The organism is Enterobacter cloacae complex sp. IR53041, assembly GCF_049238285.1.
GTDB lineage: Bacteria > Pseudomonadota > Gammaproteobacteria > Enterobacterales > Enterobacteriaceae > Enterobacter > Enterobacter roggenkampii.
Map to the genome: position 1 here is coordinate 1 of NZ_JBMKHB010000013.1, position 56,082 is coordinate 56,082.

Annotated in this window: 56 protein-coding genes and 1 rRNA gene (1 of these 57 only partly in view); 41 read left to right on the forward strand and 16 right to left on the reverse strand. The window is 56.7% G+C overall.

Translation table 11 applies throughout. The annotated features are described in order from the left end of the window. Positions 1–83: ribosomal RNA gene (gene rrf / locus ACOTXF_RS11135) — 5S ribosomal RNA — on the forward strand; the annotation flags it as partial. A gap of 207 nt (positions 84–290) precedes the next feature. Further along, complete coding sequence (locus ACOTXF_RS11140; protein WP_008502198.1) at positions 291–1,586, forward strand: MFS transporter; 1,296 nt, start codon at positions 291–293, stop codon at positions 1,584–1,586. On the opposite strand, the gene ACOTXF_RS11145 is transcribed toward ACOTXF_RS11140, so the two are convergent. The 5 genes from ACOTXF_RS11145 to trxC all read right to left on the reverse strand — a co-directional run bounded on the left by ACOTXF_RS11145 (position 1,583) and on the right by trxC (position 7,304). Next, entirely contained in the window at positions 1,583–1,906 is a 324-nt protein-coding gene (locus tag ACOTXF_RS11145; RefSeq protein WP_008502197.1) for a YfiM family lipoprotein, read from the reverse strand. The two genes, ACOTXF_RS11140 and ACOTXF_RS11145, sit on opposite strands and share 4 nt — an antisense overlap. A gap of 45 nt (positions 1,907–1,951) precedes the next feature. Further along, positions 1,952–3,307 carry a CDP-diacylglycerol--serine O-phosphatidyltransferase gene (gene pssA, locus ACOTXF_RS11150; RefSeq protein ID WP_047746543.1) on the reverse strand — a complete coding sequence of 452 codons (1,356 nt, stop codon included), beginning with the start codon at positions 3,305–3,307 and terminating at the stop codon, positions 1,952–1,954. Positions 3,308–3,417: 110 nt separating this feature from the next. Beyond that, positions 3,418–6,081, reverse strand: coding sequence for a bifunctional acetate--CoA ligase family protein/GNAT family N-acetyltransferase (locus tag ACOTXF_RS11155; RefSeq protein ID WP_049027811.1), 2,664 nt, complete (start codon positions 6,079–6,081; stop codon positions 3,418–3,420). A gap of 35 nt (positions 6,082–6,116) precedes the next feature. Continuing rightward, complete coding sequence (tapT, locus tag ACOTXF_RS11160) at positions 6,117–6,815, reverse strand: tRNA-uridine aminocarboxypropyltransferase (RefSeq protein ID WP_008502194.1); 699 nt, start codon at positions 6,813–6,815, stop codon at positions 6,117–6,119. A gap of 69 nt (positions 6,816–6,884) precedes the next feature. After that, positions 6,885–7,304: a thioredoxin TrxC gene (gene trxC, locus ACOTXF_RS11165; RefSeq protein ID WP_021241886.1), complete on the reverse strand. Its 420-nt coding sequence runs from the start codon at positions 7,302–7,304 to the stop codon at positions 6,885–6,887. 204 nt (positions 7,305–7,508) lie between these two features. Between trxC and ACOTXF_RS11170 the strand changes: the two genes are divergently transcribed. Then, complete coding sequence (locus ACOTXF_RS11170; protein ID WP_008502192.1) at positions 7,509–8,609, forward strand: tRNA/rRNA methyltransferase; 1,101 nt, start codon at positions 7,509–7,511, stop codon at positions 8,607–8,609. 40 nt (positions 8,610–8,649) lie between these two features. On the opposite strand, the gene ung is transcribed toward ACOTXF_RS11170, so the two are convergent. After that, entirely contained in the window at positions 8,650–9,339 is a 690-nt protein-coding gene (gene ung, locus ACOTXF_RS11175; RefSeq protein ID WP_023294333.1) for a uracil-DNA glycosylase, read from the reverse strand. A gap of 314 nt (positions 9,340–9,653) precedes the next feature. Between ung and grcA the strand changes: the two genes are divergently transcribed. Further along, positions 9,654–10,037 (forward strand): autonomous glycyl radical cofactor GrcA, encoded by a 384-nt coding sequence (gene grcA, locus ACOTXF_RS11180; RefSeq protein WP_008502190.1) that lies wholly within the window; start codon positions 9,654–9,656, stop codon positions 10,035–10,037. Positions 10,038–10,089: 52 nt separating this feature from the next. Here the strand turns inward: grcA and srmB are convergent, their stop codons facing one another. Continuing rightward, positions 10,090–11,418: an ATP-dependent RNA helicase SrmB gene (gene srmB, locus ACOTXF_RS11185; RefSeq protein ID WP_047746547.1), complete on the reverse strand. Its 1,329-nt coding sequence runs from the start codon at positions 11,416–11,418 to the stop codon at positions 10,090–10,092. A gap of 132 nt (positions 11,419–11,550) precedes the next feature. Between srmB and trmN the strand changes: the two genes are divergently transcribed. Next, positions 11,551–12,288, forward strand: coding sequence for a tRNA(1)(Val) (adenine(37)-N(6))-methyltransferase TrmN (trmN, locus tag ACOTXF_RS11190; RefSeq protein WP_047746548.1), 738 nt, complete (start codon positions 11,551–11,553; stop codon positions 12,286–12,288). Here trmN and nadB read toward each other — a convergent pair. After that, positions 12,273–13,892 (reverse strand): L-aspartate oxidase, encoded by a 1,620-nt coding sequence (nadB, locus tag ACOTXF_RS11195; protein WP_025912839.1) that lies wholly within the window; start codon positions 13,890–13,892, stop codon positions 12,273–12,275. The genes trmN and nadB overlap by 16 nt on opposite strands. A gap of 343 nt (positions 13,893–14,235) precedes the next feature. Here nadB and rseD point away from each other — a divergent pair, with 343 nt between their 5' ends. From rseD to acpS, 12 genes are all read left to right on the forward strand, one after another. Continuing rightward, a complete protein-coding gene (rseD, locus tag ACOTXF_RS11200) occupies positions 14,236–14,319 on the forward strand; it encodes a rpoE leader peptide RseD (protein WP_223605340.1) in 84 nt (27 codons plus the stop codon). Beyond that, positions 14,316–14,891, forward strand: a complete 576-nt coding sequence (rpoE, locus tag ACOTXF_RS11205; protein ID WP_006176728.1) for an RNA polymerase sigma factor RpoE — start codon at positions 14,316–14,318, stop codon at positions 14,889–14,891. Before rseD ends, rpoE begins: the two co-directional genes overlap by 4 nt. A 31-nt stretch (positions 14,892–14,922) precedes the next feature. Then, positions 14,923–15,573: an anti-sigma-E factor RseA gene (rseA, locus tag ACOTXF_RS11210; RefSeq protein WP_008502186.1), complete on the forward strand. Its 651-nt coding sequence runs from the start codon at positions 14,923–14,925 to the stop codon at positions 15,571–15,573. Beyond that, positions 15,573–16,526, forward strand: coding sequence for a sigma-E factor regulatory protein RseB (gene rseB, locus ACOTXF_RS11215; RefSeq protein ID WP_008502185.1), 954 nt, complete (start codon positions 15,573–15,575; stop codon positions 16,524–16,526). The genes rseA and rseB overlap by 1 nt, the downstream gene beginning before the upstream one ends. Next, a complete protein-coding gene (rseC, locus tag ACOTXF_RS11220) occupies positions 16,523–16,999 on the forward strand; it encodes a SoxR-reducing system protein RseC (RefSeq protein ID WP_008502184.1) in 477 nt (158 codons plus the stop codon). The genes rseB and rseC overlap by 4 nt, the downstream gene beginning before the upstream one ends. 184 nt (positions 17,000–17,183) lie before the next feature. Further along, on the forward strand, positions 17,184–18,983 hold the full coding sequence (gene lepA, locus ACOTXF_RS11225; RefSeq protein ID WP_008502183.1) for a translation elongation factor 4: 1,800 nt from the start codon (positions 17,184–17,186) through the stop codon (positions 18,981–18,983). A gap of 15 nt (positions 18,984–18,998) precedes the next feature. Further along, positions 18,999–19,973, forward strand: coding sequence for a signal peptidase I (gene lepB, locus ACOTXF_RS11230; protein ID WP_044597786.1), 975 nt, complete (start codon positions 18,999–19,001; stop codon positions 19,971–19,973). Between the two features lie 222 nt (positions 19,974–20,195). Then, positions 20,196–20,876 carry a ribonuclease III gene (gene rnc, locus ACOTXF_RS11235; protein ID WP_003860711.1) on the forward strand — a complete coding sequence of 227 codons (681 nt, stop codon included), beginning with the start codon at positions 20,196–20,198 and terminating at the stop codon, positions 20,874–20,876. Further along, positions 20,873–21,778: a GTPase Era gene (era, locus tag ACOTXF_RS11240; RefSeq protein WP_008502181.1), complete on the forward strand. Its 906-nt coding sequence runs from the start codon at positions 20,873–20,875 to the stop codon at positions 21,776–21,778. Before rnc ends, era begins: the two co-directional genes overlap by 4 nt. Positions 21,779–21,795: 17 nt before the next feature. After that, positions 21,796–22,503 carry a DNA repair protein RecO gene (gene recO / locus ACOTXF_RS11245; protein WP_048961881.1) on the forward strand — a complete coding sequence of 236 codons (708 nt, stop codon included), beginning with the start codon at positions 21,796–21,798 and terminating at the stop codon, positions 22,501–22,503. Between the two features lie 33 nt (positions 22,504–22,536). Further along, positions 22,537–23,268, forward strand: coding sequence for a pyridoxine 5'-phosphate synthase (gene pdxJ / locus ACOTXF_RS11250; protein WP_023325885.1), 732 nt, complete (start codon positions 22,537–22,539; stop codon positions 23,266–23,268). Further along, positions 23,268–23,648 (forward strand): holo-ACP synthase, encoded by a 381-nt coding sequence (acpS, locus tag ACOTXF_RS11255; protein WP_023294331.1) that lies wholly within the window; start codon positions 23,268–23,270, stop codon positions 23,646–23,648. The genes pdxJ and acpS overlap by 1 nt, the downstream gene beginning before the upstream one ends. Here the strand turns inward: acpS and ACOTXF_RS11260 are convergent. Together ACOTXF_RS11260 and ACOTXF_RS11265 are read right to left on the reverse strand one after the other, a co-directional pair. After that, entirely contained in the window at positions 23,645–23,905 is a 261-nt protein-coding gene (locus ACOTXF_RS11260; RefSeq protein ID WP_008502177.1) for a YfhL family 4Fe-4S dicluster ferredoxin, read from the reverse strand. The genes acpS and ACOTXF_RS11260 overlap by 4 nt on opposite strands. Positions 23,906–23,951: 46 nt before the next feature. After that, entirely contained in the window at positions 23,952–24,800 is an 849-nt protein-coding gene (locus tag ACOTXF_RS11265) for a MurR/RpiR family transcriptional regulator (RefSeq protein WP_023294330.1), read from the reverse strand. Between the two features lie 117 nt (positions 24,801–24,917). Here ACOTXF_RS11265 and murQ point away from each other — a divergent pair, with 117 nt between their 5' ends. From murQ to tadA, 4 genes are read left to right on the forward strand one after another with little or no spacing between them, the layout of a single operon-like run. Next, positions 24,918–25,811 (forward strand): N-acetylmuramic acid 6-phosphate etherase, encoded by an 894-nt coding sequence (gene murQ / locus ACOTXF_RS11270; protein WP_039266868.1) that lies wholly within the window; start codon positions 24,918–24,920, stop codon positions 25,809–25,811. A gap of 11 nt (positions 25,812–25,822) precedes the next feature. Then, positions 25,823–27,184 carry a PTS transporter subunit EIIC gene (locus ACOTXF_RS11275; RefSeq protein WP_008502174.1) on the forward strand — a complete coding sequence of 454 codons (1,362 nt, stop codon included), beginning with the start codon at positions 25,823–25,825 and terminating at the stop codon, positions 27,182–27,184. A 3-nt stretch (positions 27,185–27,187) separates the two neighbouring features. Further along, positions 27,188–27,823, forward strand: a complete 636-nt coding sequence (gene yfhb, locus ACOTXF_RS11280; RefSeq protein WP_032653055.1) for a phosphatidylglycerophosphatase C — start codon at positions 27,188–27,190, stop codon at positions 27,821–27,823. 24 nt (positions 27,824–27,847) lie between these two features. Further along, the gene (gene tadA, locus ACOTXF_RS11285) at positions 27,848–28,387 is read left to right on the forward strand and encodes a tRNA adenosine(34) deaminase TadA (RefSeq protein WP_008502172.1); all 540 of its coding nucleotides are present in this window, start codon (positions 27,848–27,850) and stop codon (positions 28,385–28,387) included. Here tadA and mltF read toward each other — a convergent pair. After that, positions 28,275–29,825 (reverse strand): membrane-bound lytic murein transglycosylase MltF, encoded by a 1,551-nt coding sequence (gene mltF / locus ACOTXF_RS11290; RefSeq protein WP_045335342.1) that lies wholly within the window; start codon positions 29,823–29,825, stop codon positions 28,275–28,277. The two genes, tadA and mltF, sit on opposite strands and share 113 nt — an antisense overlap. Positions 29,826–30,092: 267 nt before the next feature. Here mltF and purL point away from each other — a divergent pair, with 267 nt between their 5' ends. The 5 genes from purL (at position 30,093) to glnB (ending at position 38,422) form a co-directional block, all read left to right on the forward strand. Continuing rightward, positions 30,093–33,980 (forward strand): phosphoribosylformylglycinamidine synthase, encoded by a 3,888-nt coding sequence (gene purL, locus ACOTXF_RS11295; RefSeq protein ID WP_048962061.1) that lies wholly within the window; start codon positions 30,093–30,095, stop codon positions 33,978–33,980. 532 nt (positions 33,981–34,512) lie between these two features. Continuing rightward, positions 34,513–35,940, forward strand: a complete 1,428-nt coding sequence (gene qseE / locus ACOTXF_RS11300; protein WP_047746004.1) for a two component system sensor histidine kinase QseE/GlrK — start codon at positions 34,513–34,515, stop codon at positions 35,938–35,940. 1 nt (position 35,941) lies between these two features. After that, on the forward strand, positions 35,942–36,679 hold the full coding sequence (gene qseG, locus ACOTXF_RS11305) for a two-component system QseEF-associated lipoprotein QseG (RefSeq protein ID WP_048962062.1): 738 nt from the start codon (positions 35,942–35,944) through the stop codon (positions 36,677–36,679). After that, a complete protein-coding gene (gene glrR, locus ACOTXF_RS11310) occupies positions 36,666–38,003 on the forward strand; it encodes a two-component system response regulator GlrR (RefSeq protein ID WP_045908542.1) in 1,338 nt (445 codons plus the stop codon). Before qseG ends, glrR begins: the two co-directional genes overlap by 14 nt. Positions 38,004–38,083: 80 nt before the next feature. Next, positions 38,084–38,422, forward strand: a complete 339-nt coding sequence (glnB, locus tag ACOTXF_RS11315; protein WP_003860685.1) for a nitrogen regulatory protein P-II — start codon at positions 38,084–38,086, stop codon at positions 38,420–38,422. 80 nt (positions 38,423–38,502) lie between these two features. Here the strand turns inward: glnB and hmpA are convergent, their stop codons facing one another. Beyond that, complete coding sequence (gene hmpA / locus ACOTXF_RS11320; protein WP_048962063.1) at positions 38,503–39,693, reverse strand: NO-inducible flavohemoprotein; 1,191 nt, start codon at positions 39,691–39,693, stop codon at positions 38,503–38,505. A 304-nt stretch (positions 39,694–39,997) separates the two neighbouring features. On the opposite strand from hmpA, the gene glyA reads away from it, so the two are divergent. Further along, a complete protein-coding gene (gene glyA, locus ACOTXF_RS11325) occupies positions 39,998–41,251 on the forward strand; it encodes a serine hydroxymethyltransferase (RefSeq protein ID WP_008502165.1) in 1,254 nt (417 codons plus the stop codon). A gap of 54 nt (positions 41,252–41,305) precedes the next feature. On the opposite strand, the gene ACOTXF_RS11330 is transcribed toward glyA, so the two are convergent. Then, the gene (locus ACOTXF_RS11330; RefSeq protein ID WP_008502164.1) at positions 41,306–41,728 is read right to left on the reverse strand and encodes a DoxX family protein; all 423 of its coding nucleotides are present in this window, start codon (positions 41,726–41,728) and stop codon (positions 41,306–41,308) included. A gap of 173 nt (positions 41,729–41,901) precedes the next feature. Here ACOTXF_RS11330 and ACOTXF_RS11335 point away from each other — a divergent pair, with 173 nt between their 5' ends. Continuing rightward, the gene (locus ACOTXF_RS11335) at positions 41,902–43,047 is read left to right on the forward strand and encodes a 3-phenylpropionate MFS transporter (RefSeq protein WP_048962064.1); all 1,146 of its coding nucleotides are present in this window, start codon (positions 41,902–41,904) and stop codon (positions 43,045–43,047) included. Here the strand turns inward: ACOTXF_RS11335 and csiE are convergent. Further along, a complete protein-coding gene (gene csiE, locus ACOTXF_RS11340; RefSeq protein ID WP_008502162.1) occupies positions 43,042–44,319 on the reverse strand; it encodes a stationary phase inducible protein CsiE in 1,278 nt (425 codons plus the stop codon). The two genes, ACOTXF_RS11335 and csiE, sit on opposite strands and share 6 nt — an antisense overlap. Positions 44,320–44,444: 125 nt before the next feature. Here csiE and ACOTXF_RS11345 point away from each other — a divergent pair, with 125 nt between their 5' ends. Continuing rightward, positions 44,445–45,083 carry a DUF1007 family protein gene (locus ACOTXF_RS11345; RefSeq protein WP_023294322.1) on the forward strand — a complete coding sequence of 213 codons (639 nt, stop codon included), beginning with the start codon at positions 44,445–44,447 and terminating at the stop codon, positions 45,081–45,083. Continuing rightward, entirely contained in the window at positions 45,074–46,054 is a 981-nt protein-coding gene (locus ACOTXF_RS11350) for a nickel/cobalt transporter (RefSeq protein ID WP_032675342.1), read from the forward strand. Before ACOTXF_RS11345 ends, ACOTXF_RS11350 begins: the two co-directional genes overlap by 10 nt. A gap of 59 nt (positions 46,055–46,113) precedes the next feature. Here the strand turns inward: ACOTXF_RS11350 and suhB are convergent, their stop codons facing one another. Continuing rightward, positions 46,114–46,917, reverse strand: a complete 804-nt coding sequence (suhB, locus tag ACOTXF_RS11355; RefSeq protein ID WP_003860668.1) for an inositol-1-monophosphatase — start codon at positions 46,915–46,917, stop codon at positions 46,114–46,116. A 131-nt stretch (positions 46,918–47,048) separates the two neighbouring features. Between suhB and trmJ the strand changes: the two genes are divergently transcribed. The 11 genes from trmJ (at position 47,049) to sseB (ending at position 55,799) form a co-directional block, all read left to right on the forward strand. Then, entirely contained in the window at positions 47,049–47,774 is a 726-nt protein-coding gene (gene trmJ / locus ACOTXF_RS11360) for a tRNA (cytosine(32)/uridine(32)-2'-O)-methyltransferase TrmJ (protein ID WP_049027654.1), read from the forward strand. Positions 47,775–48,005: 231 nt separating this feature from the next. Continuing rightward, complete coding sequence (iscR, locus tag ACOTXF_RS11365) at positions 48,006–48,497, forward strand: Fe-S cluster assembly transcriptional regulator IscR (protein ID WP_008502158.1); 492 nt, start codon at positions 48,006–48,008, stop codon at positions 48,495–48,497. A 119-nt stretch (positions 48,498–48,616) separates the two neighbouring features. After that, positions 48,617–49,831 (forward strand): cysteine desulfurase, encoded by a 1,215-nt coding sequence (iscS, locus tag ACOTXF_RS11370; RefSeq protein WP_048962906.1) that lies wholly within the window; start codon positions 48,617–48,619, stop codon positions 49,829–49,831. 24 nt (positions 49,832–49,855) lie between these two features. Beyond that, on the forward strand, positions 49,856–50,242 hold the full coding sequence (gene iscU / locus ACOTXF_RS11375; protein ID WP_003860661.1) for a Fe-S cluster assembly scaffold IscU: 387 nt from the start codon (positions 49,856–49,858) through the stop codon (positions 50,240–50,242). A 13-nt stretch (positions 50,243–50,255) separates the two neighbouring features. Next, positions 50,256–50,579 carry an iron-sulfur cluster assembly protein IscA gene (gene iscA / locus ACOTXF_RS11380; protein ID WP_008502156.1) on the forward strand — a complete coding sequence of 108 codons (324 nt, stop codon included), beginning with the start codon at positions 50,256–50,258 and terminating at the stop codon, positions 50,577–50,579. 80 nt (positions 50,580–50,659) lie between these two features. Then, positions 50,660–51,175, forward strand: coding sequence for a co-chaperone HscB (hscB, locus tag ACOTXF_RS11385; RefSeq protein ID WP_048962905.1), 516 nt, complete (start codon positions 50,660–50,662; stop codon positions 51,173–51,175). Positions 51,176–51,189: 14 nt separating this feature from the next. Continuing rightward, positions 51,190–53,040, forward strand: a complete 1,851-nt coding sequence (hscA, locus tag ACOTXF_RS11390; protein WP_045416243.1) for a Fe-S protein assembly chaperone HscA — start codon at positions 51,190–51,192, stop codon at positions 53,038–53,040. A gap of 1 nt (position 53,041) precedes the next feature. After that, positions 53,042–53,377 (forward strand): ISC system 2Fe-2S type ferredoxin, encoded by a 336-nt coding sequence (fdx, locus tag ACOTXF_RS11395; protein WP_003860652.1) that lies wholly within the window; start codon positions 53,042–53,044, stop codon positions 53,375–53,377. Between the two features lies 1 nt (position 53,378). Continuing rightward, positions 53,379–53,579, forward strand: coding sequence for a Fe-S cluster assembly protein IscX (gene iscX, locus ACOTXF_RS11400; protein WP_003860650.1), 201 nt, complete (start codon positions 53,379–53,381; stop codon positions 53,577–53,579). Positions 53,580–53,639: 60 nt separating this feature from the next. Further along, a complete protein-coding gene (gene pepB, locus ACOTXF_RS11405) occupies positions 53,640–54,926 on the forward strand; it encodes an aminopeptidase PepB (RefSeq protein WP_032663032.1) in 1,287 nt (428 codons plus the stop codon). Between the two features lie 96 nt (positions 54,927–55,022). Continuing rightward, the gene (gene sseB, locus ACOTXF_RS11410) at positions 55,023–55,799 is read left to right on the forward strand and encodes an enhanced serine sensitivity protein SseB (protein ID WP_045416241.1); all 777 of its coding nucleotides are present in this window, start codon (positions 55,023–55,025) and stop codon (positions 55,797–55,799) included. Between the two features lie 17 nt (positions 55,800–55,816). Here the strand turns inward: sseB and ACOTXF_RS11415 are convergent, their stop codons facing one another. Beyond that, positions 55,817–56,082, reverse strand: partial view of a MurR/RpiR family transcriptional regulator gene (locus ACOTXF_RS11415; protein WP_045416238.1) — the final stretch only. 505 nt of this gene lie beyond the right edge of the window; 266 of the gene's 771 nt are visible here — the last part of the coding sequence; its start codon lies beyond the right edge, outside the window — the gene reads right to left on this strand; its stop codon occupies positions 55,817–55,819.

Sequence of the window (56,082 nt, forward strand, 5' to 3'; positions counted from 1 at the left end):
CCCATGCCGAACTCAGAAGTGAAACGCCGTAGCGCCGATGGTAGTGTGGGGTCTCCCCATGTGAGAGTAGGGAACTGCCAGGCATCAAACAAGAAAAACCCCGTACCGAAAGGTGCGGGGTTTTTTGCTTTTATCTCCATCCTGGCCTTTCTCTTAATCCCTTATCCTGCTAATGGAATGTGTGATCCCTGTCGCAATGTTATTTATAACAAAATTATAACATTTCATTTACGAGGTTATTGAGCCTTCTGGCTCAATACGCCGCAGTTTATGGCAGGAGCATAATCACAATGACAGAAAGCATGACATCACACGGGACGCTGGCTCACAGTGATACCCGAAGAAGGGTATGGGCAATCATCAGCGCCTCTTCAGGGAATCTGGTTGAATGGTTCGACTTTTACGTCTACTCATTCTGTTCACTCTACTTCGCACATATTTTCTTCCCATCCGGCAACACCACTACACAGCTGCTACAAACGGCTGGGGTTTTTGCCGCAGGATTTTTAATGCGACCCATCGGGGGCTGGCTGTTCGGCCGTATTGCGGATCGTCGCGGGCGTAAGGCCTCTATGCTGATCTCGGTGTGTATGATGTGCTTTGGCTCGCTGGTGATCGCCTGCTTACCGGGATATGAATCGATTGGCACCTGGGCACCAGCGCTGCTTTTGCTGGCCCGCTTATTTCAGGGATTATCGGTGGGCGGTGAATACGGTACAAGTGCGACCTACATGAGCGAAATTGCACTGGAAGGCCGTAAAGGTTTTTACGCCTCATTCCAGTACGTCACGCTGATTGGCGGTCAACTGCTGGCCATTCTTGTGGTGGTGATCCTGCAGCAGATTTTGACGGACGAACAACTACATGCCTGGGGATGGCGAATTCCTTTCGCAATGGGGGCAGTGCTGGCGATTGTCGCACTTTGGCTACGCCGTCAGTTAGATGAAACCTCTCAGAAAGAGGTCCGGATGCTGAAGGAGGCGGGAACATTCAAAGGGTTATGGCGTAACCGCAAAGCTTTCCTGATGGTGCTGGGCTTCACTGCGGGCGGCTCTCTCAGTTTTTATACTTTCACCACCTATATGCAAAAGTACCTGGTGAATACCACCGGCATGCACGCCAACGTCGCCAGTGTGGTCATGACCGCGGCGCTGTTTGTCTTTATGCTCATACAGCCGATCGTCGGTGCGCTCTCGGACAAAATTGGCCGACGTACCTCAATGCTCATTTTTGGCGGATTATCGGCATTATGTACCGTTCCCATTCTGACAGCGCTTCAGCATGTCTCTTCACCGTATGCCGCCTTTGCGCTGGTGATGGTGGCGATGGTGATTGTCAGTTTCTATACCTCCATCAGTGGGATATTGAAAGCCGAGATGTTCCCGGCGCAGGTCCGTGCGTTAGGGGTAGGGCTCTCTTATGCGGTAGCCAACGCGGTGTTTGGCGGATCGGCGGAGTACGTCGCGCTGTCGCTTAAATCATGGGGAAGCGAAACGACATTCTTCTGGTACGTAACGGGAATGGGGGCACTGGCGTTTGTTGTCTCCCTGATGCTGCATCGCAAAGGGAAAGGCATTCGACTTTAATAGCGCGCCATCTGCCATACGGCATAGCCGGTCGTTGCGCCGGCGACATCCCAGGCGAAATCTTTCCAGCTCCAGCCGCTCCCTGCGGGGCGGCTATCCCACAGTTCTTTTGATGCCCCAAGACCTACTGAGAACATTAACCCGATCGCCGCGCTACGATCCCGGCTGTATCCCTGGTGCTGGGCATATTCATTACCGGCTGCGGACAACATCGCGGAAGCGAGGAAATGCTGTGCTTTGTCCTGTCCGGACCAGCTATCGTTAGCCATATGGCTACAGCCACTCAGGAAGAGCACACTCAGTACCAGAGGAATACGCATCAACGGGCTCCATAAAAAAGCCCTGCGGGTGACAGGGCCTGGATATTACAGAATACGGCTGATAAGTCGGTCGATACGGATACGACGTAAGCGGCGAATAAGCTTGCGAACTTTTACCGGATAATCGGCAATGCTCTGCAGTTCGCGGTAGTGATTCACCACGGTCGTATGGGTGCGAATCAGCTCCAGCTCGCGCTCACGTTGGGCGGCTAACTCATGCTGCGGGTCATGAATCAGAATAGCGTTTTCCAGATCCAGTCGCCACGCGCGCGGGTTCAGGTTGTTACCTGTCAGCAGCATCCACTCATCGTCGACCCACATGCCTTTGAGATGGTAACTATTGTCTTCATCTTTCCAGAGACGCACAACCAGCTGGTCAGTGTTGACGTAATACTGTAAGCGGCTCAGGAAACGACGCAGGTTAATCTCATAGAGATAAGGCAGCGCACCAATGATTTTGAACGGCTGATCTTCGGGAATGAAGAAGTCATTTGCCGTTTTATCACCCACGATGATTTCCACTTTTTTACCCTCGCGCAGCAGCTGAATGATATTACGCACCAGCACGGCAGGAAGATTGAAGTATGGCGTGCAGATAGTCAGTTTCTGCTCCGCACACGGCATCAGATGGAAGATCGTTTTGTTCAGCAGGCTTGATTTGCCGAGCCCTACCAGCGGGGTAACGGATAACTCTTCGTTGTTCGCATCGCCCTGGAAATGATAGACCGCATCGCGCAACTCCTGGCGGAAGGCGCGAACATCGTTTTTGATCTCCGGGCTTTTAGGGCGCTCGGGATCGTCAAGACGATTAACGCCACGGCCATGAACCAGATTTTTATCAACCCAGTTGAACATGATATCGGCCATCTGCGGATTACGGATCAGATGGTAGCGGTCATAGCGATATTTATCGAGCTGATGAAGGTAGACATCATTGAGGCTGGCGCCGCTGTAAAGCACGCTGTCATCAATGATGAACCCCTTGAAATGAAGAACGCCGAGCGCTTCACGGGTATTCACCGGGACGCCATAAACAGGCACGTCAACGCCAGGATTTTCCTGCGCCGTGCGGCAATACCAGTCAGCATTGGTGTTTGATGCTGCAGCGCCAATACGGCCACGCTGGGCGCGATGCCAGTCTACCAGCACGTGAACATCCAGTTCCGGACGCTGACGTTTGGCTTCATAGAGCGCGTTCAGGATCGCGCGCCCGCCTTCATCCTGTTCAAGATACAGTGCCACAATGCAAATGCGTCGCGTGGCGCTGGCAATCTTTTCCAGAAGCGTCTCCCGAAAATGAGCGGGAGCGTAAAAGAACTCTACATCATCAACTGACTGAGAAATCTTCGGTAGTTGAGCAAGGTGTTGTTGATGTTTATTACGCTTAAATTTTGACAACATCACAGTGCGTTTCTTCTCTGTTCATTGAAGGGTTGTCTGTACTATGCAAACAACATAAGCGGACAATGATACCACCAGTCCCGTCCAAAGTGGGTAACATTTCCAGTAGCTTACTCGCGTTTGTCTGCTGATGTCAGACTGAGGGATAAGGCAACAATACCTTCGTCCAGCTGAATATCAACGTCAAACCCAAGTTTTCGCGCCAGGGTCACCATACCGCGATTGTTAGGCATAGTAATGCCATTAAGGCGTAACAATCCGTGATCTCGCGTATAACTGATGAGTTTTTCCAGCAGTCGTCTTCCCAGGCCCAGACCTTTAAGATCGGAGCGCACCAGCACGGCAAACTCCGCATCGACGTTATCCGGGTCAGAAATGGCACGCGTGACGCCGAGGATCTCATCACCCTTATCGGCGCGAAGAACGGCAACAAACGCCATTTCTCGATCGTAGTCGATCTGGGTCATATTGGCTAAATCATCGTGGGTAAATTCGTTGATTTCGCTAAAATAGCGATAATAAAGATCCTCTTTCGTGACCTGAGAGATAAAGGCCCGCAGCTGGGGCTCATCTTCCGGCAGAATAGGGCGGAACAAGGCGCGTTCCCCATTTTTCATCTCAACCCACTCCTCCAGCTGCAGGGGATACGGGCGGATCGCCAGACGGCTCTCTCTGTCTCCTTCAAAGGGCGCGATATCCAGGGTCACGTCCAGCGCCGTAAACTCATTGCCGGAGGCGAGCAGCGGATGAATGTCCAGCCGCTGGATCTCGGCACAATCCACAATCAGGTTAGAGACCTGTACCAGGAACTGACTTAGCCCGGCAATATCAAGCGGACGTAGCGCGCTCCGGCCGCGGATCTTTTTGCTTTTAATCGCCTGGATGATGAGATAACGCGCCAGGTTCATGTTCAGCGGCGGTAACGCCACCACGGCCTGCTCATCCGGGCGCCACTCCACGCCGCCTTCACCCAGCATGATGAGCGGGCCGAAAACGGGATCGTGTTCGACCACCACGCGTAACTCCTGAGCGCCTGCGCGGTTAGCCATGCTTTGCACCAGCAAGCCGTGGATCCTTGCCTGCGGCCAGGCCATTTTGACCCGATCGAAGATGGCATCGGCTGCCTGCTGCACCTCTGCCGCCGTCCGCAGGTAGAGCATCACCCCCTGAACGTCAGACTTATGCGGAATATCCGGCGAACGCAGCTTCAGGGCAACCGGATAGCCAATCTGCTCGGCAATATGCACGGCCTCAGCGCTGTCGCTGGCGATCCAGGTCGGCAGGGTCTGCATCCCGTAGCTCCCCAGAATGGGCTGGACTTCATGCGTATCCAGCGACGTCGCGCCTTCTTCAATCGCCTGCTGCAACAGCCGGTGAACGTCAACGGTATTGGCCGTCAAATTCCCGGGCAACGCCGGCGTCTCGCGGAGCTGTTTCTGGTTGCGGCGATATTCCACCATATGCATAAACGCGGTTATGGTGCCTTCCGGCGTGCGGTAGGTTGGCAGTCCGGCTTCGCTGAACAGGCGTCGCGCCTCCTGCGAAGAAAACTCACCGCACCAGTTGGTGAGCAGGGTGACATATTTGCCTCGCGGATGATTGCGCACGGCATCAATGAGCGCGCGCGCGCTTTCGCTGCCCGGCGCGACCGCGCTGGGGGAGTGAATAATCATCAGCGCGTCGAAATCCTGGCTATCCAGCAAAATGGAAATGGCCCTGATATAGCGGTCGCTACTGGCGTCATCGCGTAAATCAAGCGGATTGCCGGGCGTCACGCTGGTCGGAAGCGCATCTTTCAGGCGCTGCAGCGTCTCTTCACTCAGCGTGGCCAGCTTGCCGAAGCGCCGCCACAGCTCATCCAGCGCGAGTGCGGCAGGAGCGGCGCCGTTACTGACAATCATTAACTTCTCGCCGCGCAACGGGCGCATATGGCTTAACGTTTCAACGGCGGAAAAAAGCTCGTGCGTATCCTGTACCCGCAGCAAACCCGCGCGCTGAATAGCGGCGTCCCAGGCGGGATCCATGCCGGAATGCGACTGCAGCAGACGCTGAGCCGCAGGGCTGCGCCCACTTTTGATTACCAGGATCGGCTTATTGCGCGACGCGCTTCGCGACGCCGAGACAAAACGACGCGCGTCGCTGAGGTGCTCAAGATAAAGCAGAATCGCACTGGTTTTACCGTCGCGCGCCAGAAAATCCAGCAGCTCATCAACGTCGATATCCAGACTGTCGCCGAGAGCAATGAAGTAGGAGAATCCCATTTCACGCTGCTGCGCCCAGTCGAGGATGGTGTTCGATACCGCAGCCGACTGCGAGATAAACGCGAGCTTGCCTTTGCGGATCGGAACCGGAGAGAAGCTGGCATTTAAGCCCTGCCAGGGGGCGAGCAGGCCGAGACTGTTTGGTCCAAGAATGCGCATTTGATAGCGGCTGGCGCAGGCCAGAAGCTCGGCTTTCTGTTCAGGCGGAGACGAGAGAATAATGCAGGTTTTACAGCCTTTCTTGCCGAGCGATTCCAGCAGCTCCGGATTCCGTTTTGCGTTTGTACACAGTACGGCCAGATCCGGTACGAAAGGCAGGCTCTGTACATCAGGCCATGCAAGCACTCCCTGAACTGCCTTATACGCGGGCGTGACGGGCATGACGGGTCCATTAAATCCTCCGGCCAGCAGGTTGCGCATCATCAGATAGCCAGCACGATCCGGTTTCATTGATGCGCCGATGACGGCAATGGATTTAGGACGAAGTAGCGCTTCTAATCCTCGCTGGCTCATGCAGGCCTCCTGTGAATGCAAGCGACCTGATGATTTTAAACGCTTTCCGTCTCGGCTGCTGTGACGCTGCCCTTATGAACGGTTTTTCCTGCCAGATAGCGTTCCCGGAAACAGGAGAAATGGTTGCCCAGGGCGCCAGCCGCAGCGGTATCACCCGCCAGATCCAGAAGCGCAATGGCCACTTCGGCGGTGCAGTATTGCCCGTCAGCATGCGCTTCACGCAGGCGGTAGGCGGAGACGCGGGAAAGATCGACAGAAATCACCGGCAGTGCGTCGAGATACGGGCTTTTGCGAAACATTTTTCGCGCTTCGGTCCAGGTGCCGTCCAGCATAATAAACAACGGCGGTTTACCGGATGGCGGCGTCGAAAGCACCTGACGATCGACACCTGCATATGACGCGGGGAAAACGACCATCGGCTGATAGTCCGGGCTTGCCACTAAGTCGAGCAGGGCCTGAGGGGGCTCCGTGCGGGACCACTGAAACGCCGCGGTATCCGGCAGAATATCGGCAATCAGGCGACCGGTATTGCTGGGCTTCATCGGCTCGGTATCAAACATGACCAGACAAAAACGGCTCTGTGCCGAACTCGGGGTCAGCGTCTCGCACAGGCAAACCTTCAGCGGCAGCAGGCAACGCTGACAGCGGCGAATACGGTTTCCGCGCGCGAGGAACGGACGGGTGGCGCGCGCAAGGCGTTCGGCGCGTAATTGAAGAACAGCGTTATCAGTCATGGGCGAAATGCAGGAAAAACCCTATTTTCGCAGAGGCGGGAACGGGGCACAAGATGTGCCCCGTGAATGTTACAGTGATTCGTTAAGCCAGCTATCAAACGGGGCTTTAGGCACCGCACCGTTGAGCATGTCGACCACTTCACCCTTTTTGAAAATCATAATCGTCGGGATGCTGCGAATGCGAAAACGGGCGCTCAGTTCAGGTTCAGCTTCAGTATTGACCTTAACGAAACGTATTTTCCCGCTGCGTTCTTCGGCCACGTCTTCGAAGATCGGCGCGAAGCTTCGGCATGGGCCACACCAGGGCGCCCAGAAATCCACTACGACAGGCAGATCGTCCTTGAGGAGTTTGTCCAGCGTAGCACCCGTCGCGTTAATGACATCGCCATCAAACAATTCATGGCCACAACGTCCGCATTTCGCACCATCTTCAATCCGATCGTCCGGAATGCGGTTAAGAGCCTGACAGTTGGCACATACGGTATTCATAACTAACCTCTGATAGAGCCGTGGGACAGCGGCAAGACGCCGATAATGTTTCTAATATGTTACATATTATCAATGAGCCTGTTTGAAACAACAATGCGTTTTATTCAATGAGAACAATAGTCACAGGCTTTTGTACGAAATTATGGCTATGCGCTGGCACATCGGGTAATCTGCGCGCTTCGCGCAGCGCTGGTGGAGAAAAGCATGAACGACGAAATGAAAAACAAAAGCGGCAAGGTCAAAGTGATGTATGTCCGCAGTGATGATGACTCTGATAAACGCACCCAAAATCCGCGTACCGGAAAAGGTGGCGGGCGTCCGGCGTCTTCTCGTGCAGACGGTGGCCGTCGCCCCGCCCGCGATGACAGAAACAACCGCGGTGATGACCGCAAACGTGATGACCGCAAGCGTGACGATCGCAAACGCGATGACCGTCCGCGGGATGACTTCTCACGTGATAACGCCTCCCCGTGGCGCACCGTTTCTCGTGCCCCTGGCGACGAAACGCCAGAAAAGGCCGATCACGGCGGTATCAGTGGTAAAAGCTTTATCGACCCGGAAGTGCTGCGCCGTCAGCGTGCGGAAGAGACCCGCGTGTATGGCGAGAACGCCTGCCAGGCGCTGTTCCAGAGTCGTCCTGAATGTATTGTCCGCGCCTGGTTCATCCAGAGCGTAACGCCGCGCTTTAAAGAAGCGCTGCGCTGGATGGCGGCAAACCGCAAAGCCTACCACGTGGTTGATGATGCCGAGCTGACCAAAGCATCCGGTACCGAGCACCACGGCGGCGTCTGCTTCCTGATCAAAAAACGTAACGGAACGACCGTTCAGCAGTGGGTCAGTCAGGCGGATGCCGATGACTGCGTGCTGGCGCTGGAAGATGTGGGCAACCCGCATAACCTGGGCGCAATGATGCGTAGCTGCGCGCACTTTGGCGTGAAAGGCGTTCTGCTGCAGGATGCCGCGCTGCTGGAATCCGGCGCTGCGATCCGTACTGCGGAAGGCGGAGCCGAGCACGTACAGCCGATCACCGGCGATAGCGTGCTGGATGCCCTTGAGCAGTTCCGTAAAGCGGGTTATTCCATCGTGACTACCTCGAGCCATGCCGGTACGCCGCTGTTTAAAGCGACGCTGCCACGCAAGATGGTGCTGGTGCTGGGTCAGGAACGCGATGGTCTGTCTGATGCGGCGCTCTCCAGTGCGGATCTGAGCGTCTCAATCGATGGGACAGGCAATGTGGAAAGTCTGAACGTGTCCGTTGCAACCGGCGTACTGCTGGCCGAATGGTGGCGTCAGAATAAGGCATAAGCCTCTTCATGTGCCGGGCCTGACCCGGCACATTCAAATACTACTCGCTCTCTGCCGGTAACACAGGCATCCAGTCAATTGGCGTTTCGCCACGTTTTTCCAGCCATTCGTTCGCCAGAACAAAATGATTACTGCCAAAGAAACCGCGATGTGCAGACAGCGGTGACGGGTGCGGCGCTTTCAACACGTGATGACGCTGGCGGTCAATAATCGCCCCTTTCTTCTGCGCATGCGATCCCCAGAGTAAAAACACGACCCCTTCACGGTGTTCGTTGATCAGGCTGATGACTTTATCGGTGAACGTCTCCCAGCCCAGGCTGGCATGCGAGTGCGCCTGGCCGGCCCGCACAGTGAGTACCGTGTTCAATAACAGCACGCCCTGGCGCGCCCAGCTTTCCAGGTAGCCGTGGTTTGGTCGGGTAAACCCGGGCACGGTTCCTTCAAGCTCTTTATACATATTGAGCAGAGAAGGGGGGATCGCCACGCCCGGACGTACGGAAAACGCCAGCCCATGCGCCTGGCCCGGACCGTGATAGGGATCCTGGCCCAGAATGACCACTTTCACATCGCTCAGCTCGGTGTAGCGAAAGGCGTTGAACACATCTTTCTGCGGCGGGTAAATCGTCTGTCCGGACTGACGCTCAGCCGCAACGGTGTTGAGCGTATTGATAAAATAGGGCTGCTGCTTTTCTTCTGCCAGCACGTCATGCCAGGTTAAAGGTGTCGTCATCTCGCTCTCCTGCGAATCTCAATCTCTGACTAGCTTACCTGCTAAAGCCCGGTGAGCAAAATTCCACGCCGAAATGTGCGCTAAGTCGCTAAATTTATGTTGAAAATGTGCAGGTTAAATTGAATTGGTAAGGTCGTGAAATTGATCTAAAGCAATAAATTCAAACCACACTCTTTATGTGGTTGGTGTTTTTGTTGATTTAAATCAATAAATCACCGGGGTGTGAATGATATATATACACACAAGAAACAATGGTTTTACCAATTGGCCGCGAGTGGCCGACATCAGTTTATGTAGCCTAAGGGAGGCAACACATGATTACAGGTATCCAGATTACTAAAGCTGCAAATGACGATCTGCTCAACTCTTTCTGGCTGCTGGACAGCGAGAAAAACGAAGCGCGCTGTGTCGTCGCGAAAGCGGGTTTTGCAGAAGACGAAATCGTGCCGGTGAGCAAACTGGGCGAAATCGAGTACCGTGAAATTCCAATGGAAGTGAAGCCAGAAGTGCGCGTGGAAGGTGGTCAGCACCTGAACGTAAACGTACTGCGCCGCGAAACGCTGATGGACGCGGTTGAGCACCCAGAAAAATACCCGCAGCTGACCATTCGCGTGTCTGGTTATGCGGTACGCTTCAACTCTCTGACCCCAGAACAGCAGCGCGACGTTATCGCGCGTACCTTTACTGAAAGCCTGTAAGGCTTCAGCTACGGGGGTGAATAAAAAAGCCGGGGATTGTCCCCGGCTTTTTTTACTCTTCCGTTTTTGTCTCTGATGCGGCAGAGCTTGGCTTACGGCGTTTACCAATATTTTTGGTATCGCGGTGACGCTGCTTCACGCGCGGTTTCTCTTTTTCTTTCTCTTTTCTCTCAGCACGTTTCGCAAGCGCTTTCTTGGACGGTTTACCCGTCATTTTTTCACTCGGCGCACGTGTGGCTGGGCGCAAGCCATCAATAACCCGCGCTTTCAGCGGCTCGTCAACATAGCGGCCAATTTTCTGCAGCAGCAGGTAGTCATGCGCTTCGACCAGTGAAATCGCAATCCCTTTGCGGCCCGCGCGGCCGGTACGGCCAATACGGTGCAGATAGGTATCGCCGCTGCGCGGCATATCGAAGTTAATGACGTGGCTGACGTCAGGGATGTCGATCCCGCGAGCGGCCACGTCTGTGGCAACCAGCACGTTAACGCGGCCATCGGTCAGGCGCTTAATGCCTTCGGTACGCTTGATCTGCGCCATCTCGCCTTCAAGATAGCAGTTGTTGATCCCGGCGTTACGCAGCATTTCTGCCAGCTCGTGCACGCGCTCGCGCTTACGGACAAACACGATTGTGCGCAGCGCATCTTCCTGCTTCAGCAGGTGTTTCAGCAATTCGACCTTGTGCTCAAGGTTGTCCGCGCGGTAGTACCACTGGTGGATCTTCTTACGCTCACGGGTAGACGGCGTGGCTGATACTTCCACCGGATCTTCCAGCAGACGCTCTGCGAAGTCTTTAATCGCTTCCCCTTCAAGGGTGGCAGAGAACAGCATGGTCTGGTTACGCCAGCGCGTTTCACCCGCAATATGCTCGATATCCTGTGCGAAGCCCATGTCCAGCATGCGGTCGGCTTCGTCGAGGATCAGCGTTTCAACCGCGCGGCAGTCGAAGTTCTCTTCTTTAATGTACTGCAGCAGGCGGCCCGTCGTCGCAACGACGATGTCCTGGTTTTCGCTGAACACTTCGGCGTGGTTCATATACGCAACGCCGCCGGTGATGGTGGCGATATCCAGATGGGTATTTGCCGCGAGTTCACGCGCGTGATCGGCAACCTGCATTGCCAGTTCGCGCGTCGGCGTCAGGATTAAAATACGCGGCGGGCCAGATTTTTTGCGTGGGAAGTCGAGCAGATGCTGCAACACAGGCAGCAAATAGGCTGCAGTCTTCCCCGTACCGGTTGGCGCAGAACCGAGCACATCGCGGCCCTCAAGCGCAGGCGGAATGGCCGCTGCCTGAATGGCGGTCGGGCGTGTGAAGCCTTTGCTCTCAAGTGCATTGAGCAGGCTTTCATCGAGTTCAAGTTCGGAAAAAGTCGTTACAGTCATGTTCTACCTCTGTGTGGGGCGCTGATTATAGACGTTACGGCTGTAATCTTCATCTGTTTGTATGGATATCGCTTTTCGGCCACTTCGCTTTCCCCTATGCTACTCCAGTTTCACTTAGAAGGTTGCCCCGACATGTCTCAACTCAAAGCGCAACTGCGCCGCGATGGTTTTACGTTTAAACAATTTTTTGTCGCTCACGATCGCTGTGCCATGAAGGTCGGTACAGACGGTATTTTACTGGGAGCGTGGGCGCCTGTCGCAGGGGTTAAGCGTATTCTTGATATCGGTACCGGCAGCGGGCTGGTGGCATTGATGCTGGCGCAGCGCACGGAAGAGCATGTCACCATTGATGCCGTCGAACTGGACGCGCAGGCGGCAGAGCAGGCGAGTGACAATATGGCCGAATCGCCCTGGGCAGCCCGCATGAAAGTGGAATGTGCGGATGTGCTCGCCTGGGCGCCTGAACAAACCGCGCGTTACGATCTGATCGTCAGCAACCCTCCCTACTACGAGCCCGGCGTTGAGTGCGGGACACCCGAGCGCGAACAGGCGCGTTATACCCGTTCCCTCGATCATAAAGCGCTGCTCACCAGCGCGGCCGAGCTTATCTCCGAAGAGGGTTTTTTCTGCGTGGTCCTGCCTGAGAGAACGGGCAACACGTTCATCGGTATCGCGCAGGAGATCGGCTGGACATTGCGTCTGCGTACCGATATTTCGGATACCGAAGGCCGACTGCCGCACCGCGTGCTGCTGGCGCTCTCGCCGAAAGAGGGTGAATGCTTTAACGATCGAATGGTGATCCGTGGGCCAGACCAGCGTTATTCCGAAGATTACACTGCCCTGACCCAGGCGTTTTATCTGTTTATGTAAACCTGCGGGGCGAGGATCGACGGGCCGGATTCAGCAAGCTGATCCGGGTAGTCCAGGGTATAGTGCAACCCGCGGCTCTCTTTACGCATCATCGCGCAGCGAACGATTAGCTCGGCAACCTGCACCAGGTTGCGCAGCTCCAGCAGATTATTCGATACGCGGAAATTGGCATAATACTCGTCAATTTCCTGCTGCAGCATAGTGATGCGGCGCAACGCGCGTTCAAGACGTTTCGTGGTGCGCACAATCCCCACGTAATCCCACATGAACAGCCGTAGCTCATGCCAGTTATGCTGGATCACGACCAGCTCGTCCGGATTTTCCACGCGGCTTTCATCCCAGGCAGGCAGGCGCTCTGTCTCGCGGGCGTAGGGCATGCGTTTCGTGATGTCTTCTGCGGCAGACCAGCCGTAGACCAGGCACTCCAGCAGCGAGTTAGAGGCCATACGGTTCGCGCCGTGAAGTCCGGTATAGCTGACCTCACCAATAGCATAAAGACCATCCACATCGGTACGCCCATGATCGTCAACCATCACCCCACCGCAGGTGTAGTGGGCGGCTGGCACAATGGGTACCGGATCGCGGGTTAAATCGATGCCAAGGTTGAGCAGTTTTTCGTAAATCATCGGGAAGTGCTGACGAATAAACTCTGCTGGCTTGTGGCTGATATCAAGATACATGCAGTCCACGCCAAGACGCTTCATTTCATGGTCGATGGCGCGGGCAACGATATCGCGCGGGGCCAGTTCACCCCGGGCGTCAAAGTCCGGCATAAAGCGGGTGCCGTCAGGGCGTTTCAGATAGGCGCCTTCGCCGCGCAGGGCTTCCGTCAGCAGGAAGTTGCGCGCCTGAGGATGGAACAGGGCGGTTGGGTGAAACTGATTGAACTCAAGGTTCGCCACCCGGCAGCCGGCGCGCCAGGCCATTGCGATACCGTCTCCGGAGGCAATGTCCGGGTTCGTGGTGTACTGATACACTTTAGAGGCGCCGCCCGTAGCCAGCACCACAGCCTTCGCCTGGCAGGTTTCCACCTTCTCTTTATTGCGGTTCCACACCCAGGCGCCCACCACACGACGCGTGCCCGGCAGGCCAATCTTGTCGGAGATAATCAGATCAACGGCATTGCTTCGTTCAAGCACCCGAATATTAGGATGGCTCAGCGCCTTGCCGACCAGCGTGGTCTCCACTTCTTTTCCGGTGGCATCCGCTGCGTGCAGGATGCGGCGGTGGCTATGACCGCCTTCGCGCGTCAGGTGGTAGCTCTCTTCACCGTTGGGTTGAACCTGCGTATCGAATAAGACGCCCTGGTCGATGAGCCACTGCACGCAATGGCGGGCATTGCTGGCGACAAACTCTGCGGCGTGCGCATCCACGATCCCGGCCCCGGCAATCAGCGTATCGTCGACGTGGGAGGCAATGCTGTCTGTCTCATCAAACACCGCGGCAATCCCGCCCTGGGCATAAAACGTGGAACCCTCGCTTATCGGCCCTTTACTCAGAACGATAACGTTTTGATGCTCGGCCAGGCGTAGCGCCAGAGAGAGACCGGCAGCGCCGCTGCCGATGATCAGTACATCACAATGGAGTTCAGGTGTTGTGTTCATGATTGTTGTTTAATTTACTAAACAGTGTTGGCTCAGAATAGCACCTGAATGCGATTTATCGCACGTTTTTTTTAACGGGTGTTGCAATGGCTAAACGCGTAAGCGGAGGTAAACGGAGGGTAAATGAGTGAAATTATTTTGCGAAGCAGATCGTTAGCGTCAGATTTTGTGATGAAATAAAGACTGGGTTGCGTTACTCTTCTGGCGGGAAAAAGATGTTTCTTGTCAGAAAGTGGTGCGTATCGTGAACAGACTTATAATGAGAGAAAATGAACAGTCTGCGGCGCGATGAACAAAAACAAAGGCGTTACGGAACTTATTGAAGATCAGACACTCTAATTCGGTGCTTGCTCAAAGTGCGGTATTTTTAGAGTGGCGTTTCGATAACGCGTGGAATTTAGGTTTGGGGAGACATTACCTCGGATGAGCGAGCAGTTAACGGACCAGGTCCTGGTTGAACGGGTCCAGAAGGGAGATCAGAAAGCCTTTAACTTACTGGTGGTGCGCTACCAGCATAAGGTGGCGAGCCTGGTTTCCCGCTATGTACCGTCAGGCGATGTGCCTGATGTGGTGCAAGAGTCTTTTATTAAGGCCTATCGCGCGCTGGATTCGTTCCGGGGAGATAGTGCTTTTTATACCTGGCTGTACCGTATTGCGGTCAATACGGCAAAGAATTATCTGGTCGCTCAGGGCCGTCGTCCGCCTTCTAGTGATGTGGACGCAATCGACGCCGAAAACTTCGAAAGTGGCGGCGCATTGAAAGAAATTTCGAACCCTGAGAACTTAATGTTGTCAGAAGAACTGAGACAAATCGTTTTTCGCACGATCGAGTCGCTCCCGGAAGATTTACGCATGGCAATTACGTTACGGGAGCTGGATGGTCTGAGCTATGAAGAGATAGCCGCTATCATGGATTGTCCGGTCGGCACGGTACGTTCACGAATTTTCCGTGCGCGAGAAGCTATTGATAATAAAGTTCAACCGCTTATCAGGCGTTGACGATAGCGGGATACTGGAAAAGGTATTAGGCATGCAGAAAGAAAAACTTTCCGCTTTAATGGATGGTGAAACGGTGGATAGTGAACTGCTCAACGAGCTGTCTCATTCTCCCGAAATGCAAGAGACCTGGGAGAGTTACCATCTCATTCGTGATACCCTTCGCGGTGACACCGGCGAGGTTCTCCATTTCGATATCTCAGCCCGCGTCATGGCGGCGATTGAGAATGAGCCTGTTCATCAGACCACTCCGCTGATTCCTGAAGCTCAACCCGCACCTCACCAGTGGCAGAAAATGCCATTCTGGCAAAAGGTGCGTCCGTGGGCCAGCCAGCTTACCCAAATGGGTGTGGCTGCATGCGTATCGCTTGCAGTTATCGTTGGCGTCCAGCACTATAATACTCAGTCTGAAACTAATCAGCAGCCAGAAGCGCCAGTGTTTAACACACTGCCGATGATGGGCAAAGCCAGCCCGGTAAGCCTGGGCGTACCGGCTGATGCTTCCGCCAGCGGCGGCCAGCAACAGCAGGTTCAGGAGCAGCGCCGTCGCATTAATGCGATGTTGCAGGATTACGAGTTGCAGCGTCGTCTGCACTCTGAACAGCTTCAGTTTGAGCAGGCGCAGACACAGCAAGCTGCTGTGCAGGTGCCCGGAAACCAAACTTTAGGAACGCAATCGCAGTAATGAAGCAACTTTGGTTCGCCATGTCTCTGATGGCGGGTAGCCTGTTCTTCTCTGCCAACGCCTCGGCTGATGTATCATCCGGGGCGTTGTTGCAGCAAATGAATCTGGCCAGCCAGTCACTCAATTACGAGTTGGCATTTATCAGCATCAATAAGCAGGGCGTCGAGTCGTTACGCTATCGCCATGCCCGTCTTGATAATCAGCCGCTCGCCCAGCTTTTACAGATGGATGGCCCGCGTCGGGAAGTTGTCCAGCGTGGTAACGAAATCAGCTATTTCGAACCCGGCCTGGAGCCTTTCACGCTGAATGGCGACTATATCGTTGATTCTCTGCCGTCACTCATTTACACCGACTTCAAACGGCTGGCCCCTTACTATGATTTTATCTCGGTAGGGCGTACGCGTATTGCGGACAGACTGTGTGAGGTGATCCGCGTTGTCGCCCGGGATGGAACGCGCTACAGCTATATTGTCTGGATTGACGCGGAAACCAAACTCCCCATGCGTGTAGACCTGCTTGACCGTGACGGTGAAACGCTGGAACAGTTCCGCGTTATCTCCTTTAGCGTGAATAACCAGGTTGGCAACAGCATGCAGAATCTGGCTAAGGCCAGCCTGCCGCCGCTGCTTTCCGTTCCGGCAGGCGATTCCGTTAATTTCAACTGGGTACCTGCCTGGATCCCGCAAGGATTTAGCGAAGTGTCCAGCAGCCGTCGCCAGCTGCCAACGATTGAAACGCCGGTGGAATCACGCCTCTATTCCGATGGTTTGTTCAGCTTCTCGGTGAATATCAATCGCGCAACGGCAAACAGCACTGAACAAATTCTGCGTACCGGGCGCCGTACGGTGAGCACAACGGTACGCGATAATGCAGAGATCACCATTGTGGGGGAACTTCCTCCGCAAACGGCGAAGCGCATCTCCGACAGCATTAAATTCAGGGCCGCACAATGATCAAAGAATGGGCGACGGTAGTCTCGTGGCAAAACGGCATTGCGCTGGTGAGCTGCGATGTAAAAGCCTCATGCAATAGCTGCGCTTCCCGAGCCGGTTGCGGCAGCCGCGTGCTGAATAAGCTCGGGCCGCAAACCTCGCACACGATTTCTGTGCCGAGCGAACAGCCGCTGATGGCCGGGCAGAAAGTTGAACTCGGCATCGCGGAAGGCAGTCTGCTCAGCTCCGCCATGCTGGTCTACCTCTCTCCGCTGCTCGGGCTGTTTATCATGGGCGGCGTTTTCCAGATGCTGTTTGGCACCGACGGTGCCGCCATGTGCGGTGCCGCATTAGGTGGTCTGGGGGGATTCTGGCTTGCCAAAGGCCTCTCCCCGACGCTTGCCGCGCGCGAGGAGTGGCAGCCTGTCATTCTCAGCGTTGGGCTTGCGCCAGACCAGCTTCGCGTTGAGACGCTCTCTTCTGAGGCCCGGTGATTCATCGGGCTTTGTCATTTTTACGTCTTAAAACAGAAAACGTCCTTTCTTCACGCTATACCTGGCGCTAAGTCCATTTCCAGGTAGCGGAGATGTAGTGTAGAATGCTGCGTTTTCGCACTGAAAAACGTCAGGCTAAGAACAGCGGCCTCCAGGAATTCGTAAGGCATAATTATTTAACTATATGAAGAACATACGTAACTTTTCGATCATTGCTCACATTGACCACGGTAAGTCGACGCTGTCTGACCGTATTATCCAGATTTGCGGTGGCCTGTCTGATCGTGAAATGGAAGCCCAGGTTCTGGACTCCATGGACCTGGAACGCGAACGCGGTATCACCATCAAGGCGCAGAGCGTCACGCTGGATTACAAGGCGGCTGATGGCGAAACCTATCAGCTGAACTTTATCGACACCCCAGGCCACGTTGACTTCTCCTATGAGGTTTCACGCTCGCTCGCGGCCTGTGAAGGCGCGCTGCTGGTAGTCGATGCCGGGCAGGGCGTAGAAGCCCAGACCCTGGCAAACTGCTACACCGCGATGGAAATGGATCTCGAAGTTGTGCCGGTTCTGAACAAGATTGACCTACCAGCCGCCGATCCTGAGCGCGTCGCGGAAGAGATTGAAGATATTGTCGGCATTGACGCGACCGATGCCGTGCGCTGCTCTGCGAAAACCGGCGTCGGCGTGACTGACGTTCTGGAACGTCTGGTACGTGATATTCCGGCCCCGGAAGGCGATCCGGATGCCCCGCTGCAGGCGCTGATTATCGACTCCTGGTTCGATAACTATCTGGGCGTTGTCTCCCTGGTGCGTATCAAAAACGGCACTATGCGCAAAGGCGACAAAATCAAGGTTATGAGTACCGGGCAGGTCTATAACGCCGACCGTCTGGGTATCTTCACGCCAAAACAGGTTGACCGTACCGAGCTGACATGCGGCGAGGTAGGCTGGCTGGTATGCGCCATCAAAGACATCCTCGGTGCGCCGGTGGGCGATACCCTGACCGGTGCGCGTAACCCGGCAGAAAAAGCGCTGCCAGGCTTTAAAAAGGTGAAACCGCAGGTTTACGCGGGCCTGTTCCCGGTCAGCTCTGACGACTATGAAAACTTCCGTGATGCGCTTGGCAAACTGAGCCTGAACGATGCCTCCCTGTTCTACGAGCCAGAAAGCTCAACGGCGCTGGGCTTCGGCTTCCGCTGCGGCTTCCTCGGCCTGCTGCACATGGAGATCATTCAGGAACGTCTGGAGCGTGAATACGATCTGGACCTGATTACCACCGCGCCGACGGTAGTGTATGAAGTTGAAACCACCTCGAAAGAAGTGATCTACGTCGACAGCCCGTCCAAGCTGCCGCCGCTGAACAATATTCACGAGCTGCGTGAGCCTATTGCCGAATGTCACATGCTGCTGCCGCAGGAATTCCTCGGTAACGTCATTACGCTGTGTATTGAGAAGCGCGGCGTGCAGACCAATATGGTTTACCACGGTAACCAGGTGGCGCTGACCTACGAAATCCCGATGGCGGAAGTGGTACTCGACTTCTTCGACCGTCTGAAGTCCACCTCCCGTGGCTATGCGTCACTGGATTACAACTTCAAACGCTTCCAGGCCTCCAACATGGTGCGTGTGGACGTGCTGATCAACGGCGAGCGTGTGGATGCGCTGGCGCTGATCACCCACAACGACAATGCGCCATACCGTGGCCGCGAGCTGGTTGAGAAGATGAAAGATCTGATCCCGCGTCAGCAGTTCGATATCGCGATTCAGGCGGCCATTGGCAACCACATTATCGCGCGTTCTACCGTGAAACAGCTGCGTAAAAACGTTCTGGCGAAGTGCTATGGCGGTGACGTCAGCCGTAAGAAAAAGCTGCTGCAGAAGCAGAAAGAAGGTAAGAAGCGTATGAAGCAGGTCGGTAACGTCGAGCTGCCGCAGGAAGCATTCCTTGCCATCCTTCATGTTGGTAAAGACGGCAAATAACCCTAAGGAGTTGGCATGGCGAACATGTTTGCCCTGATCCTGGTCATTGCTACCCTGGTGACAGGTCTGCTGTGGTGTCTGGATAAGTTTATCTTCGCCCCAAAACGTCGTGAACGTCAGGCTGCCGCACAGGTAGCCACTGGCGATGGTATTGACGCGAAAACCCTGAAGAAAGTCGGTCCGAAACCGGGCTGGCTGGAAACGGGCGCCTCGGTGTTTCCGGTGCTGGCGATTGTGCTGGTGGTACGTTCGTTTATTTACGAACCGTTCCAGATCCCATCAGGTTCAATGATGCCAACGCTGCTGATTGGTGATTTTATTCTGGTAGAGAAGTTTGCCTACGGCATTAAAGATCCGATCTACCAGAAAACGCTGATCGAGACCGGTCATCCGAAACGTGGCGACATCGTGGTGTTCAAATATCCGGAAGATCCGCGCCTGGACTACATCAAGCGCGCGGTAGGTCTGCCGGGTGACAAAGTGACTTACGATCCGGTTGCGAAAGAAGTCACCGTTCAGCCAGGCTGCAGCTCCGGTACCGCATGTGAAAACGCGCTGCCAATCACTTACTCGAACGTTGAGCCAAGTGATTTTGTGCAGACCTTTGCCCGTCAAAACGGCGGCGAAGCGAGTAGCGGATTCTTCCAGGTACCGAAAGGCGAAACCAAAGATAACGGTATTCGTCTGGTTGAGCGCAAAGAGACGCTGGGTGACGTGACGCACCGTATCCTCACCGTGCCAATCGCGCAGGATCAAGTGGGTATGTACTATCGTCAGCCGGGCCAGCAGCTGGCAAGCTGGATTGTACCGCCAGGCCATTACTTCATGATGGGTGACAACCGCGATAATTCTGCGGACAGCCGTTACTGGGGCTTTGTGCCGGAAGCGAATCTGGTCGGTAAAGCGACCGCAATCTGGATGAGTTTTGAGAAGCAGGAAGGTGAATGGCCGACCGGCGTACGCCTGAATCGTATTGGCGGAATCCATTAATTCTCACTAAATGAACGTGTAGCCGCGAATTAACGCGGCTACATGAATTATTTCACCGATAAATCTCTTCGAACTAACGACATCCCCTGTCGTTGTGTATAGAATATTCCCCCGAAGTTTAAGGTTGGCCCTGCAAGGGTGCCACGGCACACGAAACCGCGTTGGTTTTCTCAGGTCGGTTTCGTGTGCTGCATTTTTGACGCATTCATTTATTGGTATCGCATGAACCCCATCGTAATTAATCGGCTTCAACGGAAGCTGGGCTACACTTTTCATCATCAGGAGTTGTTGCAACAGGCATTAACCCACCGCAGTGCCAGCAGCAAGCATAATGAGCGTCTCGAGTTTTTAGGCGACTCTATTTTAAGTTTCGTGATTGCGAATGCGCTTTATCATCGTTTCCCGCGCGTGGATGAAGGTGATATGAGCCGCATGCGTGCCACGCTGGTTCGGGGTAATACCCTTGCGGAAATCGCGCGCGAATTTGAGCTGGGCGAATGTCTGCGTCTTGGGCCGGGTGAACTGAAAAGCGGCGGCTTCCGTCGTGAATCTATTCTTGCCGATACGGTCGAAGCATTAATTGGTGGTGTGTTCCTGGACAGCGATATCCAGACCGTCGAAAAGCTGATCCTGAACTGGTATCAGACCCGTCTGGACGAAATCAGCCCGGGCGATAAACAAAAAGATCCCAAAACGCGTCTGCAGGAATATTTGCAGGGCCGTCATCTGCCGCTGCCATCTTATCTGGTGGTGCAGGTTCGTGGCGAAGCGCACGATCAGGAATTTACCATCCATTGCCAGGTCAGTGGCCTGAGTGAACCGGTGGTGGGCACAGGTTCAAGCCGTCGTAAGGCTGAACAGGCTGCCGCCGAACAGGCGTTAAAAATGCTGGAGCTGGAATGAGCGAAGAAAAGACCTATTGCGGATTTATTGCCATCGTCGGACGTCCGAACGTCGGCAAATCTACTCTGCTGAATAATCTGCTTGGGCAGAAGATTTCTATCACCTCGCGTAAGGCGCAGACCACGCGTCACCGCATTGTCGGTATCCATACTGAAGGCGCGTATCAGGCGATCTACGTCGATACACCGGGCCTGCACATGGAAGAGAAGCGTGCCATCAACCGTCTGATGAACAAGGCGGCGAGCAGCTCGATTGGCGACGTGGAGCTGGTGATTTTCGTTGTGGAAGGCACCCGCTGGACGCCGGACGACGAGATGGTGCTGAACAAGCTGCGTGACGGCAAAACGCCGGTCATCCTCGCCGTCAACAAAGTGGACAACGTGCAGGAAAAAGCCGATCTGCTGCCGCATCTGCAGTGGCTCGGTAGCCAGATGAACTTCCTCGACATCGTTCCGCTGTCTGCGGAGACGGGTCTGAACGTGGATACCATCGCGGGCATCGTGCGCAAACATCTGCCGGAAGCGATTCATCACTTCCCGGAAGAGTACATCACCGATCGCTCTCAGCGCTTTATGGCGTCTGAAATCATCCGTGAAAAGCTGATGCGTTTCCTGGGCGCTGAACTGCCGTACTCTGTGACGGTGGAGATCGAGCGTTTCCAGAGCAACGAGCGTGGCGGCTACGACATCAACGGCCTGATCCTCGTTGAGCGTGAAGGGCAGAAGAAGATGGTGATCGGCAATAAAGGCGCCAAGATCAAAACCATCGGTATCGAAGCCCGAAAGGACATGCAGGAGATGTTCGAAGCGCCGGTTCACCTTGAACTGTGGGTGAAAGTGAAATCTGGCTGGGCCGATGATGAGCGTGCTCTGCGCAGCCTCGGTTACGGCGAAGACCAGTAACACAAGACGACGAGCATATGGATGGATGGCAGCGCGCCTTTGTCCTGCATAGTCGTCCCTGGAGCGAAACCAGCTTGATGCTGGACGTCTTCACGGAAGAGTCGGGCCGCGTGCGCCTTGTTGCAAAAGGCGCACGTTCCAAACGTTCTAACCTGAAAGGTGCATTACAGCCTTTCACGCCGTTGCTGGTCCGCTTTGGTGGGCGAGGGGAAGTCAAAACCCTGCGCAGCGCCGAAGCCGTCTCCCTGGCGCTTCCTCTCTCCGGCATCACGCTCTACAGCGGTCTGTATGTCAATGAACTCATCTCACGCGTTCTTGAACAAGAGACCCGCTTCTCTGAACTTTTCTTTGATTATCTGCACTGTATCCAGGCGCTGGCTGGCGCAACCGGTACGCCCGAGCCTGCGCTGCGGCGTTTTGAGCTGGCGCTGTTGGGCCATCTTGGGTACGGGGTCGATTTTCTGCACTGTGCGGGCAGCGGTGACGAAGTGGAAGACACCATGACCTACCGCTACCGTGAAGAAAAAGGCTTCATTGCCAGCATCGTGATCGACAACAGCACCTTTACCGGGCGTCAGCTCAGGGCGCTTTATGAGCGCGAGTTTCCCGATCAGGATACCCTGCGCGCAGCAAAACGCTTTACCCGGATTGCCCTCAAGCCGTATCTTGGCGGCAAGCCCTTAAAGAGCCGCGAATTATTCAGGCAGTTTGTGCCGAAACGTTAGACCACAGAATCGAAAAGAAAACCGAGGATTGTCATGGCTGAATTACTGTTAGGCGTCAACATCGATCATATCGCCACGCTGCGTAATGCGCGCGGCACGGCGTATCCCGATCCGGTTCAGGCGGCGTTTATCGCTGAACAGGCTGGCGCCGACGGCATTACCGTTCACCTGCGAGAAGACCGTCGCCACATCACTGACCGCGACGTTCGCATTCTGCGTCAGACGCTGGACACCCGTATGAATCTGGAGATGGCGGTCACCGAAGAGATGCTCGCCATTGCCTGTGAGACCCAGCCGCACTTCTGCTGCCTGGTGCCGGAAAAACGCCAGGAAGTCACGACCGAAGGCGGTCTGGACGTGGCCGGCCAGCTCGACAAAATGCGCGATGCCTGCAAGCGCCTGGCTGATGCCGGTATCCTGGTTTCGCTGTTTATTGACGCCGACTTCACCCAGATTAAAGCGGCAGCCGACGTGGGCGCGCCGTATATCGAAATTCACACCGGCTGCTATGCCGATGCCAAAAACGATGCCGAGCAGGCGAAAGAGCTGGAGCGTATTGCTAAAGCGGCCACCTACGCGGCGAGCCTGGGTCTGAAGGTCAATGCCGGTCACGGCCTGACCTACCATAACGTGAAGGCCATTGCCGCCATCCCGGAAATGCACGAGCTGAACATCGGTCACGCGATCGTTGGGCGCGCGGTGATGAGCGGCCTGAAAGAGGCGGTCGCGGAAATGAAACGCCTGATGCTGGAAGCGCGTCAGTAATGGCCATTCTGGGCTTAGGCACCGATATCGTGGAAATAGCCCGCATTGAAGCGGTGATCGCCCGCAGCGGCGATCGCCTCGCAAGGCGCGTGCTGAGCGATAACGAATGGGCCATCTGGGAAGCGCATCAGCAGCCGGTGCGTTTTCTGGCGAAGCGTTTTGCGGTAAAAGAGGCGGCCGCCAAAGCCTTCGGGACCGGCATTCGTAACGGTCTGGCGTTCAACCAGTTTGAAGTGTTTAACGATGAGCTGGGTAAGCCAAGCCTGCGCTTATGGGGCGAGGCGCAAAAGCTGGCCGAGAAGCTGGGCGTGAATCACATGCACGTGACGATCGCGGATGAGCGTCACTATGCCAGCGCTACGGTGATCATCGAAAGTTAAAGTTTGTCCGCGTGGTGCATCAGGACAAACTTATCCCACAGCTGCTCTTCGCTCTCGACGTGTGCCGGATCCTTCAGGATGGTATTGGGGATCGGGCACACTTTCTGACAGGTCGGCGTCTCATAGTGGCCGATGCATTCGGTGCAGCGGTCGCTGTTAATCTCATAAATGCTGTCGCCCATCGAAATGGCCTGGTTCGGGCATTCGGGCTCGCACATATCGCAATTAATGCATTTTTTGGTAATTAACAGCGCCATCAGGAAATTCTCAGAAACAACACAAACTGGGCGGGCATTATACGCGTCAAACCAGTTTCTTTACCAGTTCTTCGCTGTGGCGAATGCGCTCGGGCGCACGCTCCAGATCCTGCTGCACCAGTGCCATAAACAGCAGGTCCGTCAGCATCATTTGTGCGCTGGTGGACGAGATAGCCGCGCTGCGCGTGGCCTGTTCCTCGGCAATGGTATATAAACAGCGCGTGGCCCGCTGCTGTAGGGCATTCGGCGTAAAACCGGTGATTGCCAGAATTTTACCGCCGACGCGCAGGACTTCGTCGGTGGCCATGTTGATCTCGCGGCGCTCGCCGGAATAGGAGATCGCCAGCAGCAGATCGTCAGGATCCATCGCCTGTACGGTCGCCAGCAGGGCGTGCATATCCTGCTCGACGATGGCGTTAAGGCCAATTTTTGTCAGCTTCCAGCCAAAGTTACGCGCCACAAGTCCGGACGCGCCGATGCCGGTCAGAACGATCCGCCGCGCGCCGCGCAGCATCGCCACGCTCTCCAGCAGCTTCTCTTCCGTATTCACATCGAGCGTCGCATGCATGGCCGCCACGTTCTCTTTGATCAGCTTTTCGCCGACCAGCCGCATCGGATCGTCTCCGCGGATCTGATTATGCACCGGCATGGACTGCGGGTTAGGGTTACTGACCAGCGCTTCACTGATCGCCAGCTTGAGGGCGGGGAATCCCTTAAAGCCAATCTTCTGCGCAAATTTCACCACGCTGGACTGGCTCACCCCGGCTTCACTCGCCAGCTGCTGCGAGCTGAGATGGCGCGCGTGGTCGGGTTGAGAAAGCAGAAAATCCGCCAGCTTCTTGTCGCTTTGGGCAAAGCCTGCGTAGCGCTGGCGAATGCGAATTAAACAGTTCATACGGTCTCCTGGCGAAAATGTGATTATCTGCGCAAATACGGATTTTGCTCGCCTGAATGAATTTTATATTCCATTATAGTGTGATTATTATGAATTAAAAATTCTTGAGGTACAAAAATGAATCTTGGCTCACTTGTTTCTGAAACACGTAACCCGCAAACCATGGATCTGGATGCGCTCTCCACCCTGGAGCTGGTTAACCGCTTTAATCAACAGGATACGCTGGTCGCGCAGGCAGTGAAAGAGACATTACCAGAGGTGGCGAAAGCGGTCGATGCGGCTGCGGAAGCCCTCAAGACCGGTGGACGCATTATTTACATGGGGGCGGGGACCAGCGGGCGTTTAGGGGTCCTGGACGCGTCAGAATGTCCGCCAACCTTTGGGGTCCCGCATGGTCTGGTAGTTGGGCTGATCGCCGGTGGCCCCGGTGCGCTGCTGAAAGCCGTTGAAGGGGCGGAAGACAACAAACAGCTGGGTGAGGATGACCTGAAGGATCTTAATCTGACCGCGAAGGATCTGGTGGTCGGGCTGGCGGCATCCGGGCGCACGCCGTACGTGATTGGCGGGCTGGAATACGCCAACCAGACCGGCTGTACGACGGTCGCCATCTCCTGCAACCCTGGCTCACCGATTGCGCAGGTGGCCGCTATTGCTATCTCGCCAGTTGTCGGGCCGGAAGCGCTCACCGGCTCCACGCGCCTGAAATCCGGGACCGCACAAAAGCTGGTGCTCAATATGATCTCCACCGGCGCGATGGTGAAGTTCGGCAAGGTGTATCAGAACCTGATGGTGGATATGCAGGCCACCAACGTCAAGCTGGTGGACAGAGCCTGCCGCATGGTGATGGAGGCGACGGGCGCAGGCCGCGAAGAGGCGGAAGCGGTACTCAAACAGACCGATCACGATGTTAAACCGGCCATTTTGATGATCTTAAGCGGGCTGGATGCGGCGGCCGCAAGAGCCAAACTCGATGCGCATAACGGTTTCTTACGGGCGGCATTAGAACACTAACAGAGGCGTGTATGGACAAAACAGCAGCGCTCGCCAGCGGTATCCTGCAGGGGATTGGTGGGGAACAAAATATTCAGCGTCTCGAAAACTGCATGACGCGCGTGCGCGTCGAGGTGCATGACGACGACCAGCTTGACGTGCCGCGTCTGAAGCAGCTTTCCGGCGTCAGCGGCTACGTGAAACAGGGGCAGCAGCACCAGCTGATCGTCGGCCCAGGGAAAGCGGCGCAGGTTGTCGATGCCATGCGCGCGCTGATGGGCGTGAGTGCGAGCGTATCGATTGACGATGCTGAACGCACCAAAGCCCAGGCAAAGGCGAAATACAAAGCCCCGATGAGCGACGCGCTGCGACAGCTGGCAAACGTCTTTATTCCGCTGATCCCGGCGTTTATTGCCTCAGGCCTGATCACCGGGATCATCAATATCCTCAAGCGGCCGGATATTGTGGGGGATTTCGCCACGCAGTATCCGAACCTGCTGGGGATTCTCGGGATTTTCGGCAGCGCGGTGTTCGCCATCATGAACATTCTGGTCGGGGTGAATACCGCGAAGGTGTTTGGCGGATCGCTGGCGATGGGCGGGGTGATGGCGGGCATCTTGTCCAGCCCGCAGCTGGCGCAGATCACGCTATTTGGTGAGGCGCTTCAGCCGGGACGCGGCGGGGTGATCGCGGTGCTGCTGGTGGTCATCCTGATGTGCTGGATCGAGAAAAGGCTGCGCGCGGTTTTGCCAGGCTCCATCGAGCTGATTCTCAACCCGCTGCTGACCACGCTGATTACCGGTAGCGTAGCGATTGTCGCCCTCCAGCCGTTAGGCGGGTGGATCTCTGAGGCCATCGCCCACGGTGCCTCTCTGGCGATTGACCGCGGCGGCCTGTTAGTGGGCGCGGTGCTGTCGGGTACCTTCCTGCCGCTGGTGCTGACCGGCCTGCATCAGGGGCTGGTACCGATCCACGTCGAGCTGGTGCAGGCGCACGGCTATAACGCGCTGCTGCCTATCCTGTCGATGGCGGGTGTAGGGCAGGTCGGCGCGGCAATTGCGGTACTGATGAAAACCCGCAACGCGCGTCTGAAAAAAATGATTAAAGGCGCACTCCCGGTCGGACTGCTCGGCATTGGCGAGCCGCTGATTTTCGGCGTTACGCTGCCGCTGGGTAAACCGTTCCTCGCGGCCTGTCTGGGCGGCGCGGTAGGCGGGGCGCTGATCAGCTACTGGAAAGTTGCCACCGTCATCACCTTTGGTCTCTCGGGGTTACCGCTGGCATTAACCATCGTGACCGGAAAAGTGGTGCTCTATCTGTTAGGCTATTTAGTAGCGGTGATCGCCGGGTTCCTGTTTACCTGGCTGTTAGGTTTCAACGACCCAGAGGAGTAAGGTTTGGCAAATCACGGGCGTCGCGTTGTCTTTTTCGACCTGGATGGCACGCTGCATCAGCAGGATATGTTTGGTACGTTTATGCGTTACCTGCTGCGGCGTCAGCCTCTGAATGCGCTGCTCGTGCTACCGCTCTTACCTGTTATTGGGATCGCGCTGCTGGTGAAGGGCCGTGCGGCGCGATGGCCAATGAGCCTGCTGCTGTGGGGATGTACGTTTGGGCACAGCGAAGCGCGCCTCAAACAGCTCGAGCAGGATTTTGCGCACTGGTTCCGCGGCCACGTTGCCGCATTCCCGGTGGTGCAGGCGCGCCTGACCGGCTATCTCGACGCGAACGATGCCGACATCTGGCTGATTACCGGCTCCCCGCAGACGCTGGTGGAGCAGGTCTACTTTGATACCCCCTGGCTACCGCGCGTGAATCTTATCGCCACGCAAATTGCCCGCGGCTACGGCGGTTGGGTGCTGACGATGCGCTGCCTGGGGCATGAAAAAGTGGTCCAGCTGGAAAAACGTATCGGCACGCCACTGCGCCTGTACAGCGGCTACAGCGACAGCAAGCAGGACAACCCGCTGCTCTATTTTTGCCAGCACCGCTGGCGCGTCACGCCATCAGGTGAACTTCAGCAACTCGAATAGTCTTATCCATAAGGGGTGTGTATAATGCCGCCCGCTTTTCGACTGGAGTATCAACCGTTGTCCAACCCTGAATTCTCACATGAATACTGGATGCGCCACGCGCTAACGCTCGCTCAGCGTGCCTGGGACGAGGGCGAAGTGCCCGTGGGCGCCGTGCTGGTCCACAATAACCAGGTGATTGGTGAAGGGTGGAACCGTCCCATTGGCCGCCACGATCCGACGGCGCACGCCGAAATCATGGCGCTTCGTCAGGGCGGTCTGGTGCTGCAAAACTATCGCCTGCTTGATACCACGCTGTATGTGACGCTGGAGCCGTGCGTGATGTGCTCCGGGGCGATGGTGCACAGCCGGATCGGGACTCTGGTCTTCGGTGCGCGGGATGAAAAAACCGGCGCGGCCGGTTCGCTGATGGACGTGCTGGGTCACCCGGGGATGAACCACCAGGTGAAGACTATCGGCGGGGTGCTTGCACCAGAGTGTTCGGGGCTATTAAGCGATTTCTTTCGAATGCGCCGTCAGCAGAAAAAGCAGCAAAAGGCAGAATTGAAGCCGACGGACGGTTAAGCTCGTCCGGCGCCACGACAGGGTAACTTTGAGCCAGCCGTTTGGCCTCTGTCGCCTCTTTCTCTTTCTCCAGCAGATACCCGACCAGGCTAATCTGATATTTACGGATATTTTCCACGTAGGCGTAGGCTTCATGCCCGCGCGCGTAGCCGTACGTCAGCTTGTTATACCATGGCTTCTGGCTCAGCAGCGGCAGCCGCTGCTTTACGTCTGACCAGCTGTCCGGGTTGCCTTTCGTTTTGGCCGTCAGCGCTCGCGCATCCAGCATATGCGCATAGCCCATATTGTAGGCCGCCAGCGCGAACCAGATCCGCTCCTCTTCCGGCACCGTTTCCGGGACTTTGGCCATCATATCCTGCAGGTAGCGCGCGCCGCCGCTGATGCTCTGTTCCGCATCGGTACGGTCATTGACGCCCAGGCTCAGCGCGGTATTTTTGGTTAACATCATCAAACCACGTACGCCAGTCGGAGACGTGGCCTGGGTATCCCAGTGGGATTCCTGATAAGAAATAGCCGCCAGCAGTTTCCAGTCAATTTCCTGGGCGTATTTTTCGAACAGCGGCTGCAGGTCCGGCAGGACGCTGTCTACCGCACGCAGGAAGCTGCGGGTGTCAACGTAGTCAAAGTCATCACCATGCCCGAGGTACTTCTCCTCCAGGCGCGCCAGCGTACCGTCTTCATTCATGGTGTTGAAGAAATCGAGCATCGCGGCAGAGAGGGTCTGATCGTCATCGAGCTGAGTAAACCAGGTCACAGGCTGCTCGTCGGTGACGTCCAGCGCCACGGCGATTTCAGGATGCACGCGCTGGAACAGGCTGATCGCGACCGAATCGGCGATGGTGTAAGGGACTTTCTGATCTTTTACCTGCTCCAGCAGCTCCGTCGTGCCGAGTTTCGCATCCACCGTCCAGCTCAGGTCGGGATATTTCTTCTCCTTGAGCTCGCGCAGATCGTCAATCACCACGTGACCGGGCGCAATCGTCAGCTGCCGATCGTTAATCGACGCCAGCGAGCGCGGGCGCAGGCTCCCGACGCGGTAAACCAGCTGCTGCGAAACGGAGTAGTAGGTCGGGCCCGGCTGATAGTTTTTGCTGCGCTCGCTGTTATACACCAGCCCGGCGGCCAGCATATCGGCATCGTCGTTATCGAGGTCGTCAAACAGCTGGTTGATATTCTGGCGGACGGTGATTTTCAGCTTTACGCCAAGGTAATCGGCGAACTGCTGTGCCAGTTCATAATCCAGTCCAATGATTTTGCCGTTGATGTCGCTGTAAATCAGCGGAGAGTTGAGGGTACTGACGCGCAATTCCCCCCGCTCCTGAATGGCGGCGATACGGTTTTCGGCTTTGCCGATCCAGGGGAGGGAAGGCCAGAGGGCCACTGCCAACAGCAACGTTACAATGCCGATGAGCAGATAATTAATCTTTAATTTTTTCAATTAGTTAATTCTCTGCGACGCCGGTTGCCTCAGTCTGCTGTAGCCATGTTAACAATAAGGTTTGCCATTGAATGAGCGGCATTTTGCGTAAACTTGCTCCACTTGGCAACCAATTAGAGAGACAGGTCACATCTATTGTTAAATCTCTTTGCCAATTTTATTTCGACGCAAACGGTTTCGTCGGCGCTCAGGATTCTCTATAATGACGCCCGTTTTCCCCCCTTGCGCACACTGAAAGCGCCCCGGCGCTTCGAAGACGAGAGACTTATGATGGAAATTCTGCGTGGTTCGCCTGCACTGTCTGCCTTCCGTATTACCAAACTGCTGGCACGTTTTCAGGCGGCCGACCTTCCGGTAAGCAATATTTACGCTGAGTATGTCCATTTTGCTGACCTGAATGCCCCCCTGAATGCAGAGGAGCGCGTACAGCTGGAACGCCTGCTCAAGTATGGCCCAAGCCTCAGCAGCCATACGCCAACCGGCAAACTGATCCTTGCGACGCCGCGTCCGGGCACCATCTCCCCCTGGTCTTCCAAAGCCACCGACATCGCCCACAACTGTGGCCTGAGCCAGATTAACCGTCTGGAGCGCGGCGTAGCGTACTACGTGGAAGCCTCTACCCTGAGCGACGCGCAGTGGCAGGCGGTTGCGGCTGAACTGCACGACCGCATGATGGAGAGCGTATTTGCCTCTCTTGATGACGCGCAGAAGCTTTTCTCCCACCATCAGCCTGCGCCGGTACAGAGCGTGGACCTGCTGGGGCAGGGCCGTCAGGCGCTGATTGACGCCAACCTGCGTCTCGGCCTGGCGCTGGCAGAAGACGAGATCGACTACCTGCAGGATGCGTTCGTTAAGCTCAACCGTAACCCGAACGACATTGAACTCTACATGTTCGCGCAGGCGAACTCGGAGCACTGCCGCCACAAGATTTTCAATGCCGACTGGATTATTGACGGCGAACAGCAGCCAAAGTCGCTGTTCAAAATGATCAAAAACACCATGGAGCAAACGCCTGACCACGTGCTGTCTGCCTATAAAGACAACGCCGCGGTGATGGAAGGTTCCGAGGTGGGCCGCTTCTTCGCCGATCGCGAAGCAGGGCGCTATGACTTCCATCAGGAGCCCGCGCATATCCTGATGAAGGTTGAAACCCACAACCACCCGACGGCGATCTCCCCGTGGCCGGGTGCGGCGACCGGCTCCGGCGGTGAAATCCGTGACGAAGGGGCGACCGGTCGTGGTGCAAAACCAAAAGCGGGTCTGGTCGGTTTCTCCGTCTCCAACCTGCGTATCCCGGGCTTTGAACAGCCGTGGGAAGAAGATTTCGGCAAGCCAGAGCGCATTGTGACCGCGCTGGATATCATGACCGAAGGCCCGCTGGGCGGCGCGGCGTTTAACAACGAATTTGGTCGTCCGGCGCTGAACGGTTACTTCCGTACCTATGAAGAGAAAGTGGACAGCCACAACGGCGAAGAGCTGCGCGGCTACCACAAACCGATCATGCTGGCGGGCGGGATCGGCAACATCCGTGCCGATCACGTGCAGAAAGGCGAGATCGTCGTCGGCGCGAAGCTGATCGTGCTCGGCGGCCCGGCGATGAACATCGGTCTGGGCGGCGGCGCGGCCTCGTCTATGGCCTCCGGCCAGTCTGATGCGGATCTCGACTTCGCGTCCGTGCAGCGTGACAACCCGGAGATGGAGCGTCGCTGCCAGGAAGTGATCGACCGCTGCTGGCAGCTGGGCGATGCTAACCCGATCCTCTTTATCCACGACGTGGGCGCGGGCGGTTTGTCCAACGCCATGCCGGAGCTGGTGAGCGACGGCGGCCGCGGTGGCCGTTTCAACCTGCGCGACATCCTGAGCGATGAGCCTGGCATGAGCCCGCTGGAAATCTGGTGTAACGAATCCCAGGAGCGCTACGTGCTGGCCGTTGCGGCGGATCAGCTGCCGCTGTTTGACGAGCTGTGCCGCCGCGAGCGCGCGCCGTATGCCGTCATCGGTGAAGCGACCGAAGAGCAGCACCTGACTCTGAGTGACACCCATTTCGACAACCAGCCAATCGATCTGCCGCTCGACGTCCTGCTCGGAAAAACGCCGAAGATGACCCGCGACGTGCAGACCCGTAAGGCGGCGGGCAAAGCGCTGGATCGCCAGGACATTACCGTAGCTGAAGCCGTTAATCGCGTGCTGCACCTGCCAGCTGTCGCGGAGAAAACCTTCCTGGTGACCATCGGCGACCGTACCGTGACCGGTATGGTATCCCGTGACCAGATGGTCGGCCCGTGGCAGATCCCGGTGGCGAACTGCGCCGTGACCACCGCGAGCCTCGACAGCTACTACGGCGAAGCGATGGCGCTGGGTGAACGCACCCCGGTCGCGCTGCTGGACTTCGCGGCCTCTGCCCGTCTGGCCGTCGGTGAAGCGCTGACCAACATCGCCGCGACGCAGATTGGCGATATCAAACGTATTAAGCTTTCCGCCAACTGGATGGCCGCTGCCGGCCACCCTGGCGAAGACGCGGGCCTGTATGAAGCCGTGAAGGCGGTGGGCGAGGAGCTGTGTCCTGCCCTCGGCCTGACCATTCCGGTGGGCAAAGACTCCATGTCGATGAAAACCCGCTGGCAGGAAGGCAGCGAGCAGCGCGAGATGACCTCTCCGCTGTCGCTGGTCATCACCGCGTTTGCCCGCGTGGAAGACGTGCGTCACACCGTTACGCCGCAGCTTGCGACCGAAGACAACGCCCTGCTGCTGATTGACCTGGGTAAAGGTCACAACGCGCTGGGTGCTACCGCGCTGGCGCAGGTTTACCGCCAGCTCGGCGACAAGCCAGCCGACGTGCGTGACGTGGCCCAGCTGAAAGGCTTCTACGACGCGATTCAGGCGCTGGTGGCGCAGCGTAAGCTGCTGGCCTACCACGACCGTTCCGACGGCGGCCTGCTGGTGACCCTGGCAGAGATGGCCTTCACCGGCCACTGTGGCGTGGAAGCGAACATTGCGACGCTTGGCGAAGACCGTCTGGCTGCGCTGTTTAACGAAGAGCTGGGCGCCGTGATTCAGGTGCGTGCGGCGGATCGCGATGCGGTTGAAGCGATTCTGGCGCAGCATGGCCTGGCTGACTGCGTGCACTATCTGGGTAAAGCCGTTCAGGGCGACCGCTTCGTCATTGAAGCTGACGGTCACGCCGTGTTCAGCGAAAGCCGCACCACGCTGCGCATGTGGTGGGCGGAAACCACCTGGCAGATGCAGCGCCTGCGTGATAACCCGGAATGTGCCGATCAGGAGCACAACGCGAAGGCCAATGATCAGGATCCAGGCCTGAACGTGAAGCTCTCCTTCGACATCAACGAAGACATCGCCGCGCCGTACATTGCGACCGGTGCGCGTCCGAAAGTGGCGGTGCTGCGCGAGCAGGGCGTTAACTCCCACGTTGAGATGGCGGCTGCCTTCCACCGCGCGGGCTTTGACGCTATCGACGTCCACATGAGCGATCTGCTGGCCGGACGTACCGGTCTGGAAGATTTCCAGGCGCTGGTGGCGTGCGGCGGCTTCTCCTACGGCGACGTGCTGGGCGCGGGCGAAGGCTGGGCGAAGTCCATTCTGTTCAACAGCCGCGTGCGCGACGAGTTCGAGACCTTCTTCCACCGTCCGCAGACGCTGGCGCTGGGCGTGTGTAACGGCTGCCAGATGATGTCTAACCTGCGCGAGCTGATCCCGGGCAGCGAAGCCTGGCCGCGCTTTGTGCGTAACCAGTCTGACCGCTTCGAAGCGCGCTTCAGCCTGGTGGAAGTGACCCAGAGCCCGTCTCTGCTGCTGCAGGGTATGGTCGGTTCACAGATGCCAATCGCCGTTTCCCACGGTGAAGGTCAGGTAGAGGTGCGTGATGCTGCGCATCTGGCTCAGCTGGAGAGCAAAGGTCTGGTAGCGCTGCGCTTTGTCGATAACTTCGGCAAGGTCACAGAAACCTATCCGGCTAACCCGAACGGTTCCGTCAACGGTATTACGGCGGTGACCAGCGAAAGCGGTCGTGCCACCATCATGATGCCGCACCCGGAACGCGTGTTCCGCACCGTGAGCAACTCCTGGCACCCGGAAAACTGGGGCGAGGACAGCCCGTGGATGCGCATCTTCCGCAACGCCCGTAAACAGCTGGGTTAAGTTTCAGCATCCTGACTGTAGGCCCGGTAGGCGCTAGTGCCACCGGGCTTTTTTGTCTCTGTCGCAAAATCGCGACAACCCTCTGGTTTGAGTGTCTCCAAAAGGAGACATTTAACCTATTGATTTATATGCGGCAGAAAAGGTTCCCGTTAAGGTGTTGCTGAACAGCGACACTTAGCCTGGAAATCATTCAACCGATAATTAACCGGTTAAATGAGTAAAAAGTATATATTTCAATGTGTTAAAATTTTGTTTTGCGTTCTGGCATGGGTGTTGCATAATATTAACCAGTGGCTCATTCACCTTCTTATGTCAGCCCCTTCGGGACGTGCTACATAAACTTCGAATGACGCACAAAAAGGTGCCTGCCGTCCAACTACTGATCATAGCGATGCTTTATCAGGCCAGGGCGAAACGTCGAGTTAGGCACCGCCTCATTCCATGACAAAGCCGGGTTTTTACCCGGCTTTGTTGTATCTGAAGGGCAGACTCAGTTACGCTCTGCGTATATCCCCATTAAGAGAGTAATGCGTTGAAACGCTGGCCCGTTTTCCCCCGTTCCCTGCGACAGCTCGTGATGATGGCCTTCCTGCTGATCCTGCTGCCGTTGCTGATCCTTGCCTGGCAGGCCTGGCAAAGCCTGAACGCGTTGAGTGCCCAGGCGGCACTGACGAACCGCACGACGCTTATTGACGCAAGACGCAGTGAAGCCATGACCAACGCCGCGCTAGAGATGGAGCGTAGCTATCGTCAATACTGCGTGCTTGACGATCGCACGCTGGAAAAGGTGTACCAGAGTCAGCGCAAGCGCTACAGCGAAATGCTGGATGCCCACGCGGGGGTAATGCCTGACGACAAGCTGTATCAGGCGTTACGTCAGGATCTGAACGATCTTGCGCAGCTGCAGTGCCACAACAGCGGACCCGATGCCGCCGCCGCCGCGCGCCTGGAAGCCTTCGCCAACGCCAATACCGAGATGGTGCAGTCAACCCGCACGGTGATTTTCTCTCGCGGCCAGCAGCTGCAGCAGGAGATTGCCGAGCGCGGCCAGTTCTTCGGCTGGCAGGCGCTGGTGCTGTTCCTCGTGAGCCTCGGGCTGGTGCTGCTCTTTACCCGCATGATCATCGGCCCGGTGAAGGGTATCCAGCGGATGATCAACCGCCTGGGGGAGGGGAAATCGCTCGGGGATACGGTCGCTTTTAAAGGTCCCCGCGAATTGCGTTCCGTCGGTCAGCGTATTATCTGGCTGTCCGAGCGCCTGGCGTGGCTTGAATCACAGCGTCATCAGTTCCTTCGCCATATCTCCCATGAGCTTAAAACGCCGCTGGCCAGCATGCGCGAAGGGACGGAGCTGCTGGCGGACGAAGTGGCTGGGCCGCTTACGCCCGAACAGAAAGAAATTGTCGAGATCCTGGATAACAGCAGCCGCAATCTGCAGAAGCTGATTGAGCAGCTGCTGGATTACAACCGCAAGCTGGCTGACGGAGCGGTCGTACTGGAAAACGTCGACATTGAACCGCTGGTGGATATGGTGATCTCCGCCCATAGCCTGCCAGCAAGAGCTAAAATGATGCATACCGGTGTAGAGCTGAATGCGCCGACCTGTCTTGCTGAACCCATGCTGCTAATGAGCGTGCTGGATAATCTTTATTCCAATGCGGTGCACTATGGTACTGAATCCGGTAACATTTATATCCGAAGCTATACGAAGGGTTCCCGGGTGTTTATAGACGTCGCTAACACCGGCACCCCGATCCCCGATGACGAAAAAACCATGATCTTCGAGCCCTTTTTCCAGGGGAGTCATCAGCGGAAAGGTGCGGTGAAAGGCAGTGGTCTGGGCTTAAGCATCGCCCGGGACTGCATACGACGCATGCAGGGTGAGCTTAACATCGCCACGGACGAACGTTCGGATGTTTGCTTCCGTATTGAACTGCCCCTGAGCCGGAAAAATCAATAAAATGAATCTATGTCTGGTGAGTATGTCACACGTCTTTTCCCGCGCCGTACGCGCGGTGTTTTCCCGCAGCACGCTTCGCCTAAGCCTGCCCTGTGTATTTCTGGCAGGGTGTGTTTCCCATGTGCCGCAAAGTGCGATTAGCGATAAACAAGAAGATAAATGGCCCGATAACCAGCTGGCTGATTTCCTCTCAACCCGCTGTGACGACATCTGGAACCTGTCGGGGCATGACGTCGAAAGTAACCCGCTGTTCTGGCTGCGCGGTATAGACTGCGCCCAGCGTCTGGCGCCGGTTGGCGCCCGCGCGAAAGCGGCGATGCTGGATGATGATACCTGGCAGGACGCGTTCAAGCGTGGGATTTTGCTGGCGGATGCGAAAATCACTCCCGTTGAACGCCGCGCCAACGTGACCCGACTGGACACGTTTGTGGTCAATCTTCCGGTACAGATCCGCCCGGTATACCAGCTCTGGCGTGAGGGACAGACGCTACAGCTTCAGCTTTCTGAAGAGCGCTCCCGCTACAGCAAGCTGCAACAGTCAACCGATAGCGAGCTTGATACACTGCGCCAACAGCAGCAACATTTACGTACGCAGCTGGATACCACGACGCGTAAGCTGGAGAACCTGACCGATATCGAAAGACAGCTCTCGTCGCGTAAATATCAGCCGGGGAGTTCATCCGCTGCGCCGGACAGCGATACGCCGAAACAAGAGGATGTGAAGCATGACGAGCCGTAAACCAGCCCATCTCTTACTGGTGGATGACGATCCCGGTCTGTTAAAGCTGCTGGGGATGCGTCTGGTGAGTGAAGGCTACAGCGTCGTGACCGCGGAAAGCGGGCTGGAGGGGCTGAAAATTCTTAGCCGCGAGAAAATCGATCTGGTGATAAGCGACCTGCGGATGGATGAAATGGACGGCCTGCAGCTGTTTGCGGAGATCCAGAAGCAGCAGCCGGGGATGCCGGTGATTATCCTGACCGCGCACGGGTCGATCCCGGATGCGGTTGCCGCGACGCAGCAGGGGGTATTCAGCTTCCTGACCAAGCCGGTGGACAAAGACGCGCTGTATAAGGCTATCGACAGCGCGCTGGAACATGCCGCTCCGGCGGGGGATGAAGCGTGGCGGGAGCCTATCGTCACGCGCAGCCCCGTGATGCTGCGTCTGCTGGAACAGGCGAGGATGGTGGCGCAGTCGGACGTCAGCGTGCTCATCAACGGCCAGAGCGGAACCGGGAAAGAGATCCTCGCGCAGGCAATTCATAACGCCAGCCCGCGCAGCAAGAACGCCTTTATTGCGATTAACTGCGGCGCGCTCCCGGAGCAGCTGCTTGAATCCGAACTGTTTGGTCATGCCCGCGGCGCATTCACCGGTGCGGTAAGCAGCCGTGAAGGGTTGTTCCAGGCGGCGGAAGGCGGCACGCTGTTCCTGGACGAAATTGGCGACATGCCCGCGCCGCTGCAGGTCAAGCTGCTGCGCGTGCTGCAGGAGCGCAAAGTGCGCCCGCTGGGCAGCAACCGCGATATCGATATTAACGTGCGAATTATCTCCGCTACCCACCGCGATCTGCCAAAAGTGATGGCCCGCAACGAGTTCCGCGAAGATCTCTACTACCGCCTGAACGTGGTCAACCTGAAGATCCCGGCGCTGGCCGAACGTGCGGAAGACATTCCGCTGCTGGCGAACCATCTTTTACGCCAGGCGGCCGATCGCCATAAACCGTTCGTGCGCGCGTTTTCCACCGATGCGATGAAGCGGCTGATGGCCGCAAGCTGGCCGGGTAACGTCCGTCAGCTGGTCAACGTGATTGAGCAGTGCGTGGCGCTGACCTCCTCACCGGTCATCAGCGACGCGCTGGTGGAGCAGGCGCTGGAAGGGGAAAACACGGCGCTGCCGACGTTTGCCGAAGCGCGTAACCAGTTTGAGCTGAACTATCTGCGCAAGCTATTGCAGATCACCAAAGGCAACGTGACCCACGCGGCGCGGATGGCCGGGCGCAACCGCACCGAGTTTTACAAGCTGCTCTCGCGCCACGAGCTGGAAGCGAACGATTTTAAAGAGTAGTACCGCAAAATTTGCCTGAATATGGTACTGTGAGCAATCGATTACGAGGCAGCTTACAGGCAAGAGTTTAAGGACCCACCATGAAAAAGATTGATGCGATTATTAAACCTTTCAAACTGGATGATGTGCGTGAAGCGCTGGCGGAAGTCGGCATCACCGGGATGACCGTGACGGAAGTGAAAGGTTTTGGTCGTCAGAAAGGTCACACCGAGCTTTACCGTGGCGCAGAGTACATGGTCGACTTTCTGCCGAAAGTGAAAATTGAAATCGTGGTCAGCGACGATATCGTCGATACCTGTGTGGACACCATTATCCGCACGGCGCAGACCGGCAAGATTGGCGATGGTAAAATCTTCGTCTTTGACGTGGCGCGCGTGATCCGTATCCGTACCGGCGAAGAAGACGACGCCGCGATTTAACGTTCTTGCCGGGTGGCGCTGCGCTTACCCGGCCTACAAAACTCTTCGTAGGCCCGCGCAAGCGAAGCGCCGCCGGGCGATTACAGCACCTTATGCGGCCCGAAGCATTCGTAATGAATGTCGTCTTTGTTCACGCCCAGCTCAACCAGCTGCTTCGCGGCATACTGCATAAACGCCACCGGTCCACAGACGTAGAACTGCATCTCCGGTGCGCTGAACGCACCTTCATGCTGGCGTAAATCCATCAACCCTTCGCTGTCAAATTGCGCGGCAGCGCGATCCGCTTCCGTCGGCAGACGATACCAGGTATGCGCGGTGAAACGCGGCAGGGAGGCTCCGAGCGTTTTCACCTCATCTGCAAAGGCGTGCACGCCGCCGTTTTCGGCGGCATGGAACCAGTTAACCTGCGCACCGTGGTGTGATTTTGCCAGCGTATCGAGCATCGCCAGCATTGGCGTCTGGCCGACGCCCGCAGAGATCAGCGTCACCGGGGTATTCGCTTCAACGGCCATGAAGAAGTCGCCCGCTGGCGCGGCCAGATGGACCACGTCGCCCACGTTAGCTTCGTTGTGCAGCCAGCTGGAAACCTGACCGCCGTCCTCACGCTTCACCGCAATGCGGTAGGCTTTGCCGTTTGGCTTGCGGGTAAGAGAATACTGGCGGATCTCCTGATGCGGGAAACCTTCAGGCTTCAGCCACACGCCCAGATACTGTCCTGGCTGGTAATCGGCCACCGGTTTACCGTCCACCGGCTCAAACTCGAAGCTGGTGATTAACGCGCTGCGCGGGGTTTTCTCAACGATGCGGAATGCGCGGGTACCTTCCCAGCCGCCGTTCTTGCTGGCGTTTTCGCTGTAAATCTGCGCTTCACGGTTGATAAACACGTTTGCCAGCACGCCGTAGGCTTTACCCCACGCGTCCAGCACCTCCTGACCCGGGCTGAACATTTCGTCCAGCGTCGCCAGCAGGTGAGTGCCGACGATGTTGTACTGCTCGGGTTGGATCTGGAAGCTGGTATGTTTCTGCGCGATTTTTTCCACCGCGGGCAGCAGCGCAGCCAGGTTTTCAATATTGCTGGCGTAAGCCGCGATGGCGTTGAACAGCGCTTCACGCTGATCGCCGTTACGCTGGTTGCTCATGTTGAAAATCTCTTTGAGCTCCGGGTTGTGCGTGAACATGCGATCGTAGAAATGGGCGGTGAGTTTAGGGCCGGTTTCCACCAGCAGGGGAATAGTGGCTTTTACGGTAGCGATGGTTTGAGCGTCGAGCATGAGCGCGTCCTTCTGATGTTACTTTAATGATGTATTTTAAATGCATCTTATAAAAAATACCCCTGCGTTGTAAATGGTTCTTTGCAAGATGAAAAATATGCATCACAAACCTGAAAAGAAATCCGCTGGAAAGGGCGAGCGCTTTATTCCTCAAACCCTTGCGTAGCGGGTAGGAAAACGTTTGCGTAAAATCGTTTGTCAAGACCTGTTATCACAGAACTAATCAGTTATACTGTTGCCCGTCGTCCAACAGGACTGCCTTTTCAGGCCAAAATTTACTTGTTAGCTGAGTCAGGAGATGCGGATGTTAAAGCGTGAAATGAACATTGCCGATTATGATGCCGAACTGTGGCAGGCTATGGAGCAGGAAAAAGTACGTCAGGAAGAGCACATCGAACTGATCGCCTCCGAAAACTACACCAGCCCGCGCGTGATGCAGGCGCAGGGTTCTCAGCTGACCAACAAATACGCTGAAGGTTACCCGGGCAAACGCTATTACGGCGGTTGCGAGTACGTTGATATCGTTGAGCAGCTGGCTATCGATCGTGCGAAAGAACTTTTTGGCGCTGACTATGCAAACGTCCAGCCGCACTCTGGCTCTCAGGCTAACTTCGCGGTCTACACCGCGCTGCTGCAGCCGGGCGATACCGTTCTGGGTATGAACCTGGCGCAGGGCGGCCACCTGACTCACGGCTCCCCGGTTAACTTCTCCGGCAAACTGTACAACATCATCCCTTACGGTATTGATGAGTCCGGTAAAATTGACTACGAAGACATGGCGAAGCAGGCTAAAGAGCACAAGCCGAAGATGATCATCGGTGGCTTCTCTGCTTACTCCGGTATCGTTGACTGGGCAAAAATGCGCGAAATCGCAGACAGCATCGGTGCTTACCTGTTCGTTGACATGGCGCACGTAGCGGGCCTGATTGCCGCAGGCGTTTACCCTAACCCGGTTCCGCATGCGCACGTTGTGACCACCACTACCCACAAAACCCTGGCGGGTCCACGCGGTGGCCTGATCCTGGCGAAGGGTGGTGACGAAGAGCTGTACAAAAAACTGAACTCCGCGGTGTTCCCAAGCGCGCAGGGCGGCCCGCTGATGCACGTTATCGCGGCAAAAGCGGTCGCGCTGAAAGAAGCGATGGAGCCAGAGTTCAAGGTTTACCAGCAGCAGGTTGCTAAGAACGCCAAAGCGATGGTGGAAGTGTTCCTGAACCGTGGCTACAAAGTGGTATCCGGCGGGACTGAAAACCACCTGTTCCTGCTGGATCTGGTTGATAAGAACCTGACCGGTAAAGAAGCTGACGCAGCCCTGGGCCGCGCAAACATCACCGTGAACAAAAACAGCGTGCCAAACGATCCGAAGAGCCCGTTCGTGACCTCCGGTATCCGTATCGGTTCTCCGGCCGTAACCCGCCGCGGCTTCAAAGAAGCGGAAGTGAAAGAACTGGCTGGCTGGATGTGTGACGTTCTGGACAACATCAATGACGAAGCGGTTATCGAGCGCGTTAAAGGTAAAGTTCTGGATATCTGCGCACGCTTCCCGGTCTACGCATAATTCCTCTGCCCTGCAGAAATAAAAAAGGCCGCGCTTGCGGCCTTTTTTTATGGCTTAACGCCGGTCCAGGGAGATGGCGCCAGGTCCGACAATCGCCAGCAAAATAAAGGCGCCAGCAATACTGACGTTTTTGTAGAAGTTAATCATATTCGGTACGACTGCATCACCGGTCATATCCCAGTAGTGATGCCCAATCACCGCCGTTCCGAGGGTGTAGAACACAAACAGTACCGCGAGAGGACGGGTGAAAAAGCCCAGCACGATCAGGATCGCAGCAGGCACTTCCATCACCACCGCAATAATGGCCGCCAGCATGGGCATCGGCGTACCCAGCGAGGTCATATACTGTACGGTACCGCTAAACCCCGTCAGTTTCGGGTAACCAAAGATAATAAACAGCACGACAAGCGCGATGCGGCCAATGAGCAGCAGCAGATGACGCGACTGACCAAAATCGAGATAACGTAGTGAGTTCATGGCAGAAATACCTCTGCAAGTGGAGTAATTTAAACGTAATACACATTTTCATTCCCTGCCATAAGCCAGACGACTGCACAAGATGTTAATTTTTCGTTAATTTATAGCAGGCTATCTACTTGCTTAATTTTTATATTCTCGCCAGACTATGGCCTCGATTTCGGGAGGGATTCATGGTCTTGCATTCCACGCGCTGGCTGGCGCTCAGTTATTTCACCTATTTCTTTAGCTACGGCATTTTTCTGCCTTTCTGGAGCGTCTGGCTTAAGGGTATCGGCCTGACGCCTGAGACCATCGGTGTCCTGCTGGGGGCCGGGCTGGTGGCGCGTTTCCTCGGCAGCCTGCTGATCGCCCCGCGCGTCAGCGATCCCTCCTTACTGATCAAGGCCGTACGCATTCTGGCTCTGCTGACCCTGGTCTTTGTGGCCTGCTTCTGGGTCAGCCACAAGTTTGCCTGGCTGATGGTGGTGATGGTCGGCTTTAATCTGTTCTTCTCACCGCTGGTGCCTTTAACGGATGCCCTGGCGAACACCTGGCAGAAACAGATCACCATGGACTACGGCCGCGTGCGCCTGTGGGGCTCTATCGCCTTTGTGATTGGCTCGGCGCTGGTGGGGAAACTGGTCAGTCTTTACGATTACCGCGCCATTCTTGCCCTGCTGAGTATCGGTATTGCCTCGATGCTGCTGGGCATGCTTCTGCGACCGTCGGTGATGCCGCAGGGGGAAAGTCGCCATCAGGAGAGCGCGGGCTGGCCCGCATGGCGGAGCCTGGTCGCACAGAGCTGGCGTTTTCTGGCGTGCGTGTGCCTCCTTCAGGGGGCACACGCGGCGTACTATGGTTTCAGCGCCATCTACTGGCAGGGGGCGGGATATTCCGCTTCCGCCGTGGGCTATCTGTGGTCGCTGGGCGTGGTGGCCGAAGTCATTATCTTTGCCCTGAGCAAAAAACTGTTCCGCCGCTTTGGCGCGCGTGACCTGCTGCTGCTTTCCGCAGTGTGCGGCGTGGCGCGCTGGGGGATTATGGGCTGGACGACCGATCTGCCGTGGCTGATTGTGGCGCAAATTCTTCACTGCGGCACCTTTACCGTGTGCCATCTGGCGGCCATGCGCTATATCGCAGCGCGCGAGGGCGGGGACGTGATTCGCCTGCAGGCCGTCTATTCGGCAGTGGCAATGGGGGGCAGTATCGCGATCATGACGGTGTTTGCGGGGTTCCTCTATCAGCATCTGGGGCACGGCGTCTTCTGGGTGATGGCGCTCGTCGCCTTGCCCGCCATTGTTGTTCGACCTAAAGTGGCCGCCCGCGCGTCGCTATGATTCCAGCATGGCGCGAATATGTTCTTGCTGCTGCGCGTTCAGTGTCTCAACGGCATGGATCAGCGGCGGCGAGAACAGCGGCAGGGCCGTCGGGTAGGGGGTGATAACCAGCGCGGCTTCGCGCGGCGCCCCCTCTTTCTGAAAAGCCTGCAGCGTCAGGTAGCGTATGTTGAGCGGCAGCAGCGTCAGCTCGCGAAGCTGCTGTTCGATCTGCTCCTCACTGGCTTTATCGTCTCCCGTCAGCAGGATCACCTGTTTTTCATGCAGATCGGTCTCCTGCATCAGCCAGGCACCGAAAATTACCGCCACCAGGCTCATCTCTTCGTCGGAAAAACGAAGCCCAAACTCCGCCTCCAGCTCAAACAGCGCCTCTTTTGTGGTGCGTAACAGCCGGGGATAAAGGCGATGGATCTCCTCCGGCAGGCTGTTGTCGATGCCGATCTCAAACAGCGAACGGTCCAGCGCCTGAGCCAGATGGATATACAGCTGATCGGTCAGCCCCTGCTCATCGCTGAAGTTCATTCCGGTCTGCGAGCGAAAACGGGCCACCATGCGCACGATGGCCCGGCGTAGACGCTGATCCTGCTGGTGCTTATCGAGCACCGGATCGGGCGTGCGGAGCATCATAAACAGCAGCGCCAGAAACAGCTGTTCATCCACGTGCGCGCCCTGCGGCACGCGCCGCTTCCAGTGGCGGACAATCTCCTGCGCCGTAAAATACTCTCCCCGCGACTGGGTCCAGCTGCGCTGGGCATGCGAAAACTGCGGCGTATTCCCGAGCTGGTGCTGAATAAGACAATATTGCAGATAGAGCTGTAAAAACTGCACATCGCGGCATTCAAACTGGCGCTGCAGCTTGCGTGAGCAGAAGCCGATCAGCGCCCGCAGGTTCGCATCGTCGTAAAGCGGGCGCGCGATGCCGAGTTGTTTAAGCGCGGTTTTTAATGCGGGGGTAAACTGGTGCGAGACAAACTGCGGACAAAGCCGCAGCGCCCGGCGCAGCCAGTGCAGCAGGCATAAACGCTGATTCAGGGCTGTGCCTTCAATCCGGTAGCAGCCGTCGTGGTGCGTGACGATATCCAGCCGGTGATAGCGCTGGATTTCATCGCGCGTCTCGGCTATATCTTGCCGTGCCATCGCGTCGTCCACGCCGTTGGCAGCGATTATGCTCTGTGCGGTGACGGCAGCATCGGGCAGGTAAAGCATCAAAAGCACCTGGCAGCGGCGCTGCGAACTGGAAAGCACAGATGGAATTTCAAGCGTCGTCATCATCTGTCGGGTATCCAGTGTGAATGTTTGATAAGAATAGCTAAAGGATGAGCGCTGAAAAGCGCGCCGGCAGGCCTTTCACTCAGGATTGCAGGGGAACATCACAGAATTTTTGACGTGAGGAATTGATGCAAACAGTTAAACAAAGTGCGATGGCGTTATTTTTGGCGGTTATCACCTTCACCGCCAGCGCCCACCCTCACAGTTTTATTGGCCTCCAGACCGAGCTGGTCACCGACGGCACGCAGCTGAGCGGCCTGAAAATGCGCTGGACGATGGATGAAATCACCTCGGCTGACCTGCTCTATGATGCGGGAAACGCGAAGCCCGGCGACGACATCTGGAAAAAACTGGCGGCGGAAGTAATGGCCAACGTGCTCGGCCAGCACTACTTCACCGAATTCTGGCATAACGGACAAAAGGTCAAATTTCAGAACCGTCCAACGGAATACGGGATGACGCGTGACGGGCATCAGGCGGTGCTGACGTTCGTGCTTCCGCTGGCGCATCCTCAGCCGCTGGCCGGGCAAACGTACCGCTTTTCCACTTTTGACCCTACCTACTATGTCGACATGCGCTATGACAAAGACAGCGACGTACGGCTGCCGGACGCGCTGCAAAAAAGCTGCAAAATTGGCGTACACACCCCGAAACCCAGCGAAGAGACGCTGAACTTTGCGATCTCGCTGGATAAAGAAGATGCCCCGCCTGAGGACATGGAGCTGGGTAAACAGTTCGCGCAGGAGGTGACGTTACAATGTCAGTGATCTCCTCTCCAGTTCGGAAGTCTCGCCGCTGGCTACACCTCTGGCCGCTGGCGCTCTTTTTGCTGTTCGCGGTTTGCGGGGCGCTGTGGCTGTGGCAGGCCTGGCCGCAGGTGATGATGAAAAGCATTATCTGGCAGCGTGAGGTCAACCAGCAGATGAGCGGACTGCTGAAGGCGGTGGCCGAGAACCCGGCCAAAGCGGGCGGCTCGCTGCTGGCGTTCAGTTTTGTCTATGGCGTTCTGCACGCGCTGGGGCCGGGGCACGGCAAAATCGTCATCACCACCTGGCTTGCCACCCATCCGTCTAAGCTGAAATCGAGCATCGGCCTGACGCTGGCCTCTTCGCTGCTTCAGGGCGGCGTGGCGATTGCGCTGGTCGTGGTGGTGCTTTCGCTGTTACAGCTTCCGGCGCGCCAGCTGCACATGAGCAGCTTCTGGCTGGAGAAGGGCAGCTATGCGCTGGTGGGCGTGCTGGGGCTGATCCTCTGCTGGCGGGCGCTGAAAAAACTGCGCGCGCTGCTGAAAAAGCCCACGTTCAAATCCTTTACGCCGCACCACGTTCATGATGAATACTGCGGCTGCGGTCATCAGCATCTGCCCACGCAGGAACAATTACAGAACGGCGACGACTGGCGCGCCCGGCTGATGATTATTCTCTCGATGGGGATGCGCCCGTGCTCGGGTGCCATTATGGTGCTGCTGTTCAGTAAGATAATAGGTGTCTTTGGCTGGGGAATGCTCTCGGCGCTGGCGATGGCGGCAGGAACCTCTCTCACCATTTCGTCTTTAGCGCTGCTGGTTCACAGCTTCCGTCAGCTGGCGGTCAAACTCAGCGGCAGTAAAACGCCGGTGCTGTGGCGACAGATAGGGTGGACAACGCTTGCGCTGGCGGGGGGAGTGATTCTGCTGGTGGCGGCGGTGACGATGTGGATGAGCGCGGTGCCGGTGGGAAGGGGATTGCGGCCTTTCTAGCGTACTGAGGGATTTTGTAGGCCCGGTAAGCGTAGCGCCACCGGGCTTAACAAACTGGATTAACGCTTCAGCGCATCGCTCAGTTCATCACGCATGTTGGCCAGCATGGCTTTAACAACGCGTGGGTTACCCGCAACAATGTTGCCGGTAGACATATAGTTATGGCCGCCGGTGAAGTCACACACAATGGCGCCTGCTTCACGCGCGATCAGCTCGCCCGCTGCAAAATCCCATGGCTTCAGTGAGAGTTCGAAGTAACCGTCAACGCGGCCGGTGGCAACGTAGGCCAGATCCAGAGCAGCAGAACCGGTGCGACGGAAGTCCGCGCATTCGGTGAACAGTTTGCCGAGGATATTCATATAGGTGGTCGCGTGCTGTTTCGCCTTGAACGGGAAACCGGTCGCCAGGATGGTGCCGTCCAGATCGCGTGCGTTGCTGCAGCGCAGACGGTAGCCGTTCAGCTGCGCGCCCTGACCGCGGGTCGCGGTGAACAGTTCGTTACGCATTGGATCGTACACAACGGCGACTTCAGTACGGCCTTTAATGCGTACTGCGATAGACACAGAGAAGTGTGGCAGGCGTTTGACGAAGTTGGTGGTGCCATCCAGTGGATCGATAACCCATTGAACATCCTGATCGGTACCTTCATGTTCACCGCTTTCTTCGGTGATGATGGTGTGCTGTGGGTAAGATTTGCGGATCGTTTCGATAATAATCGCTTCTGCGGCTTTATCGACGTTCGTCACGAAATCATTGCTGCCTTTCTGGCTGGTTTCTACGGAGTCTGGCGTTTCGTAGTGTTTGGCAATTACATTACCCGCCTTGCGCGCTGCGCGCACGGCGATGGTCAGCATCGGATGCATCGGTCTCTCTCACTGGATGTTAAAGAACAGGAAAATCGGCGCAGAGTATAGCAGCGGGATCGGATTATGTCTCCCGTTTATGATAATATGCCCGAATATTCTTCAGACACTGAATCCAGACATTAAAAATTATGCTGCAAAACATTCGAATCGTGCTGGTCGAAACATCGCACACCGGCAACATGGGCTCCGTTGCCCGCGCTATGAAAACCATGGGCTTAACGAACCTGTGGCTGGTTAACCCGCTGGTGAAGCCAGACTCGCAGGCCATCGCCCTGGCGGCCGGAGCCAGCGACGTGATCGGCAACGCCCAGATCGTCGATACCCTTGACGAAGCGCTGGCCGGCTGCAGCCTCGTTGTCGGTACCAGCGCGCGTTCGCGCACGCTGCCGTGGCCAATGCTCGATCCGCGTGAATGCGGCCTGAAAAGTGTCTCTGAGGCTGAAAAAGCACCGGTTGCGCTGGTGTTCGGCCGCGAGCGCGTTGGCCTGACCAACGACGAGCTGCAGAAGTGTCATTATCACGTGGCGATTGCGGCAAACCCGGAGTACAGCTCGCTGAACCTGGCGATGGCGGTGCAGGTTATCGCTTATGAAGTGCGTATGGCGTGGCTGGCAACGCAGGAAAAAGAGGTTGAGCCTAAAGAAGAGACGGCTTACCCGCTGGTGGACGACCTTGAGCGTTTCTACGGTCACCTGGAGCAGACGCTGCTCTCTACCGGTTTCATCCGCGAAGGCCACCCGGGTCAGGTGATGAACAAGCTGCGCCGTCTGTTCACCCGCGCGCGTCCGGAAAGCCAGGAGCTGAACATCCTGCGCGGGATCCTGGCGTCGATTGAGCAGAAAAATAAAGAGTAGTGTCGTCTGTTCGCCGGGTGGCGCTTCGCTTATCCGGCCTACAAAACCGCAGGTCGGGTAAGCGAAGCGCCACCCGACAAAAAACGGCACAGAAGGTTAAATACCTGACTAAAACAGTCAAGTAAATAGTTGACCATTTTAGTCAGGAATGTCAGACTTGGCCCTGCTATGCAATACCCCATTTTACAATAAAAAACCCCGGGCAGGGGCGAGTTTGAGGTTAAGTAAGACATGAGACTGACATCTAAAGGGCGTTATGCCGTGACCGCGATGCTGGACGTTGCGCTCAACTCCGAAGCGGGCCCGGTTCCGTTGGCTGATATTTCTGAACGACAGGGGATCTCCCTCTCTTATCTGGAACAGCTGTTCTCCAGACTGCGTAAAAATGGACTGGTTTCCAGCGTTCGTGGCCCAGGCGGCGGTTATCTGCTGGGTAAAGACGCGGGCAGTATTGCAGTTGGCGAAGTGATCAGCGCCGTTGACGAATCCGTTGACGCGACCCGTTGCCAGGGTAAAGGCGGCTGCCAGGGCGGCGATAAGTGCCTGACCCACGCGCTGTGGCGCGATCTGAGCGACCGTCTGACCGGCTTCCTGAACAACATCACCCTCGGTGAGCTGGTGAATAACCAGGAAGTTCTGGATGTTTCGGGCCGTCAGCACAGCCATGATTCCCAACGCAGCACCCGCGCGCAGGACGCTATCGACGTCAAATTACGCGCGTAATAAAACGATAAGTATTTCAGAATCAGGCCGGGGCGTAGACTCGCCCCGTGAACTCGGTCGTACATCCAGCCGGTTGCCTGATTCCTTGCATTGAAGCGATGTACGGAGTTTAAAGAGCAATGAAATTACCGATTTATCTCGATTACTCCGCAACCACGCCGGTGGACCCGCGTGTTGCCGAGAAAATGATGCAGTGTCTGACCCTGGACGGAAACTTTGGTAACCCAGCTTCCCGTTCACACCGTTTTGGCTGGCATGCTGAAGAGGCGGTTGATATCGCCCGTAATCAGATTGCTGACCTGGTGGGTGCCGACCCGCGTGAGATTGTTTTCACCTCCGGTGCGACCGAATCCGACAACCTGGCGATCAAAGGTGCAGCCAACTTTTATCAGAAAAAAGGCAAGCACATTATCACCAGCAAAACCGAACACAAAGCCGTGCTGGACACCTGCCGCCAGCTGGAGCGTGAAGGGTACGAAGTCACCTATCTGGCGCCACAGAGAAACGGCATTATCGATCTGAAAGAGCTCGAAGCGGCCATGCGTGATGACACCATTCTGGTCTCCATCATGCACGTCAACAACGAAATCGGCGTGGTACAAGACATCGCGACCATCGGCGAAATGTGCCGCGCGCGCGGTATCATCTACCACGTGGACGCGACCCAGAGCGTGGGCAAACTGCCTATCGACCTGAGCCAGCTGAAAGTTGACCTGATGTCCTTCTCCGGCCACAAAATCTATGGCCCGAAAGGCATCGGCGCGCTGTACGTTCGTCGTAAACCGCGTATCCGCATCGAAGCACAGATGCACGGCGGTGGTCACGAGCGCGGCATGCGTTCCGGTACGCTGCCTGTTCACCAGATCGTGGGCATGGGCGAAGCCTACCGCATTGCAAAAGAAGAGATGGAAACCGAGATGGCACGCCTGCGCACGCTGCGTAACCGTCTGTGGGACGGCGTGAAAGATATGGAAGAAGTGTATCTGAACGGCGATCTCGAGCAGGGCGCACCGAACATCCTCAACGTCAGCTTCAACTATGTTGAAGGCGAGTCGCTGATCATGGCGCTGAAAGACCTGGCGGTTTCTTCCGGTTCTGCCTGTACGTCTGCAAGCCTTGAGCCATCCTACGTGCTGCGCGCGCTGGGTATGACTGACGAGCTGGCACACAGCTCTATCCGTTTCTCTTTAGGTCGTTTCACTACCGAAGAAGAGATTGACTACACCATCAAGCTGGTTCGCAACTCCATTGGCCGTCTGCGCGACCTTTCTCCACTGTGGGAAATGTTCAAGCAGGGCGTGGATCTGAACAGCATTGAATGGTCACATCACTAATCGGTACATAAGGAGAATTCAATCATGGCATACAGCGAAAAAGTCATCGATCATTACGAAAACCCGCGCAACGTTGGCTCTTTTGACAACAGCGACGAATCTGTTGGTAGCGGCATGGTCGGTGCGCCAGCGTGTGGCGACGTGATGAAGTTGCAGATTAAAGTCAACAATGAAGGTATCATTGAAGACGCGCGCTTCAAGACCTACGGCTGCGGTTCTGCTATCGCGTCCAGCTCCCTCGTCACCGAATGGGTGAAGGGCAAGTCTCTGGACGAAGCACAGGCAATCAAGAACACGGATATTGCTGAAGAACTCGAACTGCCACCGGTGAAAATTCACTGCTCAATTCTGGCAGAAGACGCGATCAAAGCCGCCATTGCGGATTACAAAAGCAAACGTGAAGCAAAATAATTGAGGTTTGAGTATGTCGATTACCCTTAGCGACAGCGCTGCCGCGCGAGTAAGCTCTTTTCTGGCGAACCGTGGTAAAGGCTTTGGCCTGCGACTGGGCGTACGTACCTCCGGCTGTTCTGGTATGGCTTACGTACTGGAGTTTGTTGACGAGCCGGCGTCTGACGACATCGTGTTTGAAGACAAGGGCGTGAAGGTGGTGGTCGATGGCAAAAGCCTGCAATTCCTCAACGGCACTCAGCTGGACTTCGTCAAAGAAGGCCTGAACGAAGGGTTCAAATTTACGAACCCGAACGTCAAAGACGAGTGTGGTTGCGGCGAAAGCTTCCACGTTTAACCGCGCGTCATCCGAAACCCCACCGTGGCGTTACCCGCTACGCGTGGGGTTTGTTCTAACAGGCTACCCCTGAGATTGTTATGGATTACTTCACTCTCTTCGGACTACCCGCTCAATACCCGATCGATCTTCAGGCGCTGACGATCCGTTTTCAGGATCTGCAGCGTCAGTACCATCCGGACAAATTCGCGAGCGGTACTCAGGCAGAGCAGCTGGCTGCGGTGTCGCAATCCGCGATCATCAACCAGGCCTGGCAGACGTTGCGCCATCCGCTGGCGCGCGCTGAGTATCTGCTCTCGCTCCACGGTTTTGATCTGGCGAGCGAACAGCACACCGTGCGCGACACGGCGTTTCTGATGGAGCAGCTGGAGCTGCGCGAAGAGCTGGATGAGATTGAACAGGCCAAAGACGAAGCGCGTCTGGAAAGCTTCATCACGCGCGTGAAGGGCATGTTCGATACCCGCCATCAGCAGATGGTGGAGCAACTGAACAACGAGACCTGGGACGTGGCGGCAGATACTGTGCGCAAACTCCGTTTTCTCGATAAACTGCGAAGCAGTGCTGAACAACTCGAAGAAAAGCTGCTCGATTTTTAATTTCGGAAGCAATTATGGCCTTATTACAAATTAGTGAGCCTGGCTTAAGTGCCGCACCGCACCAGCGTCGTCTGGCGGTGGGTATCGATCTGGGCACCACCAATTCCCTCGTGGCGACCGTGCGCAGCGGCCAGGCGGAAACGCTGGCTGACGAGCAGGGCCGCCATCTGCTGCCTTCCGTGGTCCACTACCAGCAGCAGGGTCACGCGGTCGGCTATGACGCCCGCGCTAACGCCGCGCGCGATCCGGCAAACACCATCAGCTCCGTCAAGCGCATGATGGGCCGCTCGCTGGCCGATATTCAGACCCGCTACCCGCATCTGCCGTATCAGCTGCAGGCCAGTGAAAACGGCCTGCCGATGATTGCGACCGCGGCCGGTCTGCTGAACCCGATTCGTGTTTCCGCTGACATCCTCAAAGCGCTGGCGGAGCGTGCCACGGCCACGCTCGGCGGCGATCTGGACGGCGTGGTGATCACCGTTCCTGCCTACTTTGATGATGCACAGCGTCAGGGCACGAAAGACGCCGCGCGTCTGGCGGGCCTGCACGTTCTGCGTCTGCTGAACGAACCGACGGCGGCGGCGATTGCCTACGGCCTCGATTCCGGTCAGGAAGGGGTGATCGCGGTTTACGATCTCGGCGGCGGGACATTTGATATCTCTATCCTGCGCCTGAGCCGCGGGGTATTTGAAGTGCTGGCGACCGGCGGGGATTCCGCGCTGGGCGGCGATGACTTCGACCATCTGCTGGCGGACTACATCCGCGAGCAGGCAGGCATCAGCGATCGCAGCGATGCGCGCATACAGCGTGAACTGCTGGATGCGGCCATCGACGCCAAAATTGCCCTGAGCGATGCGCAGAGCGTCACCGTCAATGTTGCGGGCTGGCAGGGTGACATCACCCGCGACCAGTTTAACGATCTCATTGCCCCGCTGGTGAAACGCACCTTACTGGCCTGCCGTCGCGCATTGAAAGATGCCGGCGTTGAGGCCAACGAAGTGCTGGAAGTGGTCATGGTGGGCGGTTCGACCCGCGTGCCGCTGGTGCGTGAGCGCGTGGGCGAATTCTTTGGCCACACGCCGCTGACCTCCATCGACCCGGACAAAGTGGTCGCCGTCGGCGCCGCGATTCAGGCCGATATTCTGGTTGGCAACAAGCCGGACAGCGAAATGCTGCTGCTGGACGTCATCCCGCTGTCGCTGGGCTTAGAAACCATGGGCGGCCTGGTGGAGAAAGTGATCCCGCGTAACACCACCATTCCGGTGGCGCGCGCGCAGGAGTTCACCACCTTTAAAGACGGCCAGACCGCGATGTCCATCCACGTGATGCAGGGCGAACGCGAGCTGGTGCAGGACTGCCGTTCTCTGGCCCGCTTTGCGCTGCGCGGAATCCCGGCGCTGCCTGCGGGCGGGGCGCACATTCGCGTCACCTTCCAGGTGGATGCGGACGGCCTGCTGAGCGTCACGGCGATGGAAAAATCGACCGGTGTCGAGTCGTCTATTCAGGTTAAGCCGTCCTACGGCCTGACCGATGGCGAAATCGCCTCCATGATTCAGGACTCAATGAGCTACGCCGAGCAGGATGTGAAGGCGCGTATGCTGGCGGAACAAAAAGTGGAAGCCGCACGCGTGCTGGAGAGCCTGAACGGCGCGCTCGCTGCCGACGCCGCGCTGTTAAGCGCCGCCGAGCGCCAGGTGATTGACGACGCTGCCGCGCGCTTAAGCGCTGTCGCGGTAGGCGATGACGCTGACGCAATAGAAGAAGCCATTAAAAACGTTGATAAACAAACCCAGGACTTTGCTGCTCGCCGCATGGACAAATCTGTCCGCGTCGCGCTGAAAGGCCAGTCCGTGGACGAGGTTTAATATGCCAAAGATTGTAATTTTGCCTCATGCGGACCTCTGTCCGGATGGCGCTGTTCTGGAAGCGAAGACCGGTGAAACCATTCTCGATGTTGCCCTGCGTGCAGGTATCGAAGTGGAACACGCCTGTGAAAAATCCTGTGCCTGCACCACCTGCCACTGCATCGTGCGTGAAGGTTTTGACTCTCTTGCCGAGAGCACCGAAGACGAAGACGACATGCTGGATAAAGCATGGGGTCTGGAGCCAGACAGCCGCTTAAGCTGCCAGGCAGCGGTGACCGATGAAGATCTGGTCGTGGAGTTCCCACGCTACACCATCAACCACGCACGCGAGCATTAATATGGGACTGAAGTGGACAGACAGCCGTGAAATCGGCGAAGCGCTCTACGACGCGAACCCGGATCTCGATCCGAAGACCGTACGATTCACCGATATGCATCAGTGGATCTGCGATTTAGAGGATTTCGACGACGATCCAAACGCATCCAATGAAAAAATTCTGGAGGCGATTCTGTTAGTCTGGTTAGATGAAGCAGAATAAATAACAAAACGGGCTGCCTTCAGGCGGCCCGTTTGCTAGTTGCTAATAAGGAAAAATAAAATGACCGAAGCGATGAAGATTACGCTCTCGAATCAGCCTGCCGACGCGCGCTGGGGCGAGAAAGCCACCTACAGCATTAATAACGACGGTATTACCCTGCACCTGACGGGCAATGATGATTTGGGCCTGATCCAGCGCGCCGCGCGTAAAATTGACGGTCTGGGCATTAAGCATGTCTCGCTGGAAGGCGAAGGGTGGGACACCGACCGCAGCTGGGCGTTCTGGGCGGGCTATAAAGGGCCGAAAGGCACCCGCAAAATTGAGTGGGCGAACCTCGACGAAGCCGGTCAGAAAGAGCTGGAAAGCCGCCTCAACATCATCGACTGGGTACGCGACACCATCAACGCCCCGGCGGAAGAGTTAGGCCCTGAGCAGCTGGCGCAGCGCGCCGTTGATCTCCTGTGCGGCGTGGCGGGCGACAAGATGTCCTATCGCATCACCAAGGGAGAAGACCTGCGCGAGCAGAACTACATGGGTATCCACACCGTGGGCCGCGGCTCCGAGCGTCCTCCGGTGCTGCTGGCGCTGGACTACAACCCAACCGGCGATAAAGACGCCCCTGTCTTTGCCTGCCTGGTAGGTAAAGGCATCACCTTCGACACCGGCGGCTACAGCCTGAAGCAGAGCGCGTTCATGGACTCCATGAAGTCCGACATGGGCGGCGCGGCCACCATCACCGGCGCGCTGGCCTTTGCCATCACCCGCGGTCTGAAAAAGCGCGTGAAGCTGTACCTGTGCTGCGCGGACAACATGGTCAGCGGTAACGCCTTCAAGCTGGGTGACATCATTCGCTACCGTAACGGCAAAAACGTTGAGGTGATGAACACTGACGCCGAAGGCCGTCTGGTGCTGGCCGATGGCCTGATCGACGCATCTGCCCAGAAGCCTGAGCTGATCATCGACATGGCGACTCTGACCGGTGCGGCGAAAACCGCGCTGGGTAACGACTACCACGCGCTGTTCAGCTTTGACGACAAGCTGGCCGCACGCCTGCTGGCGAGCGCTGCCGCAGAGAACGAGCCGTTCTGGCGCCTGCCGCTGGCCGAGTTCCACCGCAGCCAGCTGCCGTCTAACTTTGCCGAGCTGAACAACACTGCCAGCGCGGCGTACCCGGCGGGGGCAAGCACGGCGGCAGGCTTCCTGTCTCACTTCGTTGAGAACTACCACGAGGGCTGGTTGCACATCGACTGCTCCGCGACGTACCGTAAAGCGGCGGTTGAGCAGTGGTCCGCAGGCGCGACCGGTCTGGGCGTGCGTACCGTGGCGAACCTGCTGACGGCTGAGTAATCTTTTTTGCCGGGTGGCGCTACGCTTACCCGGCCTACAAAACCCGTAGGCCCGTGCAAGCGTAGCGCCGCCGGGCAAGTGTGAAGTAGCCAAACTATGTCAGAAACCAAAAACGAATTAGAAACCCTGCTGGAGCAGGCGGCGACCGAGCCCGCCCACCGTCCGGCCTTTTTCCGCACGCTGCTGGAATCCACCGTCTGGGTGCCGGGCACTGCGGCTGAAGGTGAACAGGTCGTAGAAGACAGCGCGCTGGATCTGCTGCACTGGGAGAAAGACGACGGCACGTCGGTGATCCCGTTCTTCACCTCGCTGGAAGCGCTGCAGAAAGCGGTAGAAGATGAACAGGCGTTCGTGGTGATGCCGGTGCGTACCCTGTTTGAAATGACGCTCGGCCAGACGCTGTTCCTGAACGCGAAGCTGCCGACCGGGAAAGAGTTTACGCCGCGTGAAATCAGCCACCTGATTGGCGAAGAGGGCAACCCGCTCAGCACGCAGGAAGTGCTGGAAGGGGGCGAAACGCTGCTGCTCTCTGAAGTGGCCGAGCCGCCCGCGCAGATGATTGATTCCCTGACGACGCTGTTCAAAACGCTCAAGCCCGTCAGGCGCGCGTTTCTCTGCTCCATTAAAGAGCGCGCGGACGAAAAGCCGGTGCTGTTGATCGGTATTGAAGCCGATGGCGATTTCGACGAGATCGTTCAGGCAGCGGGCAGCGTGGCGACCGACACGCTACCGGGCGATGAACCAATTGATATCTGCCAGGTGAAAAACGGTGAGAAGGGCATTAGCCACTTTATTACCGAGCACATTACGCCGTTCTATGAGCGTCGCTGGGGCGGCTTCCTGCGCGATTTCAAAACTAACCGCATCATCTGATGACAGCGGGGTGAATATCACCCCGTTACTTCCAGCAGCAGTAAATCCATCAGCAGCACCAGATTCGACTCAAACGACGTCACCCCTGCGGCTTCGGCGGCAAAGTGCACCGCTTCGTCATAGAGCGCAAAGTGCACGTCGGCCATCTCCGCCAGCGTGTTGGCCGAGGCGCGGGTAAACGCGACGATCGTCATGCCGACGTTTTTGGCTATCCGCGCTTTATCCAGCACCTGTTCCGTTTCGCCGCTGCGCGAGACGGCAATAAACACCTGATAGCGGGCGG

Bases quoted from the DNA above. Each gene is read 5' to 3' on its own strand.
- ACOTXF_RS11140 (WP_008502198.1), top strand. From the start codon at position 291: ATGACAGAAAGCATGACATCACACGGGACGCTGGCTCACAGTGATACC.
- ACOTXF_RS11145 (WP_008502197.1), bottom strand. From the start codon at position 1,906: ATGCGTATTCCTCTGGTACTGAGTGTGCTCTTCCTGAGTGGCTGTAGC.
- pssA (WP_047746543.1), bottom strand. From the start codon at position 3,307: ATGTTGTCAAAATTTAAGCGTAATAAACATCAACAACACCTTGCTCAA.
- ACOTXF_RS11155 (WP_049027811.1), bottom strand. From the start codon at position 6,081: ATGAGCCAGCGAGGATTAGAAGCGCTACTTCGTCCTAAATCCATTGCC.
- tapT (WP_008502194.1), bottom strand. From the start codon at position 6,815: ATGACTGATAACGCTGTTCTTCAATTACGCGCCGAACGCCTTGCGCGC.
- trxC (WP_021241886.1), bottom strand. From the start codon at position 7,304: ATGAATACCGTATGTGCCAACTGTCAGGCTCTTAACCGCATTCCGGAC.
- ACOTXF_RS11170 (WP_008502192.1), top strand. From the start codon at position 7,509: ATGAACGACGAAATGAAAAACAAAAGCGGCAAGGTCAAAGTGATGTAT.
- ung (WP_023294333.1), bottom strand. From the start codon at position 9,339: ATGACGACACCTTTAACCTGGCATGACGTGCTGGCAGAAGAAAAGCAG.
- grcA (WP_008502190.1), top strand. From the start codon at position 9,654: ATGATTACAGGTATCCAGATTACTAAAGCTGCAAATGACGATCTGCTC.
- srmB (WP_047746547.1), bottom strand. From the start codon at position 11,418: ATGACTGTAACGACTTTTTCCGAACTTGAACTCGATGAAAGCCTGCTC.
- trmN (WP_047746548.1), top strand. From the start codon at position 11,551: ATGTCTCAACTCAAAGCGCAACTGCGCCGCGATGGTTTTACGTTTAAA.
- nadB (WP_025912839.1), bottom strand. From the start codon at position 13,892: ATGAACACAACACCTGAACTCCATTGTGATGTACTGATCATCGGCAGC.
- rpoE (WP_006176728.1), top strand. From the start codon at position 14,316: ATGAGCGAGCAGTTAACGGACCAGGTCCTGGTTGAACGGGTCCAGAAG.
- rseA (WP_008502186.1), top strand. From the start codon at position 14,923: ATGCAGAAAGAAAAACTTTCCGCTTTAATGGATGGTGAAACGGTGGAT.
- rseB (WP_008502185.1), top strand. From the start codon at position 15,573: ATGAAGCAACTTTGGTTCGCCATGTCTCTGATGGCGGGTAGCCTGTTC.
- rseC (WP_008502184.1), top strand. From the start codon at position 16,523: ATGATCAAAGAATGGGCGACGGTAGTCTCGTGGCAAAACGGCATTGCG.
- lepA (WP_008502183.1), top strand. From the start codon at position 17,184: ATGAAGAACATACGTAACTTTTCGATCATTGCTCACATTGACCACGGT.
- lepB (WP_044597786.1), top strand. From the start codon at position 18,999: ATGGCGAACATGTTTGCCCTGATCCTGGTCATTGCTACCCTGGTGACA.
- rnc (WP_003860711.1), top strand. From the start codon at position 20,196: ATGAACCCCATCGTAATTAATCGGCTTCAACGGAAGCTGGGCTACACT.
- era (WP_008502181.1), top strand. From the start codon at position 20,873: ATGAGCGAAGAAAAGACCTATTGCGGATTTATTGCCATCGTCGGACGT.
- recO (WP_048961881.1), top strand. From the start codon at position 21,796: ATGGATGGATGGCAGCGCGCCTTTGTCCTGCATAGTCGTCCCTGGAGC.
- pdxJ (WP_023325885.1), top strand. From the start codon at position 22,537: ATGGCTGAATTACTGTTAGGCGTCAACATCGATCATATCGCCACGCTG.
- acpS (WP_023294331.1), top strand. From the start codon at position 23,268: ATGGCCATTCTGGGCTTAGGCACCGATATCGTGGAAATAGCCCGCATT.
- ACOTXF_RS11260 (WP_008502177.1), bottom strand. From the start codon at position 23,905: ATGGCGCTGTTAATTACCAAAAAATGCATTAATTGCGATATGTGCGAG.
- ACOTXF_RS11265 (WP_023294330.1), bottom strand. From the start codon at position 24,800: ATGAACTGTTTAATTCGCATTCGCCAGCGCTACGCAGGCTTTGCCCAA.
- murQ (WP_039266868.1), top strand. From the start codon at position 24,918: ATGAATCTTGGCTCACTTGTTTCTGAAACACGTAACCCGCAAACCATG.
- ACOTXF_RS11275 (WP_008502174.1), top strand. From the start codon at position 25,823: ATGGACAAAACAGCAGCGCTCGCCAGCGGTATCCTGCAGGGGATTGGT.
- tadA (WP_008502172.1), top strand. From the start codon at position 27,848: ATGCCGCCCGCTTTTCGACTGGAGTATCAACCGTTGTCCAACCCTGAA.
- purL (WP_048962061.1), top strand. From the start codon at position 30,093: ATGATGGAAATTCTGCGTGGTTCGCCTGCACTGTCTGCCTTCCGTATT.
- qseG (WP_048962062.1), top strand. From the start codon at position 35,942: ATGAATCTATGTCTGGTGAGTATGTCACACGTCTTTTCCCGCGCCGTA.
- glrR (WP_045908542.1), top strand. From the start codon at position 36,666: ATGACGAGCCGTAAACCAGCCCATCTCTTACTGGTGGATGACGATCCC.
- glnB (WP_003860685.1), top strand. From the start codon at position 38,084: ATGAAAAAGATTGATGCGATTATTAAACCTTTCAAACTGGATGATGTG.
- hmpA (WP_048962063.1), bottom strand. From the start codon at position 39,693: ATGCTCGACGCTCAAACCATCGCTACCGTAAAAGCCACTATTCCCCTG.
- glyA (WP_008502165.1), top strand. From the start codon at position 39,998: ATGTTAAAGCGTGAAATGAACATTGCCGATTATGATGCCGAACTGTGG.
- ACOTXF_RS11330 (WP_008502164.1), bottom strand. From the start codon at position 41,728: ATGAACTCACTACGTTATCTCGATTTTGGTCAGTCGCGTCATCTGCTG.
- ACOTXF_RS11335 (WP_048962064.1), top strand. From the start codon at position 41,902: ATGGTCTTGCATTCCACGCGCTGGCTGGCGCTCAGTTATTTCACCTAT.
- csiE (WP_008502162.1), bottom strand. From the start codon at position 44,319: ATGATGACGACGCTTGAAATTCCATCTGTGCTTTCCAGTTCGCAGCGC.
- ACOTXF_RS11345 (WP_023294322.1), top strand. From the start codon at position 44,445: ATGCAAACAGTTAAACAAAGTGCGATGGCGTTATTTTTGGCGGTTATC.
- ACOTXF_RS11350 (WP_032675342.1), top strand. From the start codon at position 45,074: ATGTCAGTGATCTCCTCTCCAGTTCGGAAGTCTCGCCGCTGGCTACAC.
- suhB (WP_003860668.1), bottom strand. From the start codon at position 46,917: ATGCATCCGATGCTGACCATCGCCGTGCGCGCAGCGCGCAAGGCGGGT.
- trmJ (WP_049027654.1), top strand. From the start codon at position 47,049: ATGCTGCAAAACATTCGAATCGTGCTGGTCGAAACATCGCACACCGGC.
- iscR (WP_008502158.1), top strand. From the start codon at position 48,006: ATGAGACTGACATCTAAAGGGCGTTATGCCGTGACCGCGATGCTGGAC.
- iscS (WP_048962906.1), top strand. From the start codon at position 48,617: ATGAAATTACCGATTTATCTCGATTACTCCGCAACCACGCCGGTGGAC.
- iscU (WP_003860661.1), top strand. From the start codon at position 49,856: ATGGCATACAGCGAAAAAGTCATCGATCATTACGAAAACCCGCGCAAC.
- iscA (WP_008502156.1), top strand. From the start codon at position 50,256: ATGTCGATTACCCTTAGCGACAGCGCTGCCGCGCGAGTAAGCTCTTTT.
- hscB (WP_048962905.1), top strand. From the start codon at position 50,660: ATGGATTACTTCACTCTCTTCGGACTACCCGCTCAATACCCGATCGAT.
- hscA (WP_045416243.1), top strand. From the start codon at position 51,190: ATGGCCTTATTACAAATTAGTGAGCCTGGCTTAAGTGCCGCACCGCAC.
- fdx (WP_003860652.1), top strand. From the start codon at position 53,042: ATGCCAAAGATTGTAATTTTGCCTCATGCGGACCTCTGTCCGGATGGC.
- iscX (WP_003860650.1), top strand. From the start codon at position 53,379: ATGGGACTGAAGTGGACAGACAGCCGTGAAATCGGCGAAGCGCTCTAC.
- pepB (WP_032663032.1), top strand. From the start codon at position 53,640: ATGACCGAAGCGATGAAGATTACGCTCTCGAATCAGCCTGCCGACGCG.
- sseB (WP_045416241.1), top strand. From the start codon at position 55,023: ATGTCAGAAACCAAAAACGAATTAGAAACCCTGCTGGAGCAGGCGGCG.